The 48848-nt window shown below is 71.5% G+C and carries 36 protein-coding genes and 1 pseudogene; 29 read left to right on the top strand and 8 right to left on the bottom strand.

The window, feature by feature from the left end:
- Nucleotides 1–1478: DEAD/DEAH box helicase (locus D8M34_RS13735; RefSeq protein WP_238695664.1), on the top strand; the 1478-nt coding region annotated here is incomplete at its 5' end.
- A gap of 70 nt (nucleotides 1479–1548) precedes the next feature.
- Here D8M34_RS13735 and D8M34_RS13740 read toward each other — a convergent pair.
- Both D8M34_RS13740 and D8M34_RS13745 read right to left on the bottom strand, forming a co-directional pair.
- Entirely contained in the window at nucleotides 1549–2088 is a 540-nt protein-coding gene (locus D8M34_RS13740) for a YaeQ family protein (RefSeq protein ID WP_062637342.1), read from the bottom strand.
- Nucleotides 2089–2131: 43 nt separating this feature from the next.
- Nucleotides 2132–3226 carry an Rv2578c family radical SAM protein gene (locus tag D8M34_RS13745; protein WP_025104685.1) on the bottom strand — a complete coding sequence of 365 codons (1095 nt, stop codon included), beginning with the start codon at nucleotides 3224–3226 and terminating at the stop codon, nucleotides 2132–2134.
- Between the two features lie 74 nt (nucleotides 3227–3300).
- Here D8M34_RS13745 and D8M34_RS13750 point away from each other — a divergent pair, with 74 nt between their 5' ends.
- The 10 genes from D8M34_RS13750 (at nucleotide 3301) to D8M34_RS13795 (ending at nucleotide 13891) form a co-directional block, all read left to right on the top strand.
- Nucleotides 3301–4230, top strand: a complete 930-nt coding sequence (locus D8M34_RS13750; protein WP_126894274.1) for a M15 family metallopeptidase — start codon at nucleotides 3301–3303, stop codon at nucleotides 4228–4230.
- 164 nt (nucleotides 4231–4394) lie between these two features.
- Nucleotides 4395–5558: an acyl-CoA dehydrogenase family protein gene (locus D8M34_RS13755; RefSeq protein ID WP_025104683.1), complete on the top strand. Its 1164-nt coding sequence runs from the start codon at nucleotides 4395–4397 to the stop codon at nucleotides 5556–5558.
- A gap of 340 nt (nucleotides 5559–5898) precedes the next feature.
- Nucleotides 5899–6714, top strand: coding sequence for a GntR family transcriptional regulator (locus D8M34_RS13760; protein ID WP_161973074.1), 816 nt, complete (start codon nucleotides 5899–5901; stop codon nucleotides 6712–6714).
- Nucleotides 6715–6750: 36 nt separating this feature from the next.
- Nucleotides 6751–7770: an NAD(P)-dependent oxidoreductase gene (locus D8M34_RS13765; RefSeq protein ID WP_126894275.1), complete on the top strand. Its 1020-nt coding sequence runs from the start codon at nucleotides 6751–6753 to the stop codon at nucleotides 7768–7770.
- A complete protein-coding gene (locus D8M34_RS13770) occupies nucleotides 7758–9362 on the top strand; it encodes an FGGY family carbohydrate kinase (protein WP_126894276.1) in 1605 nt (534 codons plus the stop codon). Before D8M34_RS13765 ends, D8M34_RS13770 begins: the two co-directional genes overlap by 13 nt.
- Before the next feature lie 22 nt (nucleotides 9363–9384).
- Complete coding sequence (gene lsrF, locus D8M34_RS13775; RefSeq protein ID WP_126894277.1) at nucleotides 9385–10275, top strand: 3-hydroxy-5-phosphonooxypentane-2,4-dione thiolase; 891 nt, start codon at nucleotides 9385–9387, stop codon at nucleotides 10273–10275.
- Entirely contained in the window at nucleotides 10272–10646 is a 375-nt protein-coding gene (locus D8M34_RS13780; protein WP_126894278.1) for a cupin domain-containing protein, read from the top strand. Before lsrF ends, D8M34_RS13780 begins: the two co-directional genes overlap by 4 nt.
- Nucleotides 10647–10692: 46 nt before the next feature.
- Complete coding sequence (locus D8M34_RS13785) at nucleotides 10693–12018, top strand: ABC transporter substrate-binding protein (protein WP_126894279.1); 1326 nt, start codon at nucleotides 10693–10695, stop codon at nucleotides 12016–12018.
- 29 nt (nucleotides 12019–12047) lie between these two features.
- Nucleotides 12048–12953: a carbohydrate ABC transporter permease gene (locus D8M34_RS13790; RefSeq protein WP_126894280.1), complete on the top strand. Its 906-nt coding sequence runs from the start codon at nucleotides 12048–12050 to the stop codon at nucleotides 12951–12953.
- Nucleotides 12954–12955: 2 nt separating this feature from the next.
- Nucleotides 12956–13891 carry a carbohydrate ABC transporter permease gene (locus D8M34_RS13795; RefSeq protein ID WP_126894281.1) on the top strand — a complete coding sequence of 312 codons (936 nt, stop codon included), beginning with the start codon at nucleotides 12956–12958 and terminating at the stop codon, nucleotides 13889–13891.
- A gap of 97 nt (nucleotides 13892–13988) precedes the next feature.
- Here the strand turns inward: D8M34_RS13795 and D8M34_RS13800 are convergent, their stop codons facing one another.
- From D8M34_RS13800 to D8M34_RS13815, 4 genes are all read right to left on the bottom strand, one after another.
- A complete protein-coding gene (locus D8M34_RS13800) occupies nucleotides 13989–14864 on the bottom strand; it encodes a siderophore-interacting protein (protein WP_126894282.1) in 876 nt (291 codons plus the stop codon).
- 11 nt (nucleotides 14865–14875) lie between these two features.
- Nucleotides 14876–15694 carry an energy-coupling factor transporter transmembrane component T gene (locus tag D8M34_RS13805; RefSeq protein ID WP_085604861.1) on the bottom strand — a complete coding sequence of 273 codons (819 nt, stop codon included), beginning with the start codon at nucleotides 15692–15694 and terminating at the stop codon, nucleotides 14876–14878.
- Nucleotides 15691–17358, bottom strand: a complete 1668-nt coding sequence (locus D8M34_RS13810; RefSeq protein WP_126894283.1) for an ABC transporter ATP-binding protein — start codon at nucleotides 17356–17358, stop codon at nucleotides 15691–15693. Before D8M34_RS13810 ends, D8M34_RS13805 begins: the two co-directional genes overlap by 4 nt.
- 80 nt (nucleotides 17359–17438) lie before the next feature.
- A complete protein-coding gene (locus D8M34_RS13815; protein WP_126894284.1) occupies nucleotides 17439–17984 on the bottom strand; it encodes an ECF transporter S component in 546 nt (181 codons plus the stop codon).
- A gap of 322 nt (nucleotides 17985–18306) precedes the next feature.
- Here D8M34_RS13815 and D8M34_RS19875 point away from each other — a divergent pair.
- From D8M34_RS19875 to D8M34_RS13855, 8 genes and pseudogenes are all read left to right on the top strand, one after another.
- Nucleotides 18307–18807, top strand: a pseudogene (locus tag D8M34_RS19875) (S8 family serine peptidase); the annotation flags it as partial.
- A gap of 101 nt (nucleotides 18808–18908) precedes the next feature.
- Nucleotides 18909–21332 (top strand): S8 family serine peptidase, encoded by a 2424-nt coding sequence (locus D8M34_RS13825; protein WP_446723733.1) that lies wholly within the window; start codon nucleotides 18909–18911, stop codon nucleotides 21330–21332.
- Nucleotides 21333–21557: 225 nt separating this feature from the next.
- Nucleotides 21558–23843: a carbon starvation CstA family protein gene (locus D8M34_RS13830; protein ID WP_126894287.1), complete on the top strand. Its 2286-nt coding sequence runs from the start codon at nucleotides 21558–21560 to the stop codon at nucleotides 23841–23843.
- 1 nt (nucleotide 23844) lies between these two features.
- Nucleotides 23845–24090 (top strand): YbdD/YjiX family protein, encoded by a 246-nt coding sequence (locus D8M34_RS13835; RefSeq protein ID WP_081811614.1) that lies wholly within the window; start codon nucleotides 23845–23847, stop codon nucleotides 24088–24090.
- Between the two features lie 29 nt (nucleotides 24091–24119).
- Complete coding sequence (locus tag D8M34_RS13840) at nucleotides 24120–25301, top strand: sensor histidine kinase (RefSeq protein WP_126894288.1); 1182 nt, start codon at nucleotides 24120–24122, stop codon at nucleotides 25299–25301.
- An 8-nt stretch (nucleotides 25302–25309) separates the two neighbouring features.
- A complete protein-coding gene (locus D8M34_RS13845; RefSeq protein ID WP_126894289.1) occupies nucleotides 25310–26029 on the top strand; it encodes a LytR/AlgR family response regulator transcription factor in 720 nt (239 codons plus the stop codon).
- Complete coding sequence (locus tag D8M34_RS13850) at nucleotides 26026–26400, top strand: heavy metal transporter (protein WP_126894290.1); 375 nt, start codon at nucleotides 26026–26028, stop codon at nucleotides 26398–26400. Before D8M34_RS13845 ends, D8M34_RS13850 begins: the two co-directional genes overlap by 4 nt.
- Nucleotides 26397–27854, top strand: a complete 1458-nt coding sequence (locus D8M34_RS13855; RefSeq protein WP_085604875.1) for a sodium/solute symporter — start codon at nucleotides 26397–26399, stop codon at nucleotides 27852–27854. Before D8M34_RS13850 ends, D8M34_RS13855 begins: the two co-directional genes overlap by 4 nt.
- Before the next feature lie 454 nt (nucleotides 27855–28308).
- Here D8M34_RS13855 and D8M34_RS13860 read toward each other — a convergent pair whose 3' ends face one another.
- Together D8M34_RS13860 and D8M34_RS13865 are read right to left on the bottom strand one after the other, a co-directional pair.
- Entirely contained in the window at nucleotides 28309–29226 is a 918-nt protein-coding gene (locus D8M34_RS13860; RefSeq protein ID WP_085604878.1) for a pirin family protein, read from the bottom strand.
- Complete coding sequence (locus tag D8M34_RS13865) at nucleotides 29223–29591, bottom strand: GNAT family N-acetyltransferase (RefSeq protein WP_025104661.1); 369 nt, start codon at nucleotides 29589–29591, stop codon at nucleotides 29223–29225. Before D8M34_RS13865 ends, D8M34_RS13860 begins: the two co-directional genes overlap by 4 nt.
- A 105-nt stretch (nucleotides 29592–29696) precedes the next feature.
- Between D8M34_RS13865 and recQ the strand changes: the two genes are divergently transcribed.
- The 10 genes from recQ to D8M34_RS13915 all read left to right on the top strand — a co-directional run.
- Nucleotides 29697–31724 carry a DNA helicase RecQ gene (gene recQ, locus D8M34_RS13870; protein ID WP_164498179.1) on the top strand — a complete coding sequence of 676 codons (2028 nt, stop codon included), beginning with the start codon at nucleotides 29697–29699 and terminating at the stop codon, nucleotides 31722–31724.
- A 236-nt stretch (nucleotides 31725–31960) separates the two neighbouring features.
- The gene (locus tag D8M34_RS13875) at nucleotides 31961–34024 is read left to right on the top strand and encodes an acyl-CoA dehydrogenase family protein (protein WP_126894291.1); all 2064 of its coding nucleotides are present in this window, start codon (nucleotides 31961–31963) and stop codon (nucleotides 34022–34024) included.
- Nucleotides 34025–34122: 98 nt separating this feature from the next.
- On the top strand, nucleotides 34123–35169 hold the full coding sequence (locus D8M34_RS13880) for an NAD(P)-dependent alcohol dehydrogenase (RefSeq protein WP_126894292.1): 1047 nt from the start codon (nucleotides 34123–34125) through the stop codon (nucleotides 35167–35169).
- 419 nt (nucleotides 35170–35588) lie between these two features.
- The gene (locus D8M34_RS13885; RefSeq protein WP_126894293.1) at nucleotides 35589–36158 is read left to right on the top strand and encodes a DNA-3-methyladenine glycosylase I; all 570 of its coding nucleotides are present in this window, start codon (nucleotides 35589–35591) and stop codon (nucleotides 36156–36158) included.
- A gap of 130 nt (nucleotides 36159–36288) precedes the next feature.
- Nucleotides 36289–37422 (top strand): serine/threonine-protein kinase, encoded by a 1134-nt coding sequence (locus D8M34_RS13890; protein WP_238695665.1) that lies wholly within the window; start codon nucleotides 36289–36291, stop codon nucleotides 37420–37422.
- Nucleotides 37422–43340 carry an Ig-like domain-containing protein gene (locus D8M34_RS13895; protein WP_126894295.1) on the top strand — a complete coding sequence of 1973 codons (5919 nt, stop codon included), beginning with the start codon at nucleotides 37422–37424 and terminating at the stop codon, nucleotides 43338–43340. The genes D8M34_RS13890 and D8M34_RS13895 overlap by 1 nt, the downstream gene beginning before the upstream one ends.
- Before the next feature lie 34 nt (nucleotides 43341–43374).
- A complete protein-coding gene (locus D8M34_RS13900; protein ID WP_126894296.1) occupies nucleotides 43375–44364 on the top strand; it encodes an AAA family ATPase in 990 nt (329 codons plus the stop codon).
- A complete protein-coding gene (locus D8M34_RS13905) occupies nucleotides 44361–45731 on the top strand; it encodes a DUF58 domain-containing protein (RefSeq protein WP_126894297.1) in 1371 nt (456 codons plus the stop codon). Before D8M34_RS13900 ends, D8M34_RS13905 begins: the two co-directional genes overlap by 4 nt.
- Nucleotides 45728–48271 (top strand): transglutaminase-like domain-containing protein, encoded by a 2544-nt coding sequence (locus D8M34_RS13910; RefSeq protein WP_126894298.1) that lies wholly within the window; start codon nucleotides 45728–45730, stop codon nucleotides 48269–48271. Before D8M34_RS13905 ends, D8M34_RS13910 begins: the two co-directional genes overlap by 4 nt.
- Nucleotides 48268–48848 (top strand): DUF5684 domain-containing protein (locus D8M34_RS13915; protein ID WP_238695666.1); only part of this gene is annotated, 581 nt, incomplete at its 3' end. The genes D8M34_RS13910 and D8M34_RS13915, both read left to right, overlap by 4 nt.

Below are 48848 nucleotides of genomic sequence, written 5' to 3' on the forward strand. Positions count from 1 at the left end.
GCACCCGCGGCGGTGAGCAGGGGACCGAGCGTTCGTACGACGCCGCCCGTGCGCGCCGCGCGTTCGACCGCGACCGCACGCAGCGCTCCTTCGAGGGCGGGCGCGAGCGGCCGTCGACCGGAGGGGCCTACCGCACCGAGCGGCCGCGTCGGGACGAGCGCCCTCGTCGCGACGAGCGTCCGACCCGGAGCGACTGGAACGCGAAGCCGAAGGCGGCCTTCGAGCAGGCCGACGACGTCGTCCACGAGCGCCTCGAGGCACAGGCCGTGCAGGCCGTCGAGGTCGAGGGCGTCACGTTCGCCGACCTCGGCCTGGGCTCCAACATCACCGAGACCCTGAACAACATGGGCGCCGCGACGCCGTTCCCGATCCAGGCGGCGAGCATTCCCGCCGTCCTCGAGGGGCGCGACGTGCTCGCCCGCGGACGCACGGGCTCCGGCAAGACCATCGCCTTCGGGGCACCGCTCGTCGAGCGGGTGCTGCAGTCGCAGGCGGGCAAGCGTCGCGAGTTCGGCCGGGCGCCGCGCGCGATCATCCTCGCCCCGACGCGCGAACTCGCGCTGCAGATCGACCGGACCATCCAGCCGATCGCCCGCAGCGTCGGCCTCTTCACGACGCAGATCTACGGCGGTGTGCCCCAGGGTCGCCAGGTGGGCGCGCTGAAGAAGGGCGTCGACATCGTCATCGGCACCCCCGGCCGTATCGAGGACCTGATGAACCAGGGCAAGCTCGACCTGTCGGACTGCCGGATCGCGGTGCTCGACGAGGCCGACCACATGTGCGAGCTCGGATTCGTCGAGCCCGTGCAGCGCATCCTCCGCCGCACGGCCGAGGGCAGCCAGAAGCTCCTGTTCTCCGCGACGCTCGACCGCGAGGTCGCGGCGCTGGTGGACGAGTTCCTCGTCGACCCCGCCGTGTTCGAGGTCGCCGGCGAGGACCAGGGCTCCAGCACCATCGAGCACCGGGTGCTCGTCATCGAGCACCGCGACAAGGCGGACATCCTCACGTCGCTCGTCGACCGCGAGGGCAAGACGCTCGTCTTCGCCCGTACTCGCGCCTACGCCGAGATGCTGGCTGACCAGTTCGACGACGCGGGGATCCCCGCGGTGTCGCTGCACGGCGATCTCAACCAGGCCAAGCGCACGCGGAACCTGGAGAAGCTGACCTCGGGTCGGGTGAACGTGCTCGTCGCGACCGACGTCGCCGCGCGCGGCATCCACGTCGACGACATCGACCTCGTGGTCCAGGCCGACGCGCCGGACGAGTACAAGACGTACCTGCACCGCTCCGGTCGCACGGGTCGCGCGGGGCGCTCGGGCCGGGTCGTCACGCTCATCACTCGGCAGCGCCAGCGCCGGATGACCGAGCTGCTCGGTCGCGCCGAGATCGAGGCCCCGTTCGAGCAGGCCCGCCTGGACGACGACGTGATCGAGGAGATCGCCGGGCGCGTGCCGTCCGCCGCCGAGCTCACCTCCTGACCCGTTCGGGATCAGAAAGGCCCCGGAGACTTCGGTCTCCGGGGCCTTTTCGCACTCCGCACCGGCCGGGTCAGGGGAGGGTGTGCTCGTGGAGGGACGTCATCAGGGACGTACCGTTGAGGTCGAGGTAGAGGACGCCCTCGGTGACCGTGAGGGTCAGGGTGTTGCGGCGGGCGAGGTGGGGCGTGGCGGTGTCGACGAAGCCGGGATCGAAGCTGTAGACCCGGATGTCCTCGGCCCGGTGGATGCGCTTGTCGGCCCACGGCGCCATGACCTTGGCGGGATCGCGGTGCGTGTAGACCACCGTCCGGTCCGCGAGGCGGGTGGCATGATGCAGCCGTGCGGCATCGGGAGCGCCCACCTCGATCCAGACGGTGACCCGCCCCGTGAGGTCGCGCACGAGCACGGCGGGCTCGTCCGTGTCGGAGACGCTGCCGCCGAACGCGATGCCCTCCGCGAACTCGAGTCCATACGCGAGCACCCGGGTGAGCATGTACGCGTCGGTCTCGGAGGGATGCCGGGCGACGCGGAGCGAGACGTCCTCGTAGACCCCGCGATCGGTGTCGGCCAGCTGCATCTCGAACGTGTGGACTGTCGAACCGATCGCCATGATCCTCGAGCCTACGTGGCGCAGCACCCCTTCCGTGACCGACTCAGAACAGCATCGGCTGGGGAGGAGGGGACGCGGCAGCGCGGCCGCTCGGGGTGAACATCACCGGCCCGGCCGCCGGGGTCTCCGTCTGCACGTGGCCTTGGCCCGGGCGGAACCCGCGCCGCGGATAGTCGTCTTCGTGCCGGCCGTCGAGTCCGTGCGTCCGGATGAGGGGACGGGCGCGCTTGGCGAGCCACTGCCGATACGGCTTCGGCGCCTCGACGGACGCTCCGGGATAGAGCCCCCGGTACGACGACACGAGGTCGGGACGGTTCTCGCCGAGCCACTGGAAGAACCACGGCTTGACGCCCGGACGCAGGTGCAGGGCTCCGTAGATCACGCTCCGCGCTCCGGCGGCCTTGATGCGGCGCAGGGCGTCGTCGATCGCGGCGAGGGAGTCGGTGAGGTGCGGCATGATCGGCATGAGGAACACCGTGACCGGGAACCCGGCGTCGGCGAGGGCGCGCACCGTGTCGAGGCGGGCCTGCGTGGTCGGAGCGCCGGGCTCGATCGCTTTCTGCAGCGCGTCGTCGTACATCGCGATCGACATCTGCACGTCGACCGGCACGCGCTGCGCCGCCTTCTTCAGCAGCGGGATGTCGCGGCGGATCAGCGTGCCCTTCGTGAGGATCGACATCGGGGTGCCCGACGCCGCGAGCGCCTCGATGATGCCGGGCATGAGGGCGTAGCGCCCCTCGGCCCGCTGGTACGGGTCGGTGTTCGTGCCGAGGGCGACCGTCTCGTGCTGCCAGCTCCCGCGGCGCAGCTCCCGTTCGAGCACCTCGACGACGTTGACCTTGACGACGATCTGGGTGTCGAAGTCGGCACCGCCGTCGAGGTCGAGGTACTCGTGCGTGCCTCGTGCGAAGCAGTACGTGCAGGCATGGGAGCAGCCGCGGTAGGGGTTGATCGTCCAGGCGAAGGGCATGCGCGACGCCCCGGGGACGTGGTTGAGAGCGGACTTCGACAGCACCTCGTGGAACGTCATCCCGGCGAACTCCGGCGTCGTCACCGTGCGGAGGACGCTGGACCGGTTCTCGAGACCGGGCAGCGCCGCCTCGTCGCTGTCCGCGAGCTTTTGTCCCTGCCACCGCATCGTCCTAGTCGAACAAAGAATCGAATCAAAGTCAAGCGAGTATGGCATCAATGTTCGAATGGAAGAATGGGGCCATGCCCTCCTCGCCGTACGCGCAGCATGCGGCGCCGCGCTCCCCGATCTTCGGCCCCGCCCTCCCGGTCGGGCTGGCGGTGACCGCGGTGGGCGTGCTGCTGTCCCTCACCGGGGCGGCCGCGACCCCTGTCGCCTCGGAGGACATGCCGCGGCCGGTCGCGGTGATGCAGGTGCCGACCGTGGAGAACGCGGCGACGCCCGCGGCGGACCCCTGTGCCGACCCCGGGGTGCAGGAGGCGATCGCGGCGGGGGATGACGCCGCCACCATCGCGGGGTTCGGCGGCGGAGCGCGCTTCCGTGAGGCGGTGGTCGCGGGGAACGCACCCTGCGTCTCGCTCAGCGATCCCGCCCGGATCTGGGTGGTGGTGAACAAGGGGCGTCCGCTCGATCCGGCCGCCTACGAGCCCGCGGAACTGGGCCAGGTGCCCCTGCAGATGACGACGCCGTCGGGCCGCGTGCGCGCGGAGGTTGCCGACGCGGTCGGGCGCATGGCGGAGGCCGCCGCGGCTGCGGGCGTCGGCCGCATCGGCGCGAACAACGGCTACCGGTCTTACGGGCTGCAGGTCGCGACCTACGGCGCCCACGTGCGGGACCAGGGGCAGGCCGACGCGGACGCCGGCTCGGCGCGCCCAGGGCACAGCGAGCATCAGACCGGTCTCGCCCTCGACGTCGTGGCCTGCGATGCCGGGTGCGGCGGTCTCGACGGCTTCGGGGCGACGCGGCAGAGCGAGTGGGTGGCCGCGCACGCCTGGGAGTACGGGTTCATCGTGCGCTACGAGCAGGTCGGCACCCCGGTCACCGGGTATGCGCCGGAGCCCTGGCACCTGCGTTACGTCGGCACGGAGCTCGCGGCGGCGTATCACGAGGGCGGCTTCCACACCCTCGAGGAGTTCTTCGGCCTGCCCGCCGCTCCCGACTACGAGCACTGAACGGACGGGTCCGCGGTGGCGCTCGGCGTGCTCTGAGGCTTTCCACAAACGCGGTACCCAGTCCCACTCGGGATGGGATGCATTCTCACAATCGCCTGTCCTGCCCCGTGTTCCCGCCGTAGACTCGCCGGAGCAACGACGCACGACACGTTCGGGAGGACGGCATGGAACGCGACATCTACGAAGAGGATCACGAGGCATTCCGCGACCTCGTCAAGGATTTCGTCAAGCGCCACGTCACGCACGAGGCGATCGAGAAGTGGGACGCCGCCGGCGAGGTGGACCGCGCCACGATGCGCGCCGCGGGTGAGGCCGGCATCATCGGGCTCTCCGTGCCCGAGGAGTTCGGCGGCGCCGGGATGCTGCAGGACTACCGCTTCCGCGCGATCGTGAACGAAGAGGTCATCGCGGCCGGGGCGGGCTCGCTCGCCGGGGCCTTCGGCATCCAGGACGACCTGGCCGTGCCGTACCTCGTGCACATGGGCACGCAGGAGCAGAAGGAGAAGTGGCTGCCCCGCATGGCCACCGGAGAGGTCGTCGGCGCGCTCGCCATGACCGAGCCCGGTGCCGGCTCCGACCTCCGCGGCATCAAGACCACGGCGAAGAAGGTCGACGGCGGCTACCTCGTCAACGGCGCCAAGACGTTCATCTCGTCGGGCGCGACCGCCGACCTCGTCGTGACCTTCGTCAAGACGGGCGAGGGCAACCGGCCCGACGCGTTCAGCCTCGTCCTCATCGAGAAGGGCATGGAAGGGTTCGACAACGGCAAGAAGCTCTCGAAGATGGGCTTCCACGGTCACGACACCGCCGAGCTGTCGTTCAGCGACGTGTTCGTGCCCGAGGAGAACCTCATCGGCGGTGTCGAGGGCAAGGGCTTCATCCAGCTCATGATGAACCTCCCGCTCGAGCGCCTCTCGATCGGCGTGGCCGGAGCCGCCGCCGCACAGGCCGCGCTCGACTGGACCGTCGCCTACACGAAGGACCGCGAGGCGTTCGGGGAGCGCATCATCGACTTCCAGAACAGCCGCTTCACCATCGCCGACATGTCCGCCACGGTCGACGCGCTGTGGGCCTTCATCGACCGTGCACTGCTGGCCTACAAGGACGGCAGGCTCTCGGCCGAAGAGGCCGCGAAGGTCAAGTTCTGGGCGACCGAGCGGGAGTGGGAGGTGCTCGACGCCGGCGTGCAGCTCCACGGCGGCTACGGCTACATCACGGAGTACCCCATCGCCCGCGCCTTCCTCGACGCCCGCGTGCACCGCATCTACGGCGGCACGAACGAGATCATGCGCGAGATCGTCGGGCGTCAGATCGCCGGCAAGCGCTGACGCAGGGCCCGCGCGGCGGGCCGCAGGAGAAACGCACCCTCGGGACATCCCGAGGGTGCGTTTTCCGTCTGGAGGCAGAGGGGTGCGGCCCCACTTGTATCGACGAGTGGCGCCGGCGGGGACAGTCGGCCGTGCGGCGTGCCGGTCCCTGGGTTGTCGTTCTGCGCAGAAAAGCCTGATGACGAGGGGATAATTCCGGGTCCGACCAGGGGGCCGACTTTCTTCTGACTTGTCTCTTCAGGGGATACATGTGCTGGTCCATGATCGATACATGTCCGGACAGGCAACGTCCGGCTCGAGGACGCCGATGTCCTCGCACCCGCTCACCGAAGAGGCCGGAATGTCCACGCTCACCCTGCCGCAGCTCGACCGTACGTCGACGGCTCCGATCTGGTTCCAGATCATGCGCGCCGTCGAGGGGCAGATCGCCCAGGGCGCCTGGGCGCCCGGGGACCGCCTGCCGAGCGAGAGCGAGCTGCGCGCGCACTTCGCGGCCTCCCGGACCTCGGTCCGCGATGCGCTGTCCCGTCTCGAGAGCGCCGGGATCATCTCGCGGCAGCAGGGCAAGGGCGCGTTCGTCGAGCGTGCCCAGGGGCCGTCCGCCTGGACGCTGCCCTCCGCGCCGAGCCTGCTCGGCGAGTACAGCGAGGATGGACGCAGCGCCCTCAGTTCGGAGATCCTCCGCGGAGGGATCGAGCCGCTGCCGTCCTGGGCCGCCGCGGTGGTCGGTCGCGACTCGCCCGACGGCATGGGCTTCGTCCTGGAGCGCGTGCGCGCCGTCGGCGCCCGCACCGCCGTCCACGTGATCAACTACCTGCCGACGCGCTTCGTCGGCGTCCTTCCCGACCTCCGCGACCCCCGGGCCAGCCTCTACGCCGCGATCTCCCGCGTCACCGGTGTGCGGATCGCGCGCATGCACCGCACGATCGAGGCCGTCTCGGCCGACCGCATGCTCGCGGGACTGCTCGAGGTCGAGCCGGGGCATCCGATCGTCGTGGTCGAGGCCGTCGCCTACGACCAGAGCGGGCAGCCCATCGACATCTCCCGCGCCTCCGTGCGGACGGACCGTCTGCGCGTGAGCGTCGACACCGGCTTCGACGCGGCGGGCATCTCGAACGAGACCGCTTCCGGCCGATACCCGGCCGCGCTCCGCTGACCCCTTCCCCGTCCCTCGATCCTCCGGGAGCCCTGCATGACCGACCACCGCATCCTCGTCATCGGCGACAGCTACATGACCGCCGAGGTCTTCACCCGCGCCTTCCGGGAGCGGGGGATCGAGACCGACGCGGTCACGATGACGATCGCGGAGCCCACCTGGGACACCGCCGCGATCCGCGAGTTCGAGGGCGATCCGGCCGAGGTCGCCCGGCTCGCCGCGGGGTATGACGTCGTCGCCTTCCACGCCGCCCCCGTCACCGCCGAGGTCATCGCGGCCCTGCCCGGCCTCCGCCTCCTCGGCTGCGCACGGGGCGGCCCCGTGAACGTCGACCTCGACGCGGCCCGCGGAGCCGGCGTCCGCGTGACGACCACGCCGGGCAAGAACGCCGACGCCGTCGCGGATCTCACCATCGGCTTCCTCATCTCTCTGGTGCGCAACGTGCCGGCCTCCCTTCGGGACGTGGACGACCGGGTGGCGGACGGGCGTGCGCTCGCCGAGTCGACGTTCGAGGGCGCCCGGTGGTTCGGACGCGAGGTCAAGGGGCTGCGCCTCGGGCTCGTCGGCTACGGCAACGTCGCCCGGCTGGTCGCGGCGCGAGCTCGCGCCCTCGGGGCCGTCATCACGGCGTACGACCCCTTCGTCGATCCCGAGACGGTGACCGATGCGACGATCGTGGGCGACCTCGACGCGCTGCTCTCCGCTAGCGACGTGGTCAGCGTGCACGCCAGGGCGACCGCCGAGAACCGGCACCTGATCGGCCGGGCGCAGATCGAGCGGATGCCGCGCGGCGCGTTCCTCATCAACACCGCCCGCGAGTCGCTCGTCGACGAGCACGCACTGCTGGACGGGCTGCGTTCCGGACAGCTCGCCGGCGTCGCCCTCGACGTCAACGAGCCCGACGGGCCGTGGCGCGAGCTCGTCGCGGAGCCGAACCTGGTCCTCACCCCCCACCTCGCCGGAGCGACACACGAGACGCTCGCCCGCGGTGCGGACATGCTCGCCGCGGAAGTCGAGCGGTTCCTGGCAGGAGGTGATCTGCGATGGGAGCGCTGACCGACGTCTTCCTGGCGATCGACGCCGGGACCGGCTCCGCACGCGCCCTCGCCTTCGACATCGAGGGTCGGCTCGTGACCCACGCCGCCCGGGAGTGGACCCACCGCGCGATCCCGGGCCACCCCGGTGGCACGGCCTTCGACACCGCGAACGGCTGGGAGGCCATCGCCGGCGCGGTCGCCGAGGTCGTCGCGCGGCTGGACGGCCGCCGCGTCGCCGCCGTCGCTGCCTCCAGCATGCGCGAGGGCTTCGTGCTGTTCGACGAGGCCGGCACGGAGATCTGGGCCTGCCCGAACACGGATGGTCGGGCCCGCGCCGCGGCGGACGAGCTCGTGGCGGAGGGCGTCGCGGACGAGATCTACCGCACCGCCGGGGACTGGGTGTCGATCACCGCACCGGCTCGGCTGCGCTGGATCGCGCGCCACCAGCCGGAGGTCCTCTCCCGTGCGCGCCACCTCGGCATGCTGAGCGACTGGGTCACCACCCGGCTCACCGGCGTCTTCGTCACCGAGCCGACCTGCGGGTCGAGCTCCGCCCTCTTCGACCTCCGCGCGCGGGGATGGTCCGCCGACCTCGCGGATCTCGTCGGCATCGACCGGCGCATCCTGCCCCCGGTCGTCGCGGCCGGCGAGGTCGTCGGCGCTGTGACGCCCGCGGCGGCGGCCGCGACGGGGCTGCCCGTCGGCACCCCGGTCGTCGCCGGCGGGGCGGACACGCAGCTCGCCCTCCACGGCATCGCGGCGCGAGAGGGGACTCCGACGATCGTCGCCGGGACGTTCTGGCAGACGACGGCCGTCGTCGCGGAGCCTCTCGTCGACCCGGATCGTCGTCTGCGCACCCTCTGCCACGTCGACCCCGGCACCTGGATGATCGAGGGCATCGGCTTCCTCTCGGGACTCGCCATGCGCTGGTTCCGGGACGCGATGTGCCCCGACGCGGCGGCGCTCGGACGCGCGGAGGGCCGCTCCGCCTTCCGCATCATGGAGGAGTGGGCCGCCGAGGTCCCGGTCGGCGCGAACGGCGTGGTCGCCACGATGGCGAACGTCATGCAGGCCGACGCGTGGCACCACGCCGCGCCCGCGTTCGTCGGATTCGACATCAACGACGCCGCCGGATCGTCCCGCGGGGCGTTCATCCGGGCGATCGAGGAGTCCGCGGCCATCGTTGCCGGCGCGCACCTGGAGATCCTCTCCGCCCTCACCGCGGGCCGCGCGGTCGCGGACGGCACCGTGACGTTCACCGGCGGGTCGAGTGCGGGAGCGCTGTGGCCGCGGATCATCGCCGGCGTCACCGGCCTGGACACGCGCGTCACCCCCGCCCCCGAGGCCACGTCGTACGGTGCCGCGCGTCTCGCCGCCGCCGGTGTCGGCGCCACGCTCCCGCCCATGGGCGACGCCGAGCGGGTCGAACGGGTCGATCCCGCCGAGCACGAGCAGTACTGCGCGGTCACCGAGCGCTGGCACCGCGTCTACCGCGACGTCCTGGCGATCTCGAGCCCCGACCTCCCTCCGCTCTTCACCCCGCCGGGGGCGGCCCGCGGCCCCCTCGACCCCTCCACCCCCCGCCTCTCGCCCGTCGGCCACGCCGGCTGACGACAACACGAAGGAGACCTCCATGGCAGACCTCGACGGCAACGCCGACGCCAAGCAGTTCCACGTCGGGACGCCCGGCGTCCGGTTCACGCAGAACATCCGTGGCGCCGCCAACCTCGACTGGGGCATGCAGAACCGCCTGTCCCGAATCCTCGATCCGGAGACCGGGCGCACGGTCATGCTCGCCTTCGACCACGGCTACTTCCAGGGGCCGACGTCGGGACTCGAGCGCATCGACCTCAACATCGCGCCGCTCGCCGCGCAGGCGGACGCGCTGATGGGCACGAGAGGCGCGCTGCGCACCTCCCTCCCGCCGGCGACGCGTGCCGGGCTCGTGCTGCGCGCCTCCGGGGGACCCTCAATCCTCAAGGACCTCTCGGACGAGTACACGGCGATGGCGATGGAGGACGCCGTCCGGCTCAACGCCGATGCCGTGGCCGTGCAGGTCTTCGTCGGCGGCGAGCACGAGAGCCGCAGCATCCGCAACCTCACCACCCTCGTCGACGAGGGGTACGCGGCCGGGATCCCCGTGCTCGGCGTGACCGCGGTGGGCAAGGAGCTGGTGCGCGACGCCCGCTACCTCGGACTCGCGACCCGCATCATCGCCGAGCTCGGCGCGCAGCTGGTCAAGACCTACTACTGCGACAAGGGCTTCGAGGATGTGGTGGCCGGATGCCCCGTCCCGGTCATCATGGCGGGCGGCAAGAAGCTGCCGGAGCTCGACGCGCTCACCATGGCCTCCCGCGCCGTGCGAGCCGGGGCGGCCGGCGTCGACATGGGGCGCAACATCTTCCAGAGCGCCGCCCCCGCCGCGATGATGACCGCCGTCCGCGCCGTCGTGCACGACGACCTCGACCCCGCCGACGCGTACGAGCTGTTCCGCGCGACCACCGAGGCCCCGGTGCCGGCATGAGCGCCGACGTGCTGCGGACCGCCGACGCCGCACTGCGGTTCGGCGACTGGGGTCCGGGATACCTCGCCCAGGCGGAGGACGCGGCCTTCGGCGTCGTCGTGCTCCGCCCGGGAGACGAGTTCGCGAACCACCTCCACGAGCACCACACGGAGTCGTTCGTCGTGATCGAGGGCCGCGCCGAGATCTGGCTGGACCGCGACACGTGCCGTGTCGTCTCCGCCGGGGACGTGCTGCGCGCCGAGCCGCACGAGGAGCACTTCGTCCGCAACCCCTTCGACGAGACCTTCCGTGCGGTCTTCGTCAAGACCCCCTGGGTGGACGGCGACAAGGTCGACCGCCCCTGGACGCCGGACCCCCGATCCGGCGCCTGACGTTCCCCCCCTCTCACCCGAGAAGAACCATCGAAAGGACACCACCATGAGCAGGCAACGACGCCCCTCTCCGACCGCGCGCCTCGTGCGCCGTGCCCTTCCCGTCATCGCCCTGGCATCCACGGCGGGCCTCGTGCTCGCCGGCTGCGGCGGGGACGCGGGAGGCCCCTCCGGCGACGGAGGGGACAAGACCCTGAAGGTCCTCATCGCCGCACCCCAGGAGGGCGCGGGGGCCATCCTCGAGAAGGACTTCGAGGCCGAGACCGGCGTCGAGGTCGAGGTCGAGGTCGTCCCCTACGACCAGATCCAGACCAAGGCGATCCTCGACGCGCAGTCCGGCACCAACAACTACGACGTCATCCAGTACTGGTACACGTCGGTCGGCGCCCTCGCCGACGCCGGGGCGCTCGCCGACATCACCGACTGGGTCGAGTCCGACGAGGACATCGACTCCGGCGACTTCATCGAGGCGATCTTCGGACCGTACTCGCAGTACGAGGGCGCCACCTACGGTCTGCCCATCGACGGCGACACGCACGTGCTCTTCTACAACAAGGCGATCTTCGAGCGGAACGGCGTCGAGGTCCCGACCACGTGGGACGAGTACGTCGAGGTCTCGAAGAAGATCACCGACGCCGAGAAGGCGGACGGCGTCTACGGCAACGCGCTGCTCGGCTCGAAGAGCGCGTTCAACATCGGGTCGACGTTCTTCAACCGGCTCGCGACGATGTCGCCCGACCCGATCGACCCGCAGATGCCGCAGCTCGACACCGAGTACGCGGTGGCCGCCGCGCAGTCGATGCTCGACGCCTCGCCGTCGGCCCTCCCCAGTCCGCTGGAGATCGGATTCGAGCAGGCGCTGCCGCAGTTCCTGTCCGGGTCGGTCGGGATGATCGAGTTCTGGACCGACCTGGGCGTGTTCGCGCAGGACCCGGAGCAGTCGAAGATCGTCGACGGCTGGGGCGTCGCCCCGCTGCCGGTGGGCCCCGAGGGCAAGGTCTCCGGAGCGCTCAACGCGGGATGGGCGATGGGCATCAGCCCGAACGCGAGCGACGAGGACCTCGCGAAGCAGTTCGTCGCGTTCGCCTCGTCGAAGGAGACGAACGAGAAGCTCATCACGACGACCGGCTCCGGTGTCGACCCCACCCGCACCTCCACGCTGGAGAGCCCGGAGTACGTCGAGTTCGCCCCCGAGGTCTCGGCGGTCGCCGCCGAGGTGCTGCCCAACGCGCAGTCCTGGCCGACCTCGCCGCAGGCGCCGGAGATGATCCAGTCGCTCAGCGACAACCTGGCGCTGATGCTGCAGGGCGGCCTCACCGCCGAACAGGCGATGCAGAACACCTGGGACACCTGGCAGTCCCTGGCCGACTGATCCCCTCGTCGAACCCGAAAGGACCGCTCATGTCGCACCCCGTCACCTCCCGGCGCCGCGCCCGACGCGCGTCGTGGACGGGACGCGCCCTGCTCGCGCCCGCCGTCATCGCGATCGTCATCATCGCGATCTACCCGCTCGGCTACATCATCGCCGCCTCCTTCTCGGAGTCGTCGCTGGGCCGGCCGTTCACCGAATGGGTCGGGTTCGACAACTTCGCGGCACTGCTGGGGGACGGGGTCACCCTCCCGTCCCTCGGCAGGTCGCTGCTCTTCGCCATCCCCTCCGCCCTGATCGCGCTCGTGGCAGGGTTGGTCGTCGCCCTGTCGCTGGACGCCGCGGTCAAGGGCGGCCGCGTCATCCGGGTGCTGCTCCTGCTGCCGCTGATGACACCGCCGGTGATGGCGGGCGTCATCTGGAAGCTCATGCTGGCCCCGACCGGGGGACTGCTCAACAACATCGGGCAGTCGTTCGCGCCCGGGTCCGAGCCGTTCCTGTTCCTCGGCTCCAGCCCCGCGGCGATGATCTCCGTGATCCTGGTGGACGCCTGGCAGTGGACGCCGTTCTGCGTGCTGCTCGTGTTCGCCGCGCTGCAGACCCTGCCGACCGAGGTGTACGAGGCCTCCCAGGTCGACGGTGCCGGGGTGCGGCAGACGTTCTGGCGCATCACGTTCCCGCTCGTGCTCCCGAGCCTCATCACCGTGCTGCTGCTCAAGCTCGTCGTCTCGTTCAAGGTCTTCGACCTCGTGTTCATCATGACCAGCGGCGGGCCGGGCTTCGACACCACCGTCAGCAGCTACCAGATCTATCGGACCGGGCTGCAGACGTTCGACGTCGGCGCCGCCGCCGCGCAGACCATCGCCTTCCTGGTGCTGGTCACCATCGTCATCCTGCCGCTCAACGCCGTGCGGCAGCGGCTGCACAGAGAGGGCTGACCATGTCGCTCACACTCCGCTCCACGGATCGGGTCGACGAGAGCGCGACCGTCACGCTGGTGGTTCCCGACGCCCGCCGTCGCCAGCGGCGCCGTCGGACCGCGAGCATCTCCCGGCCCGGCCGGCCGTCCGTCACCGTCACGGCGGTGAAGGCCGTCGTCATCATCGTCGCGATCGTCCTCGCGCTGTTGCCCGTGCTGTACATGGTGAGCATGTCGTTCAAGAGCCCGGACGACATCCTGTCCACGCGCATCCTCCCGTCTCGTCTCGCGTTCGAGAACTGGGTGGCCGCGTTCGAGAACTGGCCGATCCTCACCTACCTCCGCAACTCGATCGGTGCGGCGGTCGGGGCGGTGGTCGTGTCGCTGCTCGTGGCGATCCCGGCGAACTACGCGATGGCCCGGTTGCGTGCCGGCGGGAAGCAGACCCTCGGGCTCATCGTCTCGGCGTACGTCGCCCCGCCGATCGTGGCGATCATCCCGCTCTTCGTCCTGGTGCGCACCGCGGGGCTCATGGACTCGGTGATCGGGCTGGGCATCGTCGAGGGTCTGCTGCTCACGCCGGTGGCGGTGTGGCTGCTCGACGGGTTCTTCCGCTCGATCCCGTTCGAGGTCGACGAGGCGGCGCAGATCGACGGATGCGGTCCGCTGCGCACCCTCTGGGCGGTGATCCTGCCGCTCACGGCCCCGGGCATCGTGGCGGTGTCGATCATCGTCTTCATCCTCGCGTACAACGACTTCCTCATCCCGCTGCTGCTCACGCAGAGCGTCGACTCCCAGACGCTCCCCGTGGGCATCGCGCTCATGCAGGGCGGTCGAGAGGTGATGTTCGGGCAGATGGCCGCCGCGAGCCTCTCCGGGCTGATCCCGATCTACCTGCTGGCGCTGTTCCTGCAGAAGTGGCTCGTCGGCGGGCTCACGCAGGGCAGTGTGAAGTGAGGTCAGCGGGCACAACTTCGGAGATTCCCGACGACGCGCCGGGGCGGCCTCTTCCGCCCCGGCGTGTCGTGCCCTGTCTCCGAAGCTGTGCCCGGCCTCAGGCGAGGGGCTCGGCGGCGGCCTCGCGGGCGGCCTTCGAGGCGGGGGAGGCGGCGCCGATCTTCCAGTAGCCACAGAAGCTGACGGCGTTCTTGTCGACGCTGCGCTCGCCGACGAGCTGCTTGCGGACGCCGGAGGCCAGGGACTGCTCGCCGGCCGCGTACGCGTGGAACGGAGCGTCGGGGAGTGCCGTCCTGCCGAGGGCGTCCAGGGCGAGAACCCCGGGCGGGATCTCGTGCGGCCGCACGATCCACACCACGTCGAGCCCCGACGGATGCGCGAACTCCAGGGCGTCCTCCGCAGACGGGACCTCGATGATCGCCGTGCCCGCGGCGTCGGCCGGCAGGGAGGCGCTGATCGACGCGATCGCGGGGAGGGCGGTCTCGTCGCCCACGAGCACGACCCGGTCGGTGCCCCGCTCGGGGTTGAACGTCAGGCCCTCGTCGATGATGAGGACGTGCTCGCCGGGGGCGCAGGTCTCCGCCCATCGGGAGGCCGGCCCGGCGGTGCCGTCGGCCGCCGAGCCGTGCAGCACGAAGTCGACGTCGAGCTCGGCGCCGGTCTCGGCAGTGGCCGGGCGGTACGCGCGCACGGTGTAGTTGCGCATCACGGGGCGCTCGCCGTCGGGGATGCGGAGGAACTTCAGATACCCGAACATCCGGTTCGCCTTGGCGGGCACCCGCTCGAGCCCGGCCTCCCCGCCGATCGGCAGGAACAGCCGGAACCACTGGTCGTAGCCCATCGGACGGAAGCGGTCGATCTCGCCGCCGCCCAGGGTCACCCGCACCCAGTGCGGCGCGAGCCGTTCGGTGCGGAGCACGGTGAGGTGCAGGAGCTCGGCCGTCTCCGGCTTGACCATCTTGCTGAATGCCATGCGGGCGCCTTTCAGGGGAGCTGCCAGGGGAAGAAGACGACGAAGATCGCGGCCGACACGGCGAGCATCGCCACGGTGAAGACGGTGTCCCTCGTGCGGAACGGCACGAGGTGCCGTTCGGTCCGCGTCGGATGCGCACCGAACGCCCGGGAGTCCATCGCGAGGGCGACGCGCTCCGCATGCCGGATGGCACCCGCGAGCAGCGGGACGATGTACCCCCAGCCGCGGGCGATCCGTGCGAAGGGGCCGCGGCCGCCGTGGTAACCGCGCACCCGGTGCGCGGCACGGATGACGGCGAGCTCGTGCCCGAACCGGGGCACGAAGCGGAAGGCGGCCAGGGCCGTGTACCCGATGCGGTACGGCACGCGCAGCTGCTGCACGCTCGCACGCACGAGGTCGGAGCCGCTGGTGGTGAGGCCGCCGACGAGCGCGAGCGCGACGATCGATCCGAGCCGGAGCGCCGTAGCGAACCCGATGAGGAGGGCACCGCCGTAGAGGGTCCAGTCGCCGATCGTCACGACGGGGGCGGTGTCGGCGACCAGGGCCGCGTCGACCCACAGCGAGAAGCCGACGCCGATCGCGAGCATGCCCGCGGGAAGACCGAGCAGGAGCAGCGCGAGGAGGCGCCCCGTCACCCGCGCTCCGATGAGGATGAGGGCGTAGGCGAGCACGAGGAAGGCGGCGGGGGTGGCCAGGTCCCGCACGAAGACGAGGAGCAGCATGGCGGGGGCGAACCCGGCGACCTTCGCCAGCGGGTTGAGGCCGTAGAGGAACTGCCGCCGCGACGTGGCTGTGAGCGGCGCGTACGGATCGAGCGTGGTCATCGTCATGGCGACACCTCCCACCCGGCCGCGGTGAGCACCCGCTGCAACGCGGGGACGCGCAGGCCGGCGGAGGGGAGGATCGCGGGATCAGCGAACAGTGCCGCCGTCGGACCGGCGGCCCGCACCCGCCCGTCGGCGAGGACGACCGTGTCGGTGGCGTGCTCGGCGACGAGCTGCAGGTCGTGCGTGACGATGACCACGGTCGTGCCGTCCGCCCGCAGGCTCTCCAGCAGGTGCAGGAGCTCGGCGGCTCGGGCCCGGTCCTGCCCGAACGTGGGCTCGTCGAGGGCGAGGACGGGGGGACGGGTGATGAGGGCGGTGCCCACGGAGAGCCGTCGCTTCTCGCCGCCGGAGAGGAGGAACGGATGCACGTCGGCCTTGTGCGTCAGCCCGAACCGCTCCAGCATCTCCGCCACCCGCGTGCGGACCTCGTCGTCCGGCACCTGGCGCAGCCGGAGCCCGTGGGCGAGCTCGTCGAACACGGTGGCGGCGATGAACTGGTGCTCCGGGTTCTGGAACACGAAGCCGATGCGGGCCGCGAGCTCCCGAGGCGAGGCGGTGCCCGGATCGATACCGTCGACGGAGACCCGACCTCTCGGCGGCGGCACGACCCCGGCGAGAGCCTGGATCAGCGTCGTCTTGCCCGCCCCGTTCGCCCCGACGATCGCGGTGAGGCTCCCGGCGGCGATGTCGAGGTCGACCCCGTGCAGGATCTCGGTGCGGCGCCGTGTGACCGTGAGGCCGCGGGCCCGGATGATGGGCTCCCGGTCGGCGGGGCGAGGGTCGCCGACCGGCACCGAGGACGCGGCGCCGGGGCCGGGAGGCAGTGCGGCGGCCAGCGCCTCGGGTGTCAGCGGCAGCGGGTCGAGGACGATCCCCCGGTCGCGGAGGCGGAGCGCGGCGAGCGTCGCGGCGGGCAGCCAGACCCCCATCGCCACGAGCTCGTCGGCATGCGCGCGGATGGTCTCGGCCGCCGGACCGTCGAAGACCACCCGGCCCTCGCGGTCGAGCACGATGGTGCGCGTGACGAAACGCATCGCGGCGTCGAGGTTGTGCTCGACGAGGAGGATGGCCCGGTCCCCGGCGGCCACGACCTCGGTCAGCGCCGCGTACACGTCGTCGATCCCCTGGGGGTCGAGGTTCGCGGTCGGCTCGTCCAGCACGATGAGAGGAGAGCCCATCGCGAGGGCGCAGGCGATGGCGAGACGCTGCCGCCCCCCGCCGGAGAGGTGGTCGGGGTTGTCGTCACGGCGCTCCCACAGGCCGACGCGCCGCAACGCGTCCTCCACGCGGGCCCGCGCGGCCTCGACCGGGAGCAGGAGGTTCTCCGGGCCGAAGGCCACCTCGTCGTACACCGTCCCTGTGACGATCTGCGCGTCCGGATCCTGGAAGACCATGGCGACGTGCGTGCTGAGCGTCGCGGTGTGCGCGGTGGTCGTGTCGACGCCTCCGGCCTCGACGGCGCCGGTCATCGTCGCGGGGAGCGCGTGCGGGATGAGGCCGTTGAGGGCGAGCGTGAGCGTCGACTTCCCGGAACCGGACGGGCCGAGCAGCAGCACGACCTCGCCGGGATCGATGTCGAAGGTCACGTCACGGGGCGACGGGTGCACGGCGTCCGCGTGGGTGAGGGTCAGCTCGCGCACGCGGAGGAGGGGTGCGGATGGGCGCACGGCACGTCCCTGGTTCGACGGAGGGTGTGACTCTAACTTAGCTGAGCCTTACCTGTGCTGCCAGCGGGCCCGGTGCGTGATCAGCGGCGCGCGACGCCGGCGGTGCGCAGCGCCGAACCGATGGCGAGGCCGATCGCCGTCCAGGCCACCGGGCCGAGCACGGAGATCGCCAGGTACAGCAGCTGAGCCCACAGCGGCATGACCGCGAGGTTCGCCGCGAAGAACACCGCCACCGCCACGACGCCGCCGATCACGACCGCCGAGACGAAGAACCGCCAGGCGCCCCAGGAGCGATAGCGGGTGAGGGCGGCGACACCCTCCTGAATGAGGCCGAAGAGCAGCGCGGTGCCGATGAACCGCAGCGACCACGCCGGGTTGAAGGCGCTCGCGATGAGGGCGGCGAACACGTGCGTGATGAGCGCCACGAACGGCAGCCGCAGCACCTCCTGCGCGATGATGCCCGGCAGCACGTGCGAGCCCAGCACGAGGCCGTAGAGGAACAGCAGCGGGCTGGCCAGGAGGAGGGGAGTGACCCATCCGGCGATGCCGCCGAGGATGCCCGTGGCGACACCGATCGCTGCGCAGATCAGCAGCACTCTGGTCGACAGGACGGAGGTTCGGGCCACGTCTCCAGCCTACTGGCGACATTCGGAGAGTCGGCCGCCGTCCATCGTGACCGATCGGCACGATCGGGGGCGACCATCGTTCAGTTCTCGATCCGGCGCCGAACGGCGGGGCTATCGTGAGCCGCGGTGCGGCGACGACGCGGCATCGGGATCATCGGATCATCAGGAGCGAGATATGGGTCGAACACCCCTTCGGATCGCAGCAGCCACCACCCTGGCGACGCTGTTCATCGCATCGACGGCAACCGCAGGCCACGCAGCGACCGGGGAGGTGACGCACCCCGTTCCGGTCGCGGGGACCCCCGGGCACTACATCGTGATCATGAAGGCCGATCCCCTCGCCAGCTACGAAGGCGACGTCAAGGGCCTGAAGGCGACGAAGCCCGACGAGGGCGAGCAGCTCGAGACGCAGTCGCAGGACGCGCAGCGCTACGTCAAGCACCTCGAGTCCGAGCAGAGCAGCCTCATCAACGATGTCGGGGTCACCCCGGACACGACCTACCAGGTGGTGCTCAACGGTTTCAGCGCCGACCTCTCGGGTGAGCAGGTGGACCAGCTCCGCGCCTCGAAGGACGTCCTCGGGGTGTATCCGGACGAGATCCGTCACCCCGACGCGCAGACCTCGACCGACTACCTCGGCCTCGGCGACGACCGCAAGGGCCGCGGTGGGGTGTGGCAGCAGACCGGAGGCGTGAAGAAGGCGGGCGAGGGCGTCGTGGTCGGCGTGATCGACACCGGCATCGCGCCCGAGCACCCCTCGTTCGAGGGCAAGAAGCTCAAGCAGCAGAAGAAGCAGAACAGCCGCCACAAGGGCACGGACCCGTACACCGACGGCACCTACGTCTACTTCGACAAGTCCGACGGCGGACAGTTCCGCGGCGCGATGGTCAGGACTGGGACGAGCGCGACTACTCGACGAAGCTCATCGGCGGGCAGTACTTCTTCGCGGGAGCCCAGGCGGCCGGGTTCGACTTCCAGTACGACTACCTCTCCCCGCGCGACGGCGACGGTCACGGCTCGCACACGGCGAGCACCGCCGCGGGCAACTTCGGAGTGGACGCCGAGGTCGAGGGTGTCGACTTCGGAACGGTCTCCGGTGTCGCGCCCGGGGCGAAGGTCGCGGCCTACAAGGCCTGCTACGTCGGCCCGGACACGACCGTGACGACGGATGACATCTGCGCCCTGAGCGACCTCGTGGCCGCGATCGATCAGGCCGTGGCGGACGGTGTCGACGTGATCAACTACTCGATCGGCGGCGGCGCCGCGAGCACCGTGATGGCTCCCGAAGACCTCGCGTTCCTCAACGCCGCAGCCGCCGGTGTCTTCGTCGCGACCAGCGCCGGCAACGACGGCCCCGATCCGGTCACCGCCGACCACGCCTCGCCGTGGTACACGACGGTCGCCGCCTCCACCATCCCGACGTGGGAGGGCACCGTGCAGTTCGACGGCTTCGAGCAGGCCGGGGCCTCGGTGACCGTCCCGTTCGGCGACAGCGTCTCGGGACCCTCCATCGCCGCCGTGGATGCCGCGGCGCCCGGTGCAGTGGATGCGCAGCTGTGCCTGCCGGGCACCCTCGACCCGGCGAAGGTCTCGGGACACATCGTGGTCTGCGACCGCGGCGGCAACGCCCGCGCGGAGAAGTCTCAGGTCGTGAAGGACGCCGGGGGCATCGGCATGGTCCTGGTGAACGTGCCCGGTGGTGCGGATTCCCTCGACAACGACTTCCACGCCGTGCCGACCGTGCACCTGAACGCGGCGCACCGTGCGGCCGTGCTCGCCTACGTGCAGGGCGGCGTCGATCGGCCGATCACCCTCGTCGGTGAGAACACCACCGGTGTGACCACGCCGACCCCGCAGATCGCGGGCTTCTCGAGCCGCGGACCGGTCCTCGCCGACGGCACCGACGTCCTCAAGCCGGACATCGCCGCTCCGGGAGTGGCGATCCTCGCCGCCACGCACAACGCCCCGGGTGAGGACCCGACCTTCGGCATCCTCTCCGGGACGTCGATGGCCTCCCCGCACATCGCGGGCCTCGGTGCGCTCTACCTCGGGGAGCACCCGCGGGCGACCCCGGGCGAGATCCGGTCGGCCCTGATGACGACCGCCTCCGACACCGTGCTCCCCGACGGCTCGAAGAACACGAACCCGTTCGAGCAGGGTGCCGGACAGGTCGATGCGACGCGGTTCCTGAACCCCGGTCTGCTCTACCTGAACGGCTTCAAGGACTGGGCGGCGTTCCTCGACGGGAAGGGGCTGTCGGACTTCCCCGGCATCGACCCCATCGACGGCAGCGATCTGAACCAGGCATCGATCTCGATCGGGTCCCTGGCCAGCGCGCAGACCGTCACCCGCTCGGTCACCTCGACCGAGAAGGGTGTGTTCACGGCGAAGGCCTCCGTCCCCGGCGTGAACGTCACCGTCACGCCGTCCCAGCTCTCCTTCGACAAGCCGGGGCAGACGAAGACCTTCACGGTCACGTTCGACAGCACCACCGCGCCGGTCGAGCAGTGGGCCACGGGGTCGCTCACCTGGACGAGCAAGAAGAACACGGTGCGCTCGCCGATCGCGGTCTTCCCGGTCACGGCGGATGCCCCGGCCGAGATCACCGGCAGCGGCGTCGACGGCAGCACGACCGTCGACATCACCCCCGGCCTCGACGGCGATCTGGCGCTGGGCGTCTCGGGTCTCACGCCGTTCCAGCTCCTCAGCGACCCGGACAACCCGGTCGAGGGGCACTCGGGCAACGAGAACTCGGGCGACGCGAACAAGGACGTGTCCTGGATCGTCGACGTGCCGGAGGGTGCCACGCTCTCGCGCTTCGACCTCGACTCCTCCGACGACGAGGGCAGCGATCTCGACCTCACCGTCTACCGGGTCGTGAGCCCGGACGACCTGCGCTACTACGAGCGCTGGCAGTCGGCGACGGGCTCGGCCGACGAGCAGGTGACGATCCCCGCACCGACCGCGGGCACCTACCTCGTCGTGGCGAACGTGTACGCGACCACCGGGCCGATGACGTGGGACATGACCCACGCCTCCGTGCTCCCGGACGGGGAGGGCTCGTTCACCGCGATGCCGAACCCGATCGCCGCGGTCCGCGGGGAGCAGACGAGCTACGAGCTGAGCTGGACCGGTCTGACCGCCGGAACCCGCTACCTCGGACTCGTCCAGTACGGTGACTCGGCCGTGCGCACCGTGGTGACGGTCACGACGCCCGCGGATGCCCCGCCGACGCCGACTCCCGCGCCGAAGCCGTCGCCGACTCCCGAGCCGACGCCGGATCCGACCCCGACGCCGGGGCCGTCTCCGGAGCCGACCGCGCCTCCGGAGACCGACGCCCCCGGGTGATCCGGGAACGGTTGCACGACCCGGTCACGGCCGCACGAGGGAATCCCTCGTGCGGCCGTGCCGTCGTCTCCGGGTCGTGCAGACGTGCCGGGCGCAGATCGTCCGGCCCTCCGTTCGTCGCATGGCCCCCGCCGCTCGTCGCAGCGTCCTCGGATCCGGGCATGACGGCGGGGCGCACTCCCTACCGTGGGGAGACGCAATGATGCGCCCCCAGAGGAGAACCCCATGACCGCACCTTCGTCGCGCCGCCGCGACGGCGCCGGGCTCGTCGACGGCGACCCCGTCATCGAGACCGACCCGAACCTCCCACCCGTCGCCCTCTCCGCGGAGCACGAGGCCAAGAGCCGCCGCTGGACCCTGCCGAAGATCCTGCTGTGGACGGCCATCGCCCTCCTCGGCGGCGTCGCCTGGGTGATGCTCGCCATCGTGCGCGGAGAGACCGTGAACGCGATCTGGTTCGTGTTCGCCGCCGTCTGCACCTACCTGATCGGCTATCGCTTCTATTCCAAGGTCATCGAGCGGTACATCACCCGCCCCGACGACCGCCGCGCCACGCCCGCCGAGGTGAAGCAGGACGGCAAGGACTACGTCCCCACCGACCGCCGGGTGCTCTACGGCCACCACTTCGCCGCCATCGCGGGCGCCGGACCGCTCGTCGGCCCCGTGCTCGCGGCGCAGATGGGCTACCTCCCCGGCACCATCTGGATCATCGTGGGCGTCGTGCTCGCGGGAGCCGTGCAGGACTACACGGTGCTCTTCTTCTCGATGCGGCGCGGCGGCCGGACCATCGGCCAGATGGCGCGGCAGGAGCTCGGCAAGATCGGCGGCACTGCGGCGATCATCGCCTCGCTGCTCATCATGCTCATCATCGTCGCGATCCTCGCGCTCGTCGTCGTGAACGCCCTCGGCGAGAGCCCGTGGGGCGTCTTCTCCGTCGCGATGACCATCCCGATCGCCCTCTTCATGGGCGTGTACCTGCGCTATCTGCGCCCGGGCAAGGTGACCGAGGTCTCGATCATCGGCTTCGTGCTGCTCATGGCCGCCATCATCGGCGGCGGCTGGGTCGCCGGCACCGAGTGGGGCCAGGCGATCTTCCACCTCGACCGCACCACGATCGCGTGGGGCATCATCATCTACGGCTTCATCGCCGCGGTGCTGCCGGTCTGGCTGCTGCTCGCGCCCCGCGACTACCTCTCCACGTTCATGAAGATCGGCGTCATCGTGATGCTCGCCGGCGCGATCGTCCTCGTGCGTCCGGAGATCTCGGTCCCCGCGGTCAGCATCTTCGGCGAGAACGGCATGGGCCCGGTGTTCGCCGGTCCGCTCTTCCCCTTCCTCTTCGTGACGATCGCGTGCGGCGCGTTGTCCGGATTCCACGCGCTGATCGCGTCGGGCACGACCCCGAAGCTCGTCGAGAAGGAGCGGCAGACCCGGTTCATCGGCTACGGCGGCATGCTCATGGAGTCGTTCGTCGCGATCATGGCCCTCGTCGCCGCGATCTCGATCGACCAGGGCATCTACTTCGCCATGAACGCCCCGGCCGCCGCGACCGGGGGCACCGTGGAAGGAGCGGTCGCCTTCGTGAACTCGCTCGGGCTGACCGGGGTGAACCTCACGCCCGACATGCTCACCGGCACGGCGGCTGCGGTCGGCGAGGAGTCGATCGTCTCGCGCACGGGTGGCGCTCCCACGCTCGCGCTCGGCCTCGCGCACATCATGCAGCAGGCCCTCGGCGGACAGGCGCTCATGGCGTTCTGGTACCACTTCGCGATCATGTTCGAGGCCCTGTTCATCCTCACGGCGGTGGACGCCGGAACCCGGGTCGCCCGCTTCATGCTGCAGGACTCGATCGGCGCCTGGTTCCCGAAGTTCCGCGACGTCTCCTGGCGTCCCGGGGTGTGGATCTGCACCGCGATCATGGTGGCCGGCTGGGGAGCGATCCTCATCCTCGGCGTCACCGACCCGCTCGGCGGCATCAACACGTTCTTCCCGCTGTTCGGCATCGCGAACCAGCTCCTCGCGGCGATCGCGCTCGCCGTGGTGCTGGCCATCGTCGCCAAGCGCGGTCGCAGCTACTTCCGGTGGCTGTGGATCATCGCGCTGCCGCTCGCGTTCACCGCGGTCGTCACCATCACGGCCTCGCTCTACAAGATCTTCTCGCCGGTGCCGGCGATCGGATACTGGGCGAACCACTTCCGCTACCTGGAGGCGCTGAACTCCGGTGACACCACGCTCGGCGCGCCGGAGGTGCTGCAGGCCGTCATCCGCAACACCGCGGTGCAGGGCACGCTGTCGATCATCTTCGTGGTGCTCGCGATCATCGTCATCGTCATGGCCGTCATCGCGACCGTGAAGGCGATCCGCAACGGCGGCGGCGAGAACACCGAGGACCCGCCCGTGCCGTCCCGCCGCTTCGCCCCGGCCGGGTTCCTCCCCGACGCGGAGGAGCGCGAGCTGGAGAAGCAGTGGGAGCCGATCCTCGCCGAAGAGCGCGCGGCGGCACGGCACTGAGATGACCTCCACGGTGGATCGGACGGATGCCGCGACCTCCCCGCTGCGGGCGCTGTGGAGCGCCCTCGGCCGGGTCGGCCGCGGCATCCGCTGGTACATGACGACGCTGATGGGCGACACCGCGTACGCCACGTACGTCGCCCATCACCGTCGGCATCATCCGGACGAGGAGCCGCTGACGGAGCGGCAGTTCTGGCGTCAGCGGATGGACGACCAAGACCGCAATCCCGGTGCCCGCTGCTGCTGACCCTGCCTGCGCGTCCCTAGGCTGAGCGCATGAACGACGTCGTCCTCGCCGCGATCCTCGGCGCGCTCGGCGGCATCGCCCTCACGGCGCTGCTGCTGCTCGCCCGGCGGTTCGCCCGCGGCTCGGCCGACCTCGGCAGCGAGGCGGAGCAGGGGGCGCTGCGGGCGCTACACCAGGCGAGTCTCGCCGCTCCGCACCTCCGCGGCGGATTGACCGGGCCGGATGCCGTCAAGGCCGCCCGGCACCTGCGGGCTCTGCTGGGCAGCGCCGCGGTCGCCATCGTCGGCGAGGACGACACGGTCACCCTCGACGGCGCCGCGGACGGGCTCGAATCCGCCGCCGTGCGCATCGCCGCCCAGGTGCGCGGGTCGGGGCGGCGGCAGGTGTTCCCCGCGCCCTCGCGGACGGACGACCTGGAGGCGGTCGGCGCGCCCATCCTCGTCGACGGGGTGCCGGTCGGGGTGGTCGTCGCCTTCGCGTCCCCGGTGCGGGCCGCGCTCGTGCGGGCGGCGGAGGAGGTGGCCGACTGGTGTGCGGCGCAGGTCGAGCTCGGTGGACTCGAGGCCTCCCGCACCCAGCTCGCCGAGGCGGAGCTCCGGGCTCTGCGTGCGCAGATCTCCCCGCACTTCATCTACAACGCCCTCACCGCGATCGCCTCGTTCATCACGACCGACCCCGACCGGGCCCGTGACCTCGTGCTCGAGTTCGCCGACTTCACCCGCTACTCCTTCCGCCGGCATGGGGAGTTCACCACGCTCGCGGAGGAGCTGGGCAGCATCCACTCCTACCTCGAACTGGAGCGCGCGCGGTTCGGCGATCGCCTGCGGGTGACGCTGCAGATCGCGCCGGAGACGCTCGCGACGGTCATCCCCTTCCTCTCCGTGCAGCCGCTCGTGGAGAACGCCGTGCGGCACGGCCTGGAGCCGGGGGAGGGCGGCGGCGAGATCCGCATCACCTCCCGCGACGACGGCACGCACACCGAGATCCTCGTGGAGGACGACGGCGTCGGGATGGACCCGGGCGGCCTGCGCGCGCTGCTCACGGCGCGCGAGGAGGGCGGTCACGTGGGTCTCCGCAACGTCGACACCCGCCTCCGCCAGGTCTACGGCAGCGGGGGCGGTCTGGTCGTCGAGACCAACGCCGGCGCGGGTACCCTGGTGCGCATGCGAGTCCCGAAATCGCAGCCCCTCCACGACCCGGACGACGACTGAGGAGCGGCATGATCGACGTCCTTGTCGCCGACGACGAGCAGCCGGCCCTCGATGAGCTCGTGCACCTGCTGCGTGCCGACCCGCGCATCGGCGAGATCCTCACCGCGGCAAACGGCGCCGACGCGCTGCGTCAGCTCTCCGCGCGTGCGGTGCGGATCGCGTTCCTCGACATCCACATGCCGGGCCTGCTCGGCACCGAGCTCGCCCGCGCGCTCCTCGGTCTCGCGGAGCCGCCCGCGGTCGTTTTCGTCACCGCCGACGAGGCCCGTGCGGTCGAGGCGTTCGAGCTGCGCGCGGCGGACTACCTCCTCAAGCCGGTCCGGCGGGAACGCCTGCGCAGCGCCGTGGACCGGGTGATCGAGCAGGAGGCCGCACCGCGCGGCGAGGACGAGGTGTTGCCGGTGACTGTGGGCGCGTCCGTGCGGTTCGTGCGGCGCAGCGACGTGCGCTGGGTGCAGGCGCAGGGCGACTACGCGCGCCTGCACACCGAGGACGACGGGCCCGGCCACCTCGTGCGCATCCCGCTCTCCGAGCTCGAGGCCCGGTGGGCGCCGGCGGGATTCCTCCGCATCCACCGTTCCACGCTCGTCCGGATCGCCGCGGTGACCGAGGCGCGGCTGTCGGGCGGGGAACCCGTCGTGGTCGTCGGCACGGCCGTGCTGCCGGTGAGCAGAAGGCTCGTCGCGGCGGTGCGGGAGGCCCTCGTGCGCGGAGAGGGGGCCGGATGACCGAGGCGCCGAAGCGGGTGCGCGTCACGGCGGACACCCCGCCGCGCCGCTCCTCCGCCGCCACCCGGGGGATCGCGCTGCCCGGTGCCCCGGTCGCGGAGGCCGATGCCGTCTACGCCCGTGCCCTGATGCGCAGCCAGCTCCGGCTCGCCCTCGGCACCGTCGCCGGCTTCGTGGTGGTCGTCGTCGCCCTGGCACTCGGGATCGCGCTCATCCCCGAGATCGACGCCGTCGTCCTCAGCGGGCTGCCGCTGTCGTGGCTCCTCCAGGCCTTCGCGTTCTACCCGGTGATCCTCGTCTTCGCGGTGCTGTACGTGCGTACGGCGGTCCGCAACGAGCGGCGGTACCGCGCCCTGCGGGACCGCGAGTGAACGCCGTGCTCGACCTCGTCGGGGTCGCCCTGGTCGTGATCGCCACCCTCCTCATCGGCGTGTACGGGCTGCGGGTGTCGCGCACGACGAGCGACTTCTTCGTGGCGTCGCGGACGGTGCGCCCGGTCTGGAATGCCTCGGCCATCAGCGGCGAGTATCTCTCGGCCGGCACCTTCCTCGGCCTCTCCGGGCTGGTGCTGCTGGACGGCGCCCGCGGCTTCTGGTTCCCCATCGGGTACGCCGCGGGGTACCTGCTCGTGCTCGTCTTCGTGGCCGCGCCCCTGCGCCGCAGCGGGGCGTACACGATCCCCGATTTCGTCGAGGCCCGGCTCGACTCGACCGCCGCGCGCCGTGTCACCAGCCTCGCGGTCCTCATCATCGGCTGGCTCTACATCGTGCCGCAGCTGCACGGCGCGGGCATCACTCTCGTCGTGGTCGCCGGGCTGCCGGAGTGGGTCGGGGCCGTGACGATCGCGGTGCTCGTGGCGGCGGCGGTCGCCGCGGGCGGCATGCGCGCGATCACCTTCGTGCAGGCCTTCCAGTACTGGCTCAAGCTCACGGCGCTCCTCGTGCCGGTGGTGTGCATCGCGTTCGCCCTGAGCGGCGGGCCGCACGACTTCGATCCCGCGCTCGTCTTCCCCGCCGAGGCCGGGCCGTCCGGTTTCGACGCCTACGAGACCGCGTCGCTGCTGCTCGCCCTGCTCCTCGGCACGATGGGGCTGCCGCACGTCCTGGTGCGGTTCTACACGAGCCCGACCGGAGCCTCCGCGCGGCGGACCACCGTGATCGTCATCGCCATGGTGAGCGCGTTCTACGCCGTGTCGAGCGCGATGGGGCTCCTGGCGCGGATCGCCGCCCCGGACCTCGCGCAGCCGGGGATCGCCGACACCGTGGTGCTGCAGCTCCCGTCGCGGGTGTTCCCCGGGCCCGCGGGTGAGCTGCTGACGGCCCTCATCGTCGCCGGGGCCTTCGCCGCGTTCCTGGCGACCTCGGCCGGACTCGTGGTCTCGCTCGCAGGGGTCATCAGCCAGGACGTCTTCTCCGGCTCCGTGCGCTCCTTCCGGCTGTCCGCGGTGCTGTGCGCGCTCGTGCCGCTGGGGGTCGCGCTGCTCACGGTTCCCGCGGGGCTCGTGTCGAGCGTGGGGGTGGTGTTCGTCGTGGCGGCGTCGACGCTCTCGCCCGTGGTGCTGCTGGGTGTGTGGTGGCGTGGCCTCACCGCGCGCGGGGCGGTCGCGGGCATGGTGTGCGGCGGCGTCGCGACCGGGCTCGCCCTGCTCGTGCACGCCGCGGTGGACGGGGTCGGCGTCGCGGCGCCCTACCTCGCGCAGCCCGCCGCCTGGACGATACCGCTGGCGACCGGGGTCACGGTCGCCGTGTCGCTGCTCGACCCTCGTGGGCCCTCACCCCGCACGGACCGCTTCCTCGCCCGCGTGCACACACCCGACCGCGCCTGAGTCTGCTTCTGCCTCCTGTCCTGCTTCCTGGAACAGGCGGTCGCGCGGGTTCAGGCAGGTGAAAGCTCATCGAGCCTGAGCCGGCGCGAGTGCCTGAAGAGCGGAAGGGTGTGGTCGGGCCAGGGGCTCCAGCGCGACGGCAGGCACTAGCGCGAGAACAGTCAGGGAGCACCAGGGATGCTTGAACTGACGTGGGTGCCTGAACTGGCGCGTCAGCGAGGTCGCGCGCGAGGGCAGGCAGTGGCGTGAGAAGAGGCAGGGAAGGTAGAGAGTGCCTGTTCTGGCGTGGGTGCTTGTGCTGGCGTGGGTGCCTGTTCGGGCGCGTCAGCGGGATTGCGCGCGAGGGCAGGCAGTGGCGTGAGAACAGGCAGGGAGAGTCATGAGTGCCTGTGCTGGCGGGAGTGCCTGAAAGAGCGGGAGTGCCTGAATCAGAAGGAGTGCCTGTGCGGGAGGGTCAGAGGGTGCGGCTGCGCGGCATCAGGCGCACCGGGGGGAGCGGCGGCGCAGGGATGCGCTGGTCGTGCCCCTCGACGACGCCGAACCGGGGGGATGCGGCCTCCCAGTCCTCGCGGGCGGCGGCGATCTCGTCGTGGGAGCGCCCGGCGAAGTTCCACCACATGACGATCTCGTCCTCGAACGGCTCACCCCCGAGGAGGAACAGCAAGCCGCCCTCACTGCTGGTCACCTCGACGCCGTCGCGGGAATCGCCGAGGTAGAGCATGTCGTTGCGGGTCATCGCGTGCTCGGGGACGGCGGCGTCGCCCTCGACGAGGAGCAGCGCGTGCTCCCACTCCGGCCGCAGCGGCAGGCGCACCGTGGTTCCGGCGGGCACGACGATCTCCGCCCCGACGATCGGCGTGTGCACGGTCGCCGGCGAGCGCACGCCCGAGAACTCGCCGAGCACGACCGTGGCCGTGGCGTCCGATCCGGTCGAGGCCGGAAGGGTCGTCGTCGGCAGGTCGGTGTGCCGCTCGAAGCCGCCGTCCCCGTGGCGCGCGGACTCCGGGAGCACGACCCAGAACTGCAGCGCGTCGAGCGGAACGGGCTCGTCGCCGATGGAGTACTCCGAGTGCGAGATGCCGTTGCCCGCCGTCATGAGGTTGAGCTGTCCGCGCCGGAGGTCGGCATCGCTGCCCAGCGAATCGCGGTGCCGGATCTCGCCGACCAGCGGCCAGGTCACCGTCTGCAGACCGATGTGCGGATGCGGCTCGACGCGCATCCGGGTCTCGGCCGGGCCGAACCGGTCGAGGAAGCACCACGCGCCGATGGTGGGGAGGTTGCGATGCGGCAGCACCCGCAGCACCTCCATGCCGCGCACACCGCCGAGCGGCACCGCCCGGGGTTCGAGGACGAGGCGGCGCTGCCCGATCATTCCGCCCTGCCCGTGGGGTCCTCGTCCGCGCCGGCCGACTCTTTCTGCACCGGGGCGTCCGCCGTCGAGCCCGGGCGCTGCGGCCAGCGGATCTCGGCGCCGGGCACCTCGTGCGTCTGGAGGTACTTCGCGATGTACGGGCAGAGCGGCACGATCGCGTCGCCCGTCGACGCCACGTCGGTCAGTGCCGCCGCGGCGAGCTTCCCGGCCAGGCCCTGGCCCTGGAAAGCGGGGTCGATCTCGGTGTGCAGGAAGCGGATCGCGCCGGGGCGGGTGTCGAACTCGGCGAACCCGGCCAGCACGTCATCGGAACGGATCTCGTAGCGGGAGGCCTCGTCGTTGCGGGTCACGGTGATGTCGGTCATCGGATGCTCCTTCCGGCGTCTGGAACCAACCTACGCCCGGGATCGAGGGTGCGGGCCTGTGGAGGTCGCCGTGCCGCTGTCCGTCGGGGTGATTACGCTGGAGGGATGCCGCAGACTCCCCGCGATCCGTACGACGGATGGATCCCCGAGCCGGACGCGGCATCCGACCAGCCCTGGGACGACGGGTGGGAGCCGACCGAGCCGCCCGAGCCGATGGACTGGGAGCCGCAGGGCGCGGGCTTCGAGCCGCCCCTCGACTGGGGTCCGGGTCCGACGACCGCGGTGACCACCGCGCCGGCCGTCCGCCGCGCCACGCCCAGCCGGTATGCGACGGCCCGCGAGGCACTGCACACCGTCTTCGGCTACGACGACTTCCGCGGCGACCAGGCGGCCATCGTCGAGCAGGTCATCGGCGGTGGCGACGCCGTCGTCCTGATGCCCACCGGCGGCGGCAAGAGCATCACGTACCAGGTGCCCGCGCTCGTGCGCGAAGGCACCGGACTCGTCATCAGCCCGCTCATCGCGCTCATGCACGACCAGGTCGACGCGCTGCGCGCCAACGGTGTGAAGGCCGCGTACCTCAACTCCACCCAGTCGATCGAGGAGCGCCGCGAGGTCGAGCGCGCTTATGTCGCCGGAGAGCTCGACCTCATCTACGTCGCACCGGAGCGGCTGTCGAGCGCGCAGACCACCTCCCTCCTGCAGCGCGGCACGCTCAGTGTCATCGCCATCGACGAGGCGCACTGCGTGTCGCAGTGGGGCCACGACTTCCGGCCGGACTACCTCGCGCTCGGCGACCTGGGCGAGCGGTTCCCCGGCGTCCCCCGCATGGCCCTGACCGCCACCGCGACGCGGGCCACGCACAAGGAGCTCACCGAGCGCCTGCACCTCGACGCGGCGAAGCACTTCGTGGCGAGCTTCGATCGCCCCAACATCCAGTACCGCATCGTCCCGAAGGTCGATCCGCGCAAGCAGCTCGTGCAGTTCATCCGGTCGCAGCCCGAGGGGGCGGCGGGCATCGTCTACGCGCTCAGCCGCAAGTCCGTCGAGCAGACGGCGACCTATCTCGCCGCGCAGGGTCTCGACGCGCTGCCGTACCACGCCGGTCTGCCCGCCGAGGTGAGGGCGGCGAACCAGTCGCGCTTCCTCCGTGAAGACGGCGTGGTGATGGTGGCGACCATCGCGTTCGGCATGGGCATCGACAAGCCCGATGTGCGCTTCGTCGCCCACATCGATCTGCCGAAGTCGGTCGAGGGGTACTACCAGGAGACCGGGCGCGCCGGCCGCGACGGTGAGCCGTCCGTGGCATGGATGGCGTACGGGCTCGCCGACGTCGTGCAGCAGCGCCGACTGATCGATCAGAGCCCCGGCGACCGCACCTTCAAGATGCGCATGGGGCAGCACCTCGATGCGATGCTCGCGCTGTGCGAGACGGTGGAGTGCCGCCGGCAGAACCTCCTCGGGTACTTCGGTCAGGAGTCGCAGCCCTGCGGCAACTGCGACACGTGCCTCGACGACACGGCGACCTTCGACGGGCTCGTCCCCGCACAGAAGCTGCTGTCCACGATCGTGCGGCTCAAGCGGGAGCGGAATCAGGCCTTCGGTGCCGGCCACCTCATCGACATCCTCCGCGGAGCCTCGACCGAGCGCATCCGCCAGCAGCGGCACGACGCCCTCGCGACCTACGGCATCGGCGCCGACCTCTCCGACCAGGACTGGCGGAGCGTGGTGCGCCAGCTCCTCGCCCGGGGCATCCTCGTCGCGCAGGGCGACTACGGCACGCTCGCACCCGGAGAGGCCGCGGCCGGGGTGCTGCGCGGCGAGACCGCGGTACCGCTCCGGAAGGACACGATCGGACGCCCGTCGTCGCCGTCCCGCGCCCGGAAGGCGAGTGCCGCCGACGCCCTCGACGCCGGAGACCGGGAGCTGTTTGAGGCGCTGCGGGCCTGGCGCGCCGAGACCGCCAGGGAACAGGGCGTCCCGGCGTACATCGTCTTCGGCGACGCCACGCTCCGTGCGCTCGCGGAGCATCGGCCGACCTCGCACGCCGACCTCGACGGCATCACCGGCATCGGTGCGAAGAAGCGCGAGGCCTATGGCGACGGCGTCCTCGCCGTCATCGCCGCCTCCTGACTCCGACCCACCCCCTTCCGCGCGAGCCACCCCTGTGCGGACGCTCGCAGGGGGCCGGGATGCACGGAACGGGGTGGGTCGGCGGAGGTCCGAAGGTGGAACCTGTCGCGAGCCGACAAGGACGGGCGCAGACGGGGCGGCAAGGCGTTGGAGGATGCGGACAGGGGACTTCGTGCGGTTTTGTCGCACACCTACCATGAGAGGCATCCACTTTCGTCTCTCCGAGAGGAACGCTCATGGTCGACGCCGCCGTCCGCCCTTCGACGACACCTGACCCGCGCGAGAGCGCGACCGCCCCGCGGATCGATGTCGCCCGCCTGAACGACGCCCTCATGGGCACCTGGGGCGACGTGCGCCGCCAGGCCCGCGAGATGATCAAGGACTCCGCGTTCTGGCGGAAGGACGAGCTCGGCAAGGACGACCACCGGGAGCGCGTGCTCAGCCAGCTCCACCTCCTCGTCGACAACAAGGCCGTGCACCGGGCGTTCCCGAAGCGCTTCGGCGGCGAGGAGAACAACGGCGGCAACATCGCCGGGTTCGAGGAGCTCGTGGCCGCCGACCCGAGCCTGCAGATCAAGTCGGGTGTGCAGTGGGGGCTCTTCGGCTCCGCGATCCTGCAGCTCGGCACGAAGGAGCACCACGACAGGTGGCTCCCCGGTGTCATGGACCTGTCGATCCCCGGCGCGTTCGCGATGACCGAGATCGGGCACGGCTCCGACGTCGCCGCGGTCGGCACCACCGCCACGTACGACCCGGAGACGGAGGAGTTCGTCATCCACACGCCGTTCCGCGGAGCTGTGAAGGAGTACCTCGGCAACGCGGCGCTGCATGGCATCGCGGCGACGGTCTTCGCCCAGCTCATCACGAACGGCGTCAACCACGGCGTGCACTGCTTCTACGTGCCCCTGCGCGGCGAGGACGGCGTGGATCTGCCGGGCATCGGTCGCGAGGACGACGGTCTCAAGGGTGGACTGAACGGCATCGACAACGGCCGTCTCTCCTTCGACCAGGTGCGTATCCCGCGCACGAACCTGTTGAACCGCTACGGCGATGTCGCTGCGGACGGCACCTACTCCAGCGCGATCGACAGCCCCGGCCGCCGCTTCTTCACGATGCTCGGCACCCTCGTGCAGGGACGCGTCTCGCTCGACGGCGCCGCCTCCTGGGCCTCCGCGCTCGGCCTGCACATCGCGATCACCTACGCCACGCAGCGTCGCCAGTTCGACGGGGCGGACGGGCAGGAGGTCGTGCTGATGGACTACGGCAAGCACCAGCGCCGTCTGCTCCCGCGCCTGGCCACCACGTACGCGCAGATCTTCGCGCACGACGAGTTCCTGCAGAAGTTCGACGGCGTCTTCTCCGGTCGCACCGACACCCCGGACGACCGGGAAGACCTGGAGACGCTCGCGGCCGCGCTCAAGCCGCTGTCGACCTGGCACGCGCTCGACACCCTGCAGGAGGCCCGCGAGGCGTGCGGCGGTGCCGGCTTCATGTTCGAGAACCGGCTCGTCGGACTCCGCGCCGACCTCGACATCTACGTCACGTTCGAGGGCGACAACAACGTCCTGCTCCAGCTCGTCGGCAAGCGGCTGCTGACCGACTACGCGAAGCAGTTCCAGGGCAAGGACGCCGCGGCGCTCGCGCGCTACGCCGTCGGCATGACGGCCGGCAAGCTGTTCCACGGGGCAGGCCTCCGTCAGCTCGGCCAGGCGGTGACCGACTTCGGTCAGGTCGCCCGGTCGGTGGAGCGCGGACTGCGCGAGGAGCAGCAGCACGACCTCCTCGCGGGCCGCGTGCAGCAGATGGTCGCCGACATCGCGACCCGGCTGCGTGCCGCCGGCAAGGACAAGGTGCTCGGGGCGCGGCTGTTCAACGAGAACCAGGCCGAGCTCATCGAGGCGGCCAGGGCGCACGGCGAGCTGCTGCAGTGGGAGGCCTTCACCGACGCCGTCCACGCGATGGACGACGCCGAGACGAAGAAGGTCATGACCTGGCTGCGGGACCTCTTCGGCCTGCAGCTCATCGAGAAGCACCTCGCCTGGCACCTCATCCACGGGCGGCTCTCCACCCAGCGGGCGGCGGCGGTGTCGAGCTACATCGATCGGCTGTGCGCGCGCCTGCGTCCGTACGCGCTCGATCTCGTGGACGCGTTCGGCTACGAGCCCGAGCACGTGCGGGCTCCCATCGCGAGCGGTGCGGAGAAGCAGCGGCAGGATGAAGCCCGCGCGTACTACGCCGACCTCGAGGCGACCGGTCAGGCTCCCGTCCTGGAGAAGACCCTCAAGCGGCAGAAGCGCTGAGCGGTCGGCCCGGGCCGTACCGACGGCCCGGGCCCGCCGGACAGCGGATTCATCGACGCCGGCGGATAGTCTCGGCGAGTACCGACCCGAGGAGCATCATGTCGACCGTCACCGCCTACGCCGCCCCCGCCGAAGCCGCCCCGCTCGAGAAGACCGTCATCGAGCGCCGGGAGCTGGGCCCGCACGACATCCTCATCGACATCGCCTTCGCCGGCATCTGCCACTCCGACATCCACACCGTCCGCGGAGACTGGGGTCCGCAGCAGTACCCGCTCGCCCCGGGACACGAGATCACCGGAACGGTCGCCGCGGTGGGGTCCGAGGTCACGAAGCACGCCCTCGGCGACCGCGTCGGTGTCGGCTGCCTGGTGAACTCGTGCCGGGCGTGCGTGTACTGCCTCCGCGGCGACGAGCAGTTCTGCACGCAGGGCGCCGTCGGCACCTACGGAGCGGTCGACCGCGACGGCACGATCACCCAGGGCGGCTACTCCGAGCAGGTCGTCGTCACCGAGGACTTCGTGCTGCGGATCCCGGACGGCCTGCCCCTGGACGCGGCGGCTCCGCTGCTGTGCGCGGGCATCACCACGTACTCGCCGCTGCGGCACTGGAAGGTCGGCCCCGGCACGCGCGTCGCGGTGGTCGGACTCGGCGGCCTCGGTCACATGGGCGTGCAGATCGCGCATGCCCTCGGCGCGGAGGTGACCGTGCTGTCGCAGACGCTCGCGAAGCAGGACGACGGCCTCCGCCTCGGCGCCGACCGCTACTTCGCGACGGGCGACCGCGACACCTTCCGCGACCTGAGAGGCTCCTTCGATGTGATCCTCAACACCGTGAGCGCCGTCATCGACCTCCGCTCCTACCTCGGGCTGCTCGACGTGGACGGCACCATCGTGTGCGTCGGTGCTCCCGCGGAGGCCCTCGCCCTGAACGCGGGGTCGCTGATCGCCGGACGACGCTCCATCGCCGGCTCGAACATCGGCGGCATCCGGGAGACCCAGGAGATGCTCGACTTCTGCGCGGAGCACGGCATCACGGCGCAGATCGAGGTCATCCCCGCGTCGGCCATCAACGACGCGTACGAGCGTGTCCTCGCGTCCGACGTCCGCTACCGCTTCGTCATCGACGCCGCCACCTTCGCCGACTGACCCCGTCCCGTCCCGGTCCGTCCGTTCCGTCGCAGGATCAAAACCGCACCCCCGGTGCCTGCCTGAGGAGCGATTTCCGTCCCGCGAACATCGAGGCCGCAGAGCCGGGACGGAATAGTGTCCGGATGAGGGCCGCGCAGGCGCGGTTCTGACCCCGCGTTGGTCTCGGAGGCACCGTCTGCCGGCGGACCTCGGTCTGGTCTCCGCGTTCGGTGCGGGATGGGAAAGGTGCCGCGGATCTGCGTCGAAGGGCCCTTTTCGATCCCCCGTTGGAGGTGGGCGTCGGGGCGGGATGGGAAACGGGCCTGGGGAGGCGGGGGGAGGGGCGGAAGTGAACTCGCACCGAGGACGGGAGGACGGGGGGACGGGGGCGCGGGACCGGGGACGGGGGTGTCGGTGGGGGTGGATACGGTGAGGGGATGACCTCCCTCCTCACGGGGCCCGACTCCCGCGCGCGCTGCGCCTGGGTCGGCGACGACGCAGAATATCGCCGGTACCACGACGAGGAGTGGGGGACGCCGCTGCACGGGGACCGCGCGCTGTTCGAGAAGATGGCGCTCGAGGGGTTCCAGGCGGGGCTGTCCTGGATCACGATCCTGCGCAAGCGCCCGCGGTTCCGCGAGGTGTTCGCGGGGTTCGTGCCGGAGGCCGTGGCGGCATTCGACGACGCGGACGTGGAACGCCTCATGGGCGACTCCGGCATCATCCGCAACCGCGCCAAGATCCTCGCGACGATCGGCAACGCCCGGATCGTGGAGTCGATGGCGGACGGAGAGCTCGATGCCCTGATGTGGTCCTTCGCCCCGCCGGCGACCGGAGCACGGCCTCGCGAGTTCGCCGACGTCCCCGCGGTCACGCCGGAGTCGACCGCGCTGAGCAAGGAACTGCGACGCCGGGGTTTCCGCTTCGTCGGGCCGACGACGATGTACGCCCTCATGCAGTCCGCGGGCATGGTGGACGACCACATCGAGGGGTGCTGGAAGGCCTGACGCCTCGACGGAGAAGAGCGCGGGGCCACACGCCCTCGCCCGATATACTCGGCACATCGGGGGATCCCCCGGCGCACGACGCCGGGTGGCTGCAGGCGCGCGGTCTCCCATCAGACCGTGAGGAGCAGGAGTGGCAACGCGCATGGCAGCGACACCGCCGACGCTGGCGGGGTACAGCTACGTGCGTCCGCTCGGGTCCGGCGGTTTCGCCGACGTGTTCCTCTATGAACAGGACATGCCGCGCCGCGTCGTCGCCGTCAAGGTCCTGCTTGCGGATGCCGTGAACCCCGAGGTGCTGCAGACCTTCAACGTGGAAGCCGACATCTCCGCGCGGCTGAGCGCCCACCCGTCGATCGTCACCATCTACCAGGCGTCGATCTCGGCGGACGGGCGGCCGTACTTCGCGATGGAGTACTGCCCCGACACGATGAGCGCGCGCTACAAGAAGGCCCCGCTCCCGCTCGCGGAGGTGCTCGACATCGGCGTGCGCATGGCCGGCGCTCTGGAGACCGTGCACCGGGCCGGTCTGTTGCACCGCGACATCAAGCCGTCGAACGTGCTCATCAACTCGCTCGGCGCGCCCGTGCTGGCCGACTTCGGCATCGCCGCGGCCGTCATCGAGGAGGGCGAGGGCGAGACCATCGCGATGTCCGTGCCCTGGAGCTCCCCCGAGGTGCTGCAGGAGCGCGTGTCCGGATCCATCCCCAGCGAAGTATGGAGCCTCGGCGCGACGCTCTACACGCTGCTCGCCGGCCGCAGTCCGTTCGAACGCGCCGACCGCGGTTCGAACTCGCGCGATCAGCTCACCGACCGGATCATCAAGGCGCGCTACACCGCGGTGCCCGTCCCCGGCATCCCGCCGATCATCGACGACATCTTCGCGAGCGCCATGCACCGTGACCCCGCGAAGCGGCCGGCGAGCATGGCGGAGTTCGCGGAGAAGCTGCGCTGGGCGCAGTATGAGCTCGGCATCTCGCCGACGGCCTTCGAGGCGGCGTCGTCGGAGTGGGCGGCGGCCGCGCCGGTGAACTTCTCGGACACCGCCGTCCGCGGACCGGTCATCACGACGGTCGCACCGGACTCCCGTCGGGCCGCCCGCGCCGCTCACGCCCAGGCCGCCCCGCGCGACCGCGACGACATCCCCGCGGGCCCCCGCGGCCGCAGCCGTTCGCCGCTGGTCGTCGGCATCGTCGGAGCGGTGATCGGTGCCGCCGTGATCGCGGGCCTCGGGACCGCCGCACTGTTCCTCACCGGGGTCCTCTGATGGCAGCGGGGAACCGTGCCAGGGCGGAGGCCGCGCGCCCGTCTCGGGGGCGGCTGATCGCGCTGGTCTCCGGGATCCTCGCGCTCGTGGTCGTCGTGGCGCTCGCGGTGACGGCCCAGGGGTATCAGTCCCAGGAGGTGCCGCGACTCGAGCCCTCGGTCTGGGTCATGCGCGACAGCGGGCAGTACGCCCGCGTCAACACCGAACTCGCCGAGATCGACACGGTCCGCGACGTCGACGACCCCGAGGCGGTCTGGCAGAGCGGCTCCAGCACCGTGCTGTTCGCGCAGGGGAACCGGCAGCGGTGGGACGTCGATCCGGCCAGCCCGGCCGATCTGCTCTCCGACAGCTCGGAGGAGGGGACGCCGCTCGCTTCGCAGCCCACGCCCGCCGGGACCCGGGACGTCCTCTCCGCCGGGCCCTATGTGGCCTACCGCACCGACACCGGGCAGGTGTCGGTGTCGACCCTCGCGGCCGGAGCGGGCACGGCCCTCGTCGACCCCTTCGCGGAGGTCGAGGTCGAGGAGGGGGAGGACCCGCCGACCTACACCGCCGATGCGATCGGGCTGTCGCCGGATGGCCTGCTCGTCCTCTACTCGGCGGACGAGGGGGCCGTGCGCCGCTTCGACATCGACGAGCACCGGTTCCTCGGGGACGAGTCCCCCGTGGCCGATGCGCCGGAGGCGGGCGAGGGACTGGCGATCGCGGTCGTCGGCGAGCGCTGGGCGATGCTGCAGCCGAGCTCGGGTGCACTGTGGCTCTCCGGGCGCGATGCGGCGGTCACCCTCGACGTCACCGAGGACGCACGCCTGCAGCGCGGTGCCGCCGAGGGCGCCGCGGTGCTCGTCGCCGACTCGGACGGCCTCGTCTCCGTGGACCTCGCGTCGGGGGAGGCCGACCGGGTGGCCGAGGCCTCCGGCGTCCCCGCCGCACCGGTCACGGTCCGCGGGGAGACCTACGCGGCGTGGCTCGACAGCGGCGGTGGAACCCTGTGGAGCGCGGGGGAGACCACCCCGCTGCAGGTTCCGGACGAGACGCTCGACGCGGCCGCCATCGACCCGGTCTTCCAGGGCAACGGCGATCGCGCGGTGCTGGTCGAGAAGGGCACCGGCCTCATCTGGACCGCGCCGGAGGGCGTGCTGATCCCGCTCGAGCAGTGGAAGATCGAAGACGACACGGAGCAGCAGGAGGGCACGATCGTCGTCGAGGACGTGGCGGAGCAGCTCCCGCCCGTCGCTGTCGACGACGCGTTCGGCGTGCGGGCCGGGGAGCAGGTCATCCTCCCCGTGCTCTTCAACGATCACGATCCGAACAAGAAGGACGTCCTCACGATCGACCCGGACTCGGTCGCCTCCGGGCTGAGCGACCCCGACTTCGGGGATCTGTCGCTCGTGGCGAACGGTCAGTCCCTGGTCGTGAACGTGAAGGCGGGCTCCGGGCAGACGAGCTTCACCTACGCCGTGACCGACGGCGCCGCCGTGTCGCCCCCGGCGACCGTGACGCTGACGGTGGTCGATCCCGGGGTCAACTCCGCCCCGGTGTGGTGCGGTGTCGACGCCTGCACCCAGGAATGGCCGACACCACAGATCCTCGCCGGCGGGAGCACGATCGTCTCGGCGCTCTCCGGATGGGTGGACCCCGAAGGCGATGCGTTCGTCCTGAGCGACGCGTACGAGACGGACTCCTCGTCCCCGGTGATGGTGGCCCCGATGGCCGACGGCCGTGTCGCGATCCGGCACACCGACCCCAATGCCGCGGACGCCGTGATCTCGGTCACGGTCGTCGTGCAGGACGTGCACGGGGCGACGGCGGAGAAGACCATCGAGGTCCAGGTCAGCGGCAGTCCGGCGTTGCAGGCGTCGGCCGTCGCGGTGACCGCGCGCGTGGGCGAGCGGCAATCCCTGCGCATCTCCGATCACCTGTCCGGAGGGTCGGGCTCGTACCGCCTCGTGGACGCCGTCCAGACCGCCGCGACGGCACAGGGCTTCGAGGTCACCCCGAACGCGGCCTCCGGCACCGTCGATCTGACCGCCGCCGAGCCGGGCCAGTACGTGGTCACCTACACCGCGCAGGACGTCACGACCCAGGCCGAGCAGTCCGCGGTCATCCGGATCACCGCTGTCGACGGCTCCGCGGCGCTCGCGATGGCGCCGCTGACGGCGTTCGTCCGCGAGGGCGAGGACACGACCGTCGATGTCCTCGGCGCGGTGCAGAACACCAGCGGACGGGTGCTGCTGCTGTCCGACGCCGTGAGCTCGACGCCGCAGCTCAACGTGCGCGTGGTCGGCAACGAGAGCCTGCGGGTCAACGGCACGACCGAGGACGGCGAGCCCGGCCTAATCGGCAAGGCCACCGTCACGGTGGCGGACGGCGCGGGCGGGGCCGTGCAGGGCACCGTCAGCGTGTTCCTCACTCCGCCGTCCACGGTCACCCGGCCGATCGTCTTCCCGGATGCGGTGACGGTGCGAGCCGGTTCGCTCACGCGCATCGAAGTGGCGGCCAACGATGTGGCACCGCGCGGGGAACCGCTCCTCGTGCTCCCGGAGGTGACCGGATCCGGCGAGCCGGACGAGCTCGTGTTCGCCGACCGCAACGCGCTGCGCTATCTGGCGCCGAAGACTCCCGGCACGTACCGCCTGACGTACTCCGTCTCCCTCGAACGGAATCCGTCGCTGTCGGATGACGGCGTCGTGACGGTCACGGTCGTGCCGCCGGGCACGAACCGGGCCCCCACGCCGACGCCGCTCACCGGCCGCGTCCTGAGCGGCCAGACGGTCTCCATCCCGGTGCCGACGACCGGGATGGACGGCGACGGCGACCGCGTGGTGCTATCCGGCGTCGAGCAGCCGAAGAAGGGCGGCGGCACGGCCACCATCTCGGCGAACGGTGAGGCGATCGTGTACCGCGCGCCGGCCGGAGGCGTCGCCGGCGGCCAGGTCTCGTTCCGCTACAGCGTCCGTGATCCGCAGGGCGAGGAGGGGAGCGCGGCCGTGCGCATCGGCGTCCTCGATGCGGACGTGGACGACGCCGCCCCTGTGACCTTCAGCGACTACGTCCGCGTCGAGGCGGGATCCCGCACGCCGGTCGTGCTGGACCCGCGCTCGAACGATCTCGACCCGGCGCAGAGCGAGCTCGAGATCACCGAGCTCGTGCCGAACGCGCCGCCCGTCAAGGGGAACCCGCTGTACGACCGGCTCAACGCGCTGATCGATTCCGACACCTCGCTGAAGGACGGCCGGGTCGTGCTGCGTGCCGGCGAGACCGCCGGCACCAACTCGTACTTCTACACGGTGAAGTCGTCGCGCACGGGGAGCACGGCGCAGGGCCTCATCGTCGTGACCGTCACCGACGGCACGGTCGCCGATCAGCCGGTCATCGCGGACACCGTGCTCACCGCGCGCGACCGCGACGATCTCGCCGACCGCGGCATCGATGTCGTGACCGACAGGGTCCGCTGGCCCTCCGGCGACGTCGGCTCGCTGCGGCTGCGCCTGTGGGGAGAGCAGCCGGGCTATTCGGTGCAGGGGAACCGCATCGTGGGCACCGCGCCGAAGGAAGGCGCCCTGGTGCCCTTCCAGCTCACCGGAACGGCAGCGAACGGACGCAATGTCGCCGCCTACGGCTTCCTGCGCATCCCGGCGTTCGACGACATGCAGGTGCAGCTCGTCCCCGGTGCGACGCCGGTCGTCGTGGACGAGGACGCGGCCGTCTCCTTCGCCGTGCAGGACTACGCCGACCTCCCGTCGTCCGATGCGATCGAGATCGGCACCGGGTCGTTCACCGCCCAGCGGGCTGCCGCAGAATGCACCGCCGACGGCCCGCGCGAAGCGGAGTACCGGGCCGGCCGCGAGGCGCCGTGGTCGGACACCTGCCTGATCCCGGTGCGCCTGGAGGGGCAGAAGCGGTGGTCGTACCTCGACGTGCCCATCAGCGTCCGCCCGTCCGAGCCGCAGCTGCTGCTCTCCTCCATCTCGCACACGATCGCCCCCGGAGCGACGGAGAGCGTCGACCTCTACGCCAACATGGCCGCGTGGGAAGGGGGCCGGGAGGGCAACGCCTCCTCCCTCGAGTACCGCATCGTCTACTCCGGTTCGGCGTTCCTCGTCACGCAGAGCGGCGGGAAGCTGACGATCGAGGCGCGCGCCGATGCGCGACCGGGCAACACCGAGAACGTCAGCGTCACCGTGCCGCAGTACGGACAGCCGTCGGCGTCCGTCCGCCTCGTCGTCGGCGCGGCCCCGCCGGACGCCCCGCGGGGAGCGACCTTCACCAAGCAGTGCGTCGTCACGAGCGCCAACTGCTCGATCGACGTGGTCGACGTCGCCGGTGAGTACGATCCCTTCGCCGGGAAGCCGGGATCCGGGCTGCGCCTGATGTCGCTCGGGGCCGGCGCGCGCTGCGACGTGGCCTCGGTCTCGACAGCAGGCGCCAAGACCATCACGGCGAGCTGGCCCGGCGGCGGGCAGGCGCCCGGCGGACAGTGCGTGATCCCGTTCGTCGTGTCGGATGCGCAGGGCCGCACCGGCACCGGCACGCTCACCCTCGACCTCCAGGGGTTCCCGCAGGCCCCCGCGAGCGTCACGACGGTCGGCTTCACCCGCACGACCGTCGCGCTGGAGGTGCCGCTCGGCGAGGCGGGACGCGCGCATCCCGCGGTCTCCGGTGTGACGATCCTCCAGGACGGCGCCCCGGCGAATGCGTCCTGCAGCCCGGCCGGCGCCGTCTACCGCTGCACGGTCAACGGGCTGACGAACGGCACCCCGCACACGTTCACCGCCGCGGCCGTCAACGCCGTCGGCACCTCGGCCGCGACGTCGCCGCACACGAGCTGGGCCTACGCCGCTCCTGTCGTCTCGAACGCGACGGCCACGCCGGAGTACCGACCGGGGGTCTCCGACCGGGGACGTGGGGCGGTCCGGGTGTCGATCGACGCCGCCGACGACGCCGTCTCGTTCCGGATCGAGGAGACGGGTGAGGTCATCAACCGCACGGGGGCGACCACCACGGCCGAGATCGCGCTGTCCCCGGGGGCGCAGACGCTGACGATCGTCCCGATCAGCCAGTTCCAGCCGCCGACCGGCGGCGGCAACGAGGGCGGCGGGTTCCGCACCTCGGTGACGGTCGCCGGCTCGGTGTACTTCGACCCGGCGGCGACCCAGGCGACGGTCGTCTCGAACACGGCGGTGAACGTCTCCGGCATCGCCGCGCAGGCCAACGGCAGCGCCAAGGGAGTCCAGGTCGTGTACGTGGCGTGGCGGTCGGGCAACGTCAGCTGCACCGCACGCGGCGACGGCACGCTCGCGGTGTCCGGCGGCGAGGTGCAGTCCGAGTCCCCGTCCCTCCAGGGGCTGCGGCCGTACCAGCTGTACTCCGTCAAGGCCTGCGCCTCGAACGGCTACGGGGTGGCGGAGTCGTCCACCGCGACGGTCTTCACGTTCACGTTCGTCGACGGCCCCGGCGGCGACACGACCTACACGGTCGCGAAGGACCCCCGGCGCGACGGGAACCGCTACGAGTACGGGCTGGCCTCGGCCCCGCGCATCGAGGTGGAGAACGGGTTCGTGCCGAAGTACTACATGTACGGATCGTGGCGCGATGACTTCGCGCTCACCCCGGACTCGTCACCGGGCCAGGTCCTCGCCCGCGCCTGCCATGCCAGCCAGAGCAACTCCTGCTCCGGCGAGGTCACCATCACCGCGACGACCGCACCGACCGTGGTCAACGCCGTGTTCCAACCCTGCATGCCCGTCGTCGAGGGCGACGTCGTGACGGTGTCCGCCGCCGCACGCGGCTCGTACATCCTCGAGGCGACGCCCCTGGTCGACACTCCCGGCACCTTCGACGTGACCATCACGTGGACCGGAGCCTTCGCCACCCTCACCCCCATCACGCATCGCGTCACGGGCCTGTGCCCCTGACCGCCGAGCACACCGACACGAATACTCTTTCCCTATGCCAGCCACCGCAGCAGCCCCCGTCACCATCGCTCCCGAGCAGGCCTCCTGGTTCGCCGAGACGTTCTCGATCCTGACCGGCAACATCGAGCAGGCGATCCTCGGCAAGCGCCACGTGGTCGAACTCGTGCTCGCCACCGCCGTCAGCGGCGGCCACGTCCTCCTGGAGGACTATCCGGGAACCGGCAAGACAGCGCTCGCCCGCGCCGTCGCCCAGACGGTCAACGGGACCAGCAGCCGCATCCAGTTCACGCCCGACCTCCTTCCGGGGGATGTGACCGGCATCACGGTCTACGACCAGAAGGAGGGCACGTTCGAGTTCCACGCGGGGCCCGTCTTCGCGAACATCGTGCTCGCCGACGAGATCAACCGGGCGAGCCCGAAGACCCAGTCCGCGCTGCTGGAGGTCATGGAGGAGGGCACGGTCACGGTCGACGGCGTCACCCGGTCCGTCGGCTCCCCGTTCCTCGTGATGGCGACGCAGAACCCCATCGAGCAGGGCGGCACCTACCGGCTGCCGGAGGCGCAGCTCGACCGCTTCATGATCAAGACCTCGATCGGCTACCCCGACGAGGCGGCGACGATGCGCATCCTGCAGGGCGCCGGTCGGGCGAAGACGGTGCTCGACGGCATCGTCGACACCGACACGATCCTGACGATGGCGGAGATGTCGCGCGGGGTCTACGTGAACCCGCTGGTGTCGGACTACATCATGCGCATCGTCGACGCCACGCGGCGCGCGTCCGAGGTCCGTCTCGGGGCCAGTGTGCGCGGGGCCCTGGCGCTGTCGCGCCTGGTGATGACCTGGGCGGCCAAGAACGGGCGCACGTTCGTGACGCCCGACGACGTGCGCGAACTCGCCGTCGTCGCCCTCGCGCACCGTCTGGTGCTCGAACCGGAAGCCGAGTTCGACGGGGTGACGGCCGTGGCCGTGGTCGGACAGATCCTCCTCGACGTCGAACCTCCGCGCGAGAACGGCACTGCGTGACCTTCAGCACCGAATCCCGCCTGACGCGGACGACCGCCGGCACGAGCACGTCGACGCGGACGTCCACCGTCACGCGTTACGACCGCACGCGCCGCGGTCCCGTGCGCGGCGCGGTCTTCGGCGCGCGTCGGGTGGCCCGCTCCGTGGGGCGCGCGACGAGGGCCACGGTCGGCTGGGTCCGTGAGACGGTCACCACGGCGGGGATGCTCGTCGCCGTGGCCGTGGTGCTCGGCGTGCTCGCCGGGCTGCTGTTCGGCTGGGTGGAGGCCTGGGCGGTCGCCACGATCGCGCTCGTGCTGCTGGTGGCCTGCGTGCCGTTCATCCTCGGCGCGCATGACTACCGGATCGATCTCGTGCTCGACCGCGACCGCGTCGTCGCCGGTGCCGAGATCGGTGCGACGCTCGACGTCCGCAACAACGGCGAGCGCCTCTCGCTCCCCGGCGTCGTGGACGTGCCGGTGGGGGAGGGCCTCGTCGAGGCGCACGTGCCGCTGCTCCGACCGGGCGCGCACCACCGTGAGGAGCTGACGATCGCCGCGCACCGCCGCGGCGTCATCGACGTCGGCCCCATGACCATCACCCGCGGCGACCCCATCGGGATCCTCCGCCGAGAACTCCGCTGGCCGGACGTGCAGCGCATCCATGTGCACCCGGTGACCGTGCGGCTCCCCAGCACCAGCGCGGGCCTGATCCGCGACCTCGAAGGCACGCCGAGCACCACCCTGGTGGACGCCGACCTCTCCTTCCACGCCGTGCGGGAGTACGTCGTCGGCGACTCGCCGCGCCACATCCACTGGAAGTCGACGGCGAAGACGGGCACTCTCATGGTGCGGCAGTACGAGGAGTCCCGGCACGCGCGCATCGCCGTCATCCTCGACCTCGACCCCGAGTCCTACGCGAGCGACGACGAGTTCGAGAACACGGTCAGCGCCGCCGCGTCCCTGGCGCTGCAGGGCGTGCGGGACGGCAGGGACGTGCTCTTCTCGGTGAGCAACGAGATCCCGGAACACGGCCGCGCGGAGGTGCTGTCGATCCGCACTCTGCCCACGGTCACTCCCAAGGCGCTCCTCGACGCGACCTCCACGATCGATCAGGCGGCACGGGTGATGCGGCTCGAAGCCGTCGCCGCCCTCACGGCGCAGTCGTACCCCGACCTCTCGATCGGGTTCCTGGTGACCGGCTCCCTCCTGCCGCTCGAGCGTCTGCGTCACGCGGCGGTGAAGCTCCCGGCGGCCGTGGAGGCCGTGGCGGTGCGCAGTGAGCTCGGTGCGCAGCCGACGATGCGGACGGCCAGGGAGCTCGCGGTGATGACCCTCGGCGCGCTCGGCGACCTCCCGCAGATGCTCGCCCGCGGAGCCCTGCGATGAACGCGGCCGGCCCGAAGCGCGGGCGGCCGCGTCGCGGCAGCCTTCCCTCGGCCCTGACCCTCTGGTCGCTGGGGTACGTGCTGGCCGGCGTGCTCCTCGCCACAGCGGCCGCCTGGCCGGTCTACGAGTCGTCCCGGGCCCTCGCCGTGGGGATCGTCGGCGGCCTCCTCGGCATGGCCGTCGCCGTCGTCGCGCGCATCCTGCGCTGGGGAACGCCGCTCGCCGCGCTTGCCGCAGCCGGCGTGTACCTGCTGGTCTCGGTGCCACTGGCCATCCCCTCCGCGCTCACCTCCGTGCCCGCATTCCTCGGCGGCGTGCGGGACGCGGTGCTCGGGGTCGTGCTGGGCTGGAAGCAGATGCTCACCCTGAACCCGCCGCTGGGGGAGTATCAGGCGGTCCTCATCCCCTTCCTCGTCGTGATGCTGTCCGGCTCGTTCGTGGCCACGCTCCTCGTCTGGAGCGGGGGCAGGCGGGCGGTGGCGGCCGTCCCCGTGGTCGTGGCCATGAGCGTCTTCGGCATCGCGTTCGGCGTGAGCGGCACGTCCTCCCCGGTCTCGGTGGCCGGAGTCGAGCTCCCCGCCCCCCGGGAATGGCTGATCGGCGTCGCCGTCTTCGTGGTCTCCCTCGTCTGGCTCGTCGGACGCACGCGGCTGCAGCGCGCCGCCGCCCTGCGCAGCGTGGCGGCGGCGAACATCTCCCGCCGTGCGACCCCCGCCTGGCTCACCGTGCGCCGGCACCTCCTCTCCGCGGGGCTGGCCGTGATCGCCCTGGCCGCGGGCTTCGCGATCGCTCCCGCGTCGGCCGGCTGGTCGGACCGCTCCGTCCTCCGCGACGAGGTCGAGCCCATGGTGGTGGTGCAGGAGCAGCCGAGCCCGCTCAGCTCGTATCGATCCTGGTTCGCCGGCGGCATGCTGGACACGCCGGTCGTGCAGCTGGAGGGCGATCCCGGTGCCGTGGATCGTCTCCGTCTGGTCACCCTCGACGCCTACGACGGCGAGGACTTCCACATCGACGCCGACGACCGCTTCAGCCGCCTGCCCCGTTCGGCCCTCCCCGGCTCCGGCCGGGTGACGATGGAGATCACGATCGGCGAGGGCTACCGGGGGATCTGGGTCCCGTCGCCAGCCGGTCTCGCCGAGGCGCCCGCCTTCTCCGGGGAGCGCGCGGACGCGCTCGCCGACGGCTTCCACGTGAACGCCGACGGCGACACCGCGATCACCGTCGCCGACGCGCCGGGCGGCGGGGAGGGGCTGGTACCCGGGGATCGCTACGCCGTGCTCATCGATGCGCCGGGCAAGCCCGGTGACCTCGCAGCGCTCCAGGGCGGACGCTCGACCCTCGACACCGATCGGTACCCGGCGCTCGTCGAATGGGCCGAGATGCAGGAGCAGCCGCGGACCGGCGCCGGCTACCTCGAGGTGATCGATCGCCTGCGGTCCCGCGGCTATCTCAGCCACGCGCTGCTGGAGGACGAAGCGGCCGCCGGTTGGATCGCCGCTCTACAGCAGTCCGAGGGGTACGCCTTCGCACCCAGCTATGCCGGACACTCCGCGGCCCGCATCGAAGAGCTCTTCACGGCGCTGACCGAGCAGGAGCGGCGGGCGGGCGCCGACGCGAAGCCGGAGATGCTCGTGTCGGCGGTCGGCGACGACGAGCAGTTCTCCGTGGCCGCGGCTCTCCTCGCGCAGCACTGGGGGCTGGAGTCCCGGGTGGTGATGGGCGCGCGCCTCGCCGGCGCGGACGAGGTCCCGGGGATCCCCGCCTGCGGCGACTTGTGCACCGGCGCGAACATGAGCGCGTGGGTCGAGGTGCGCACCTCGGGGGGAGAGTGGATCCCCGTCGACACCACGCCGCAGTACGCGATGCTGCCGAGCACCCTCACCGAGGGCGAGCAGCTGCCGGAGCATCCCACGGTCCCCGAGCAGCCGCGGTCCGAGGCGCTGGACCCGCCGCAGGCGCAGAGCGACGCGAACAACGACGCGCCGCCGCTCGAGGAGCCGGCGTCGGAGGTCCTCGCCGTCCTGCTGCCGATCCTCCGGGGTGTCGGCCTCGGCCTCCTCGCCCTGCTGCTGCTCGCCCTGCCCTTCCTCGTGCTCCTCGTCGCGAAGAGCAGGCGCGCACACGCGCGCCGCACGGCCCCGGATCCCGAAGTCCGTCTGGCCGGCGCCTGGGAGGAGCTCGCCGACGTCTACGCCGATCACGACGTGCCCATGGCCGGGCAGGGCACCCGGACGCAGCGCGCGCAGTCGAGCGGTCGCGCGGCCGCGCAACGGCTCGCCGCCCTCGTGGACCGTGCCGTGTTCGCCGAGCACCCGCCGACTCGCGAGGACGCGACGGCCGCGTGGGCCCTCGTGGACGCGGAGCGGGCGGAGCTCGCCAAGACGGGGACACGGTGGCAGCGCCTGCGTGCCCGCATCCGGCCGACCTCGTTCGTGGCCAGGACGCGGTCGCTGCGCCTCCCCGGCTTCGGTGCACGACCCATGCTCGGTACGCTCGGATGGACCGGTTCACTGGATGACCGGAAGAAGGGGGACTCATGACCGCGCCCGCGGACTCCGGTCTGGCCACGATGCTCGTCATCATCGTCGGACTCGGCCTGCTCGTCGGCCTGGCCGTCTACGTCTGGTACGCCCTCGCGCTCTCGCGCCTGTTCCCCCGGATCGACGGGGAGGGGTGGAAGGGCTGGGTGCCCGTCCTGAACGAGGCCGAGATCCTCGCACGCGGGGGAGTGCCCGCCTGGTCGGTGGTGTTCTACTTCATCCCGATCGTCCAGCTCTACGGGATCTACCTCAAGGTCGTCGCGACCCACCGGATCAACCGGCGCTTCGGACGGGGCGCCGGCATGACGGTGCTCGCCATCCTGCTGCCGCCGGTCTGGGCGACCGTCCTCGCCTGGGGCCCCGCCCCCTATCCCGAGGGCGACCGTCTCGCGGCGCTCCAGCCCGGGCCGCGCCGCAGCGCTCCGCCCGCGACGGCCCCTGCGCGTGATGCCTCGGGGTACACGATCCCCTCCCTCGCCCCGGCCGGGACCGGATCTCCGGAGACGCCGTCCCTGATCTTCCCCGACTACGCCGCGCCGCCCGCCGTGGTTCCCGCCCCCAGCGCGCCGCCCGCCGA

It is taken from the genome of Microbacterium sp. HSID17254, assembly GCF_003989315.1.
Taxonomy (GTDB): Bacteria; Actinomycetota; Actinomycetes; order Actinomycetales; family Microbacteriaceae; genus Microbacterium.

Bases quoted from the DNA above. Each gene is read 5' to 3' on its own strand.
- D8M34_RS13900 (WP_126894296.1), top strand. From the start codon at position 43,375: ATGCCAGCCACCGCAGCAGCCCCCGTCACCATCGCTCCCGAGCAGGCC.
- D8M34_RS13850 (WP_126894290.1), top strand. From the start codon at position 26,026: ATGACCGAGGCGCCGAAGCGGGTGCGCGTCACGGCGGACACCCCGCCG.
- D8M34_RS13840 (WP_126894288.1), top strand. From the start codon at position 24,120: ATGAACGACGTCGTCCTCGCCGCGATCCTCGGCGCGCTCGGCGGCATC.
- D8M34_RS13830 (WP_126894287.1), top strand. From the start codon at position 21,558: ATGACCGCACCTTCGTCGCGCCGCCGCGACGGCGCCGGGCTCGTCGAC.
- D8M34_RS13785 (WP_126894279.1), top strand. From the start codon at position 10,693: ATGAGCAGGCAACGACGCCCCTCTCCGACCGCGCGCCTCGTGCGCCGT.
- D8M34_RS13895 (WP_126894295.1), top strand. From the start codon at position 37,422: ATGGCAGCGGGGAACCGTGCCAGGGCGGAGGCCGCGCGCCCGTCTCGG.
- D8M34_RS13795 (WP_126894281.1), top strand. From the start codon at position 12,956: ATGTCGCTCACACTCCGCTCCACGGATCGGGTCGACGAGAGCGCGACC.
- D8M34_RS13765 (WP_126894275.1), top strand. From the start codon at position 6,751: ATGACCGACCACCGCATCCTCGTCATCGGCGACAGCTACATGACCGCC.
- D8M34_RS13750 (WP_126894274.1), top strand. From the start codon at position 3,301: ATGCCCTCCTCGCCGTACGCGCAGCATGCGGCGCCGCGCTCCCCGATC.
- D8M34_RS13875 (WP_126894291.1), top strand. From the start codon at position 31,961: ATGGTCGACGCCGCCGTCCGCCCTTCGACGACACCTGACCCGCGCGAG.
- lsrF (WP_126894277.1), top strand. From the start codon at position 9,385: ATGGCAGACCTCGACGGCAACGCCGACGCCAAGCAGTTCCACGTCGGG.
- D8M34_RS13800 (WP_126894282.1), bottom strand. From the start codon at position 14,864: ATGGCATTCAGCAAGATGGTCAAGCCGGAGACGGCCGAGCTCCTGCAC.
- D8M34_RS13790 (WP_126894280.1), top strand. From the start codon at position 12,048: ATGTCGCACCCCGTCACCTCCCGGCGCCGCGCCCGACGCGCGTCGTGG.
- D8M34_RS13755 (WP_025104683.1), top strand. From the start codon at position 4,395: ATGGAACGCGACATCTACGAAGAGGATCACGAGGCATTCCGCGACCTC.
- D8M34_RS13880 (WP_126894292.1), top strand. From the start codon at position 34,123: ATGTCGACCGTCACCGCCTACGCCGCCCCCGCCGAAGCCGCCCCGCTC.
- D8M34_RS13745 (WP_025104685.1), bottom strand. From the start codon at position 3,226: ATGCGGTGGCAGGGACAAAAGCTCGCGGACAGCGACGAGGCGGCGCTG.
- D8M34_RS13910 (WP_126894298.1), top strand. From the start codon at position 45,728: ATGAACGCGGCCGGCCCGAAGCGCGGGCGGCCGCGTCGCGGCAGCCTT.
- D8M34_RS13780 (WP_126894278.1), top strand. From the start codon at position 10,272: ATGAGCGCCGACGTGCTGCGGACCGCCGACGCCGCACTGCGGTTCGGC.
- D8M34_RS13805 (WP_085604861.1), bottom strand. From the start codon at position 15,694: ATGACGATGACCACGCTCGATCCGTACGCGCCGCTCACAGCCACGTCG.
- D8M34_RS13760 (WP_161973074.1), top strand. From the start codon at position 5,899: ATGTCCACGCTCACCCTGCCGCAGCTCGACCGTACGTCGACGGCTCCG.
- D8M34_RS13860 (WP_085604878.1), bottom strand. From the start codon at position 29,226: ATGATCGGGCAGCGCCGCCTCGTCCTCGAACCCCGGGCGGTGCCGCTC.
- D8M34_RS13865 (WP_025104661.1), bottom strand. From the start codon at position 29,591: ATGACCGACATCACCGTGACCCGCAACGACGAGGCCTCCCGCTACGAG.
- recQ (WP_164498179.1), top strand. From the start codon at position 29,697: ATGCCGCAGACTCCCCGCGATCCGTACGACGGATGGATCCCCGAGCCG.
- D8M34_RS13740 (WP_062637342.1), bottom strand. From the start codon at position 2,088: ATGGCGATCGGTTCGACAGTCCACACGTTCGAGATGCAGCTGGCCGAC.
- D8M34_RS13845 (WP_126894289.1), top strand. From the start codon at position 25,310: ATGATCGACGTCCTTGTCGCCGACGACGAGCAGCCGGCCCTCGATGAG.
- D8M34_RS13835 (WP_081811614.1), top strand. From the start codon at position 23,845: ATGACCTCCACGGTGGATCGGACGGATGCCGCGACCTCCCCGCTGCGG.
- D8M34_RS13770 (WP_126894276.1), top strand. From the start codon at position 7,758: ATGGGAGCGCTGACCGACGTCTTCCTGGCGATCGACGCCGGGACCGGC.
- D8M34_RS13885 (WP_126894293.1), top strand. From the start codon at position 35,589: ATGACCTCCCTCCTCACGGGGCCCGACTCCCGCGCGCGCTGCGCCTGG.